The sequence below is a fragment of the Myroides sp. LJL116 genome (assembly GCF_054871685.1).
In genome coordinates this window covers 230,686-279,113 of record NZ_JBTXLR010000002.1, presented here as the reverse complement: position 1 = coordinate 279,113, position 48,428 = coordinate 230,686, and the positions used below count along the sequence as shown (strand labels likewise).

43 protein-coding genes (1 of these 43 running past the window's edge) are annotated in these 48,428 nt (G+C 32.9%); 27 read left to right on the top strand and 16 right to left on the bottom strand.

The window, feature by feature from the left end; translation table 11 throughout:
- The first annotated feature begins 284 nt into the window (after positions 1 to 284).
- The 4 genes from ACYSNM_RS03370 to dnaG all read left to right on the top strand — a co-directional run bounded on the left by ACYSNM_RS03370 (position 285) and on the right by dnaG (position 6,230).
- On the top strand, positions 285 to 1,889 hold the full coding sequence (locus ACYSNM_RS03370) for a fumarate hydratase (protein ID WP_461754954.1): 1,605 nt from the start codon (positions 285 to 287) through the stop codon (positions 1,887 to 1,889).
- Positions 1,890 to 2,047: 158 nt separating this feature from the next.
- Positions 2,048 to 3,088, top strand: coding sequence for a dual-specificity RNA methyltransferase RlmN (gene rlmN / locus ACYSNM_RS03365; protein WP_461755605.1), 1,041 nt, complete (start codon positions 2,048 to 2,050; stop codon positions 3,086 to 3,088).
- Positions 3,089 to 3,200: 112 nt separating this feature from the next.
- Entirely contained in the window at positions 3,201 to 4,181 is a 981-nt protein-coding gene (locus ACYSNM_RS03360) for a polyprenyl synthetase family protein (RefSeq protein ID WP_461755604.1), read from the top strand.
- A 57-nt stretch (positions 4,182 to 4,238) separates the two neighbouring features.
- Positions 4,239 to 6,230: a DNA primase gene (gene dnaG, locus ACYSNM_RS03355; RefSeq protein WP_461755603.1), complete on the top strand. Its 1,992-nt coding sequence runs from the start codon at positions 4,239 to 4,241 to the stop codon at positions 6,228 to 6,230.
- A gap of 44 nt (positions 6,231 to 6,274) precedes the next feature.
- On the opposite strand, the gene nadE is transcribed toward dnaG, so the two are convergent.
- Positions 6,275 to 7,078: an NAD(+) synthase gene (gene nadE, locus ACYSNM_RS03350; RefSeq protein WP_461755602.1), complete on the bottom strand. Its 804-nt coding sequence runs from the start codon at positions 7,076 to 7,078 to the stop codon at positions 6,275 to 6,277.
- Between the two features lie 63 nt (positions 7,079 to 7,141).
- Here nadE and gldB point away from each other — a divergent pair, with 63 nt between their 5' ends.
- Together gldB and gldC are read left to right on the top strand one after the other, a co-directional pair.
- Positions 7,142 to 8,143, top strand: coding sequence for a gliding motility lipoprotein GldB (gene gldB / locus ACYSNM_RS03345; protein WP_461755601.1), 1,002 nt, complete (start codon positions 7,142 to 7,144; stop codon positions 8,141 to 8,143).
- The gene (gene gldC / locus ACYSNM_RS03340) at positions 8,143 to 8,481 is read left to right on the top strand and encodes a gliding motility protein GldC (RefSeq protein ID WP_461754438.1); all 339 of its coding nucleotides are present in this window, start codon (positions 8,143 to 8,145) and stop codon (positions 8,479 to 8,481) included. Before gldB ends, gldC begins: the two co-directional genes overlap by 1 nt.
- 129 nt (positions 8,482 to 8,610) lie before the next feature.
- Here gldC and ACYSNM_RS03335 read toward each other — a convergent pair whose 3' ends face one another.
- The 4 genes from ACYSNM_RS03335 to ACYSNM_RS03320 all read right to left on the bottom strand — a co-directional run bounded on the left by ACYSNM_RS03335 (position 8,611) and on the right by ACYSNM_RS03320 (position 14,256).
- Positions 8,611 to 9,591: a LuxE/PaaK family acyltransferase gene (locus ACYSNM_RS03335; RefSeq protein WP_461755600.1), complete on the bottom strand. Its 981-nt coding sequence runs from the start codon at positions 9,589 to 9,591 to the stop codon at positions 8,611 to 8,613.
- 79 nt (positions 9,592 to 9,670) lie between these two features.
- On the bottom strand, positions 9,671 to 10,021 hold the full coding sequence (locus tag ACYSNM_RS03330; RefSeq protein WP_461755599.1) for a T9SS type A sorting domain-containing protein: 351 nt from the start codon (positions 10,019 to 10,021) through the stop codon (positions 9,671 to 9,673).
- A 107-nt stretch (positions 10,022 to 10,128) separates the two neighbouring features.
- On the bottom strand, positions 10,129 to 11,283 hold the full coding sequence (locus ACYSNM_RS03325) for a hypothetical protein (protein ID WP_461754441.1): 1,155 nt from the start codon (positions 11,281 to 11,283) through the stop codon (positions 10,129 to 10,131).
- Between the two features lie 225 nt (positions 11,284 to 11,508).
- A complete protein-coding gene (locus ACYSNM_RS03320; RefSeq protein WP_461755598.1) occupies positions 11,509 to 14,256 on the bottom strand; it encodes a TonB-dependent receptor in 2,748 nt (915 codons plus the stop codon).
- Between the two features lie 179 nt (positions 14,257 to 14,435).
- Here ACYSNM_RS03320 and ACYSNM_RS03315 point away from each other — a divergent pair, with 179 nt between their 5' ends.
- From ACYSNM_RS03315 to ACYSNM_RS03290, 6 genes are all read left to right on the top strand, one after another.
- Positions 14,436 to 15,128, top strand: coding sequence for a response regulator transcription factor (locus ACYSNM_RS03315; protein WP_461755597.1), 693 nt, complete (start codon positions 14,436 to 14,438; stop codon positions 15,126 to 15,128).
- An 8-nt stretch (positions 15,129 to 15,136) separates the two neighbouring features.
- A complete protein-coding gene (locus ACYSNM_RS03310) occupies positions 15,137 to 16,177 on the top strand; it encodes a sensor histidine kinase (RefSeq protein WP_461755596.1) in 1,041 nt (346 codons plus the stop codon).
- Positions 16,178 to 16,289: 112 nt separating this feature from the next.
- Positions 16,290 to 16,961, top strand: coding sequence for a tRNA (guanosine(46)-N7)-methyltransferase TrmB (trmB, locus tag ACYSNM_RS03305; protein WP_461755595.1), 672 nt, complete (start codon positions 16,290 to 16,292; stop codon positions 16,959 to 16,961).
- A gap of 9 nt (positions 16,962 to 16,970) precedes the next feature.
- Positions 16,971 to 17,591: an amino acid permease gene (locus tag ACYSNM_RS03300; protein ID WP_461755594.1), complete on the top strand. Its 621-nt coding sequence runs from the start codon at positions 16,971 to 16,973 to the stop codon at positions 17,589 to 17,591.
- Positions 17,592 to 17,598: 7 nt separating this feature from the next.
- Positions 17,599 to 17,925, top strand: coding sequence for an MGMT family protein (locus ACYSNM_RS03295; RefSeq protein ID WP_461755593.1), 327 nt, complete (start codon positions 17,599 to 17,601; stop codon positions 17,923 to 17,925).
- A 145-nt stretch (positions 17,926 to 18,070) separates the two neighbouring features.
- Entirely contained in the window at positions 18,071 to 18,925 is an 855-nt protein-coding gene (locus tag ACYSNM_RS03290) for a GIN domain-containing protein (protein ID WP_461755592.1), read from the top strand.
- 50 nt (positions 18,926 to 18,975) lie between these two features.
- On the opposite strand, the gene ACYSNM_RS03285 is transcribed toward ACYSNM_RS03290, so the two are convergent.
- On the bottom strand, positions 18,976 to 20,316 hold the full coding sequence (locus tag ACYSNM_RS03285; RefSeq protein WP_461755591.1) for a sensor histidine kinase: 1,341 nt from the start codon (positions 20,314 to 20,316) through the stop codon (positions 18,976 to 18,978).
- A gap of 1 nt (position 20,317) precedes the next feature.
- Positions 20,318 to 21,676, bottom strand: coding sequence for a sigma-54-dependent transcriptional regulator (locus tag ACYSNM_RS03280; RefSeq protein ID WP_461755590.1), 1,359 nt, complete (start codon positions 21,674 to 21,676; stop codon positions 20,318 to 20,320).
- Positions 21,677 to 21,830: 154 nt separating this feature from the next.
- On the opposite strand from ACYSNM_RS03280, the gene ACYSNM_RS03275 reads away from it, so the two are divergent.
- The 9 genes from ACYSNM_RS03275 to ACYSNM_RS03235 all read left to right on the top strand — a co-directional run bounded on the left by ACYSNM_RS03275 (position 21,831) and on the right by ACYSNM_RS03235 (position 33,019).
- Positions 21,831 to 23,072: an efflux RND transporter periplasmic adaptor subunit gene (locus ACYSNM_RS03275; RefSeq protein WP_461755589.1), complete on the top strand. Its 1,242-nt coding sequence runs from the start codon at positions 21,831 to 21,833 to the stop codon at positions 23,070 to 23,072.
- Positions 23,072 to 23,779, top strand: a complete 708-nt coding sequence (locus ACYSNM_RS03270; protein ID WP_461754452.1) for an ABC transporter ATP-binding protein — start codon at positions 23,072 to 23,074, stop codon at positions 23,777 to 23,779. The genes ACYSNM_RS03275 and ACYSNM_RS03270 overlap by 1 nt, the downstream gene beginning before the upstream one ends.
- 78 nt (positions 23,780 to 23,857) lie before the next feature.
- The gene (locus ACYSNM_RS03265; protein ID WP_461755588.1) at positions 23,858 to 26,281 is read left to right on the top strand and encodes an ABC transporter permease; all 2,424 of its coding nucleotides are present in this window, start codon (positions 23,858 to 23,860) and stop codon (positions 26,279 to 26,281) included.
- Positions 26,282 to 26,292: 11 nt separating this feature from the next.
- Positions 26,293 to 28,731, top strand: coding sequence for an ABC transporter permease (locus tag ACYSNM_RS03260; RefSeq protein ID WP_461755587.1), 2,439 nt, complete (start codon positions 26,293 to 26,295; stop codon positions 28,729 to 28,731).
- A complete protein-coding gene (locus ACYSNM_RS03255) occupies positions 28,724 to 30,019 on the top strand; it encodes a TolC family protein (RefSeq protein ID WP_461755586.1) in 1,296 nt (431 codons plus the stop codon). Before ACYSNM_RS03260 ends, ACYSNM_RS03255 begins: the two co-directional genes overlap by 8 nt.
- Before the next feature lie 115 nt (positions 30,020 to 30,134).
- Entirely contained in the window at positions 30,135 to 31,265 is a 1,131-nt protein-coding gene (locus tag ACYSNM_RS03250) for an Mrp/NBP35 family ATP-binding protein (RefSeq protein ID WP_461754456.1), read from the top strand.
- A gap of 16 nt (positions 31,266 to 31,281) precedes the next feature.
- Positions 31,282 to 31,521, top strand: a complete 240-nt coding sequence (locus ACYSNM_RS03245) for a NifU family protein (protein ID WP_461754457.1) — start codon at positions 31,282 to 31,284, stop codon at positions 31,519 to 31,521.
- Between the two features lie 104 nt (positions 31,522 to 31,625).
- Complete coding sequence (locus ACYSNM_RS03240; protein WP_461755585.1) at positions 31,626 to 32,678, top strand: NAD(P)/FAD-dependent oxidoreductase; 1,053 nt, start codon at positions 31,626 to 31,628, stop codon at positions 32,676 to 32,678.
- Positions 32,679 to 32,683: 5 nt separating this feature from the next.
- Positions 32,684 to 33,019, top strand: coding sequence for a 2Fe-2S iron-sulfur cluster-binding family protein (locus ACYSNM_RS03235; protein WP_461754459.1), 336 nt, complete (start codon positions 32,684 to 32,686; stop codon positions 33,017 to 33,019).
- A gap of 49 nt (positions 33,020 to 33,068) precedes the next feature.
- Here the strand turns inward: ACYSNM_RS03235 and ACYSNM_RS03230 are convergent, their stop codons facing one another.
- Positions 33,069 to 33,770: a DedA family protein gene (locus tag ACYSNM_RS03230; protein ID WP_461755062.1), complete on the bottom strand. Its 702-nt coding sequence runs from the start codon at positions 33,768 to 33,770 to the stop codon at positions 33,069 to 33,071.
- Between the two features lie 6 nt (positions 33,771 to 33,776).
- On the bottom strand, positions 33,777 to 35,027 hold the full coding sequence (locus ACYSNM_RS03225) for a dicarboxylate/amino acid:cation symporter (RefSeq protein WP_461755584.1): 1,251 nt from the start codon (positions 35,025 to 35,027) through the stop codon (positions 33,777 to 33,779).
- A gap of 260 nt (positions 35,028 to 35,287) precedes the next feature.
- Between ACYSNM_RS03225 and ACYSNM_RS03220 the strand changes: the two genes are divergently transcribed.
- The 3 genes from ACYSNM_RS03220 (at position 35,288) to ACYSNM_RS03210 (ending at position 39,517) form a co-directional block, all read left to right on the top strand.
- A complete protein-coding gene (locus ACYSNM_RS03220; protein ID WP_461755583.1) occupies positions 35,288 to 37,189 on the top strand; it encodes a S9 family peptidase in 1,902 nt (633 codons plus the stop codon).
- 273 nt (positions 37,190 to 37,462) lie between these two features.
- On the top strand, positions 37,463 to 38,662 hold the full coding sequence (locus tag ACYSNM_RS03215; protein WP_461755582.1) for a C1 family peptidase: 1,200 nt from the start codon (positions 37,463 to 37,465) through the stop codon (positions 38,660 to 38,662).
- Between the two features lie 27 nt (positions 38,663 to 38,689).
- On the top strand, positions 38,690 to 39,517 hold the full coding sequence (locus tag ACYSNM_RS03210; RefSeq protein ID WP_461755581.1) for a mechanosensitive ion channel family protein: 828 nt from the start codon (positions 38,690 to 38,692) through the stop codon (positions 39,515 to 39,517).
- Between the two features lie 39 nt (positions 39,518 to 39,556).
- On the opposite strand, the gene dusB is transcribed toward ACYSNM_RS03210, so the two are convergent.
- Positions 39,557 to 40,549: a tRNA dihydrouridine synthase DusB gene (gene dusB / locus ACYSNM_RS03205; RefSeq protein ID WP_461754829.1), complete on the bottom strand. Its 993-nt coding sequence runs from the start codon at positions 40,547 to 40,549 to the stop codon at positions 39,557 to 39,559.
- 457 nt (positions 40,550 to 41,006) lie between these two features.
- On the opposite strand from dusB, the gene lepA reads away from it, so the two are divergent.
- Positions 41,007 to 42,803 carry a translation elongation factor 4 gene (gene lepA, locus ACYSNM_RS03200; protein ID WP_461755580.1) on the top strand — a complete coding sequence of 599 codons (1,797 nt, stop codon included), beginning with the start codon at positions 41,007 to 41,009 and terminating at the stop codon, positions 42,801 to 42,803.
- 64 nt (positions 42,804 to 42,867) lie between these two features.
- On the opposite strand, the gene trxA is transcribed toward lepA, so the two are convergent.
- From trxA to ACYSNM_RS03170, 6 genes are all read right to left on the bottom strand, one after another.
- Positions 42,868 to 43,176, bottom strand: a complete 309-nt coding sequence (gene trxA / locus ACYSNM_RS03195) for a thioredoxin (RefSeq protein WP_461755579.1) — start codon at positions 43,174 to 43,176, stop codon at positions 42,868 to 42,870.
- Positions 43,177 to 43,183: 7 nt separating this feature from the next.
- Complete coding sequence (locus ACYSNM_RS03190; protein WP_461755578.1) at positions 43,184 to 44,614, bottom strand: MBL fold metallo-hydrolase; 1,431 nt, start codon at positions 44,612 to 44,614, stop codon at positions 43,184 to 43,186.
- A gap of 69 nt (positions 44,615 to 44,683) precedes the next feature.
- On the bottom strand, positions 44,684 to 45,475 hold the full coding sequence (locus tag ACYSNM_RS03185; protein ID WP_461755577.1) for a sulfite exporter TauE/SafE family protein: 792 nt from the start codon (positions 45,473 to 45,475) through the stop codon (positions 44,684 to 44,686).
- A gap of 3 nt (positions 45,476 to 45,478) precedes the next feature.
- Positions 45,479 to 46,114 (bottom strand): Crp/Fnr family transcriptional regulator, encoded by a 636-nt coding sequence (locus ACYSNM_RS03180; protein WP_461754824.1) that lies wholly within the window; start codon positions 46,112 to 46,114, stop codon positions 45,479 to 45,481.
- Between the two features lie 157 nt (positions 46,115 to 46,271).
- Positions 46,272 to 46,685, bottom strand: coding sequence for a DUF6691 family protein (locus tag ACYSNM_RS03175; protein WP_461755576.1), 414 nt, complete (start codon positions 46,683 to 46,685; stop codon positions 46,272 to 46,274).
- 10 nt (positions 46,686 to 46,695) lie between these two features.
- The gene (locus ACYSNM_RS03170; protein ID WP_461755575.1) at positions 46,696 to 47,256 is read right to left on the bottom strand and encodes a YeeE/YedE family protein; all 561 of its coding nucleotides are present in this window, start codon (positions 47,254 to 47,256) and stop codon (positions 46,696 to 46,698) included.
- Between the two features lie 155 nt (positions 47,257 to 47,411).
- Here ACYSNM_RS03170 and ACYSNM_RS03165 point away from each other — a divergent pair, with 155 nt between their 5' ends.
- Together ACYSNM_RS03165 and ACYSNM_RS03160 are read left to right on the top strand one after the other, a co-directional pair.
- The gene (locus tag ACYSNM_RS03165; protein ID WP_461755574.1) at positions 47,412 to 47,774 is read left to right on the top strand and encodes a DsrE family protein; all 363 of its coding nucleotides are present in this window, start codon (positions 47,412 to 47,414) and stop codon (positions 47,772 to 47,774) included.
- A 78-nt stretch (positions 47,775 to 47,852) separates the two neighbouring features.
- Positions 47,853 to 48,428, top strand: the 5' end (the start) of a protein-coding gene (locus tag ACYSNM_RS03160; RefSeq protein ID WP_461755573.1) for a bifunctional UDP-N-acetylmuramoyl-tripeptide:D-alanyl-D-alanine ligase/alanine racemase. 1,866 nt of this gene lie beyond the right edge of the window; only the first 576 of its 2,442 coding nucleotides appear in the window; the start codon lies at positions 47,853 to 47,855; the stop codon falls past the right edge of the window.

Genomic DNA, 48,428 nt, shown 5'->3' with positions numbered 1-48,428 from the left:
ACAAAAAAACTGAAAATATATTTTTCCAATGTCTGAGCTTCGCATATTTAGAAAAATACCGAAAATCACACAGAAGTAAAATGCAAAAAAATAGGGCTGTCTCTTTTTCTTTAGAGACAGCCCCTTTTTTGTTTTTAAGGCATATTTTATTTTGTCTTTAGATAGGGTATGTAGTTAAAGATGCGTACTGCCAAGTGCTTGTTTTTGCTTATTTGGAAGCGTTCTTCTATTTATTCTAAGGTATATTTACTAACTTTACTGCTATTAATGTAAAGTAGAAAAGCATGGATTTCATTTATCAAGATCCGTATCCCATTTCAAAGGACGATACTAAGTATAAGAAAATTTCATCCGATTTTGTAAAGGTTGAAAAATTAGGAGACCGCGAAATTTTAGTAGTTGATCCTAAAGGAATCGAATTAATAGCTGAAGTTGCAATGACAGATGTTTCTTTTATGTTAAGAACATCTCATTTAGAGAAGCTTAGAGGGATTATTGATGATCCTGAAGCTACTGGGAATGATCGTTTTGTTGCATATAATTTACTACAAAATGCGGTGGTTTCCATCGATGGAGAATTACCTTCTTGTCAAGATACAGGAACAGCTATTGTTGTTGGTAAAAAAGGTGAGAACGTTTTCACTGGAGCCAACGATGCAGAATGCTTATCCAAGGGAATTTTTAATGTCTTTCAGAAAAAGAATTTAAGATATTCTCAAATAGTGCCAATTAGTATGTTTGAAGAGAAAAACTCTGGTTCAAACTTACCGGCTCAAATTGATATTTACGCTGGACAAGGATCAGCATATGAATTTTTGTTTTTAGCTAAAGGAGGAGGTTCCGCTAATAAAACTTTCCTTTATCAAAAAACGAAATCCCTGTTAAATGAAAAGAATTTAACGGAATTCATCAAAGATAAAATTAAAGATTTAGGGACTTCGGCATGTCCTCCATATCACTTAGCTCTAGTTATTGGTGGTACTTCTGCTGAGGCAAATTTAGCTGCAGTTAAGAAGGCATCAGCTGGTTATTATGATAACTTACCTACATCTGGAAACATGGGAGGTCAAGCATTCCGTGACCTAGAGTGGGAGAAAAAATTACAGTTAATTTGTCAAGAGTCTCAAATTGGAGCACAATTTGGAGGAAAGTACTTTACCCATGATGTACGTGTAATACGCCTTCCTCGTCACGCGGCTTCTTGCCCTGTTGGACTTGGTGTATCTTGTTCTGCAGATAGAAATATTAAAGCAAAAATTACAGCAGAAGGATTATTTGTAGAGCAACTTGAAACTAATCCAGCTCGTTTGTTACCTGAAACAGCACCTCATTTAGAAAAGCCAGTGGAAATTGATCTTGATCAACCAATGGAGCAAATTTTAAAAGAGTTAAGCAAGCATCCAATCAAAACACGTTTAGTGTTAAATGGTACTGTTATTGTTGCTAGAGATACAGCTCATGCTAAGATCCAAGAAATGTTAGATAACGGTGAGCCAATGCCTGATTACTTTATCAATCACCCTGTATATTATGCTGGGCCTGCTAAAACGCCAGAAGGTATGCCTTCAGGAAGTTTTGGACCAACAACAGCAGGTAGAATGGATCCATATGTAGGGCCATTCCAAAGTCAAAAAGGAAGTATGGTTATGTTAGCAAAAGGTAACCGCTCTAAAGAAGTAACCGCTGCCTGTAAAGAATTTGGAGGTTTTTACCTAGGTTCTATCGGTGGACCTGCTGCTATTTTAGCCAAGGATAACATATTAAGTGTTGAGGTAGTAGATTTCCCTGAATTAGGAATGGAAGCAGTAAGAAAAATTAGAGTGAAAGATTTCCCAGCTTTTATCATCACCGATGATAAAGGGAATGATTTCTTTGCTGATTTAGAATAATATATCCCTATTTAAAAAGAGCCAATCCAGAAAAAGGATTGGCTTTTTTTATACCATTTTAGCCTATAATTAGGCTGTTTTATAGGATAATAAGCAAAAACCTATTAAGGTCTTATTAAAAATACTTTGTATTCCAACAAATCATTTAACTTTGCACTATGCAAACGGAGAAAAAAGATATTAGAAGCCTGAGCAAAGAGCAATTAAGAGAGTTCTTTGTATCTCAACAAGATAAAGCCTTTAGAGGTAATCAAGTATATGAATGGTTATGGACCAAAGGTGCCCATAGCTTTGAGGATATGAGTAATTTATCCAAAGAAACTCGTTTGATGCTTCAAGAGAATTTTGTGATAAATCACATTGAAGTGGATAATATGCAAGTTAGTAGTGACGGTACAGTTAAAAATGCGGTTAAACTTCATGATGGTTTAATTGTAGAGTCTGTTTTAATTCCTACTAAAACTAGAACAACTGCATGTGTTTCTTCTCAAGTAGGTTGTAGCTTAGATTGTGAATTCTGTGCTACTGCTCGTTTAAAACGTATGCGAAACTTAAATCCAGATGAGATTTATGACCAAGTTTTAACTATTGATAGACAAAGTAGAGAAAATCATAATATACCATTATCCAATATTGTTTTTATGGGTATGGGAGAGCCTTTAATGAACTATAATAACGTACAAAAGGCAATCGAGAAAATCACCTCTAGTGAAGGACTAGCTATGAGTCCAAAGCGAATTACAGTTTCCACTTCAGGTCTTCCTAAAATGATTAAGAAGTTAGCAGACGATCAAGTGAAATTCAAGTTAGCTGTTTCTTTGCACTCTGCTATTGAAGAAACTAGAAATAAGATCATGCCTTTCACTAAGAACTTCCCTTTAACAGATCTAAGAGAGTCATTAGAATACTGGTATAGCAAAACAAAGAGTCGTGTGACATTTGAGTATGTAATTTGGAAGGATATTAACGATGATCAGAAAAGTATTGACGCTTTAGTGAAGTTTTGTAAATATGTTCCTTCTAAAGTTAACCTTATTGAATACAACCCTATCGATGATGGTGAGTTTCAACAAGCAAGTGAAAGTGCTACACAAGCCTATATAGATGCTCTTGAGGCAAACAATATCACTGTAGTGGTTAGAAGAAGTAGAGGGAAAGATATTGATGCAGCATGTGGTCAATTAGCAAATAAATCGTAAATGTTTGTTTGCTAAAAGATAACAGATAGGAATTAGTAGCTTAAAGGTGGTTTATACAATTAAAAAACGTATTTTTAAGCAAAACCTATCCATAAATAGTCAATTATAAGTAATGAGTATAGTACAAGAAATACAAAGCCCTATTTTACAGGAGATGGAGCTCTTTGAGAGTAAGTTTCATAAATCAATGTCTAGTAAAGTAGCATTACTTAATCGAATCACCTACTATATTGTTAATCGAAAAGGAAAACAAATGCGACCAATGTTTGTTTTCTTAGTTGCAAAAATGGTTAATCAAGGCCAGGTGAATGAACGCACCTATAGAGGTGCATCGGTTATAGAATTAATTCATACAGCAACCTTAGTTCATGATGATGTTGTGGATGATAGTAATGAGCGTAGAGGTTTCTTTTCATTGAATGCCTTATGGAAAAATAAGATAGCTGTTTTAGTAGGAGATTATCTATTATCAAAAGGATTACTTCTTTCTATTGATAATGATGATTTTGATTTGCTTAAAATTATCTCAGTGGCAGTTCGTGAAATGAGTGAAGGAGAGCTCTTACAAATTGAAAAAGCTAGACGATTAGATATTACTGAAGATGTATATTTCGAAATAATAAGACAAAAGACAGCTACTTTAATAGCTGCATGTTGCTCTATAGGGGCAGCATCTGTTTGTCAGGATCAACCCGAATTAATTGAAAAGATGCGTTTGTTTGGAGAGACCATAGGAATGGCTTTTCAAATAAAAGATGATTTGTTTGATTATACGGACGGTCCTATTGGCAAGCCTACTGGTATTGATATTAAGGAAAAGAAAATGACTTTACCTTTGATTTATACTTTAAATAAGTGTGAGCCTAAGCAAAGAAAATGGCTTATTAATTCCATAAAAAATCACAATAATGACAAAAGGCGAGTGAAGGAAGTGATCGCTTTTGTAAAAGAACAAGGAGGTTTAGATTATGCCACACAGGTAATGATTGAGTACCAAAAACGCGCTTTAGCTATTTTAGATCAGTTTGAGGATTCCGTTTATAAGGAATCTTTGAGTAGAATGGTTAATTATGTGATTGAACGTAAAAAATAAGTACGTAGGATAACTTAGCTTTATTTATTTAATAAAGCTTTTTTAATTTTGTAGTATATGATTTCCAAAGCAACCATTGATGCTGTATTTGATGCAGCAAGAGTAGAGGAGGTAATAGGTGATTTTGTTACTTTAAAAAAGGCCGGTAGTAATTTTACGGGATTAAGCCCCTTTGTTAACGAGAAAACACCTTCATTTATGGTCTCTCCAGTCAAACAGATTTGGAAAGACTTTAGTTCAGGAAAAGGAGGGAATGTCATTAGCTTTTTAATGGAACATGAACATTTTTCCTATCCGGAAGCTATTAGATACTTAGCAAAAAAATATAATATTGAAGTAGAAGAAACCCAACAAAGTGAACAGGACAAACAACAGACCAATGAAATGGAAAGTATGTTTGTTGTTAGTGAATATGCTAAGAAATATTTTCAAGAGACCCTTACCAATTCAGAACAAGGTAAAGCTATTGGACTTAGTTATTTTAAAGAAAGAGGGTTTACAGATAAGACAATCCAAGAGTTTGGGCTAGGATATTGTTTAGATAGTTGGGATGCATTTACTACACAAGCATTAGCCAAGGGGTATTCTTTAGAATACCTTCAAAAAACAGGATTAACTATTGTTAAGGAGGATAGTGGTAGGAAGTTTGACCGTTTTAAAGGCCGTGTAATGTTTCCTATTACAAGTATGAGTGGACGTGTTTTAGGATTTGGTGCGAGGATTTTAACCAATGATAAAAAGTCAGCTAAATATTTGAACTCTCCCGAGAGTGACATTTACCACAAAAGTAAAGTGCTCTATGGAATCTCCCAAGCAAAGTCACAAATCGCTAAACAGGATAACTGTTATATTGTAGAGGGGTATACCGATGTAATTCAAATGCATCAAAGTGGTATTACCAACGTTGTAGCTTCTTCCGGTACGGCATTAACTCCTGATCAAATACGTCTTGTAAGTAGACTTTCCAAGAATATTACCATGCTATTTGATGGGGATCAAGCTGGAATTAGAGCCTCTATGCGAGGTGTAGACTTAATTTTAGAAGCTGGAATGAATGTTAGGGTTTGTCCTTTGCCGGCTAATGAAGATCCAGACAGCTTTGCAAAAAAGCATACAAAAGAGCAATTAGAAAGATATTTTGAAGAGAATTCTACCGACTTTATAAGGTATAAAGCTAATGTTTTAATGGAACAGGTTAAAGATGATCCAATTAAAAAAGCTGACCTTATACGGGATATGGTTCTTAGTATATCTAAAATTCCAGATGCTATTCAAAGGGAAATCTATGTACAAGAATGTGCACGTATTATGGATATCTCTGAGGATGTTTTATTTAGTTCCTTAGCTCAACAATCTAAAAAAGAACTAAGAGAGGAAAATAGAAAATTTCAAGAAAATAAGTCTAATCTACAAGTTGTACATAAAAACCAAGCACAAAAAGAGTCTCAAAGAGACCCATTATACTTATTGGAAAGGAAGATCATTGAGATTTTACTACTTTATGGTAACACAACTGCAGTCTTCACCGAGTTAGTTTATCAAACTAACCAAGATAATGAGATTGAACAGGTAGAGCAAAAGATAGAGCAAAAAGTATACGAACGAATTTTCTTATCCTTACAGGAAGATGAAATTTCTTTTACGAATGATTTGTTTAAGGTAATATATAAAGAGATTATCCAGAGTTTTATGCAAGACAACTGGGACTTACAAGAGTTTTTAGTTAAGCTATCTCCGGAATTATCTGCTGAGGTTACCAGTATTATCATGGAAGATGAAAAGGAAGTTTTACATAACTGGGAGAGTCAAAATATTTTTGTAAAGAAAAAGACCGATGGTATAGAGCAATACGTTAGCGAAACAATATTAACTCTAAGAATGTATTTGGTTAATAATATTATTAGTAAATACAGAGAGAAGTTAAAAGAATCGGATCAAAAAAGAAGTGAAGAAATGCTTGGAGTAATCATGGATTATACCAGTTTAATGAATACATTTTCTCTTCGATTAGGACAGGTGATTTCCCGCTTTAAATCCCTGGATAAATAAAATAAAATAAGGTCTTGACTATTAAGAGTTCAAGACCTTATTTTTTATATTAAGTCTTTCGGTATAACACAAATAGGAATAGGGTTTACCTTATGTTGATTGATGGTATGTAGGCGAGTAAAAATATCAAAAACTTCTTTTTCTCTACCACTAAAATCCTCGGAGGATTTTCCTTGTTCAAAAGCAATCATTGCTTTTTCTAATTCGGGGTAACTAGCTCCTAGCTGGTCCTCATCACTTCTATCATCTCCAAACAAGCCATCGGTTGGCTTGGCGTTAATAATATTGGTACTAACCCCTAAATATACTCCTAATGCTGTAACTTGTGACTTCATTAAATCAGCAATTGGACTTATATCTACTCCACCATCTCCGTATTTTGTAAAAAATCCTACTCCGAAATCTTCAATTTTATTACCTGTACCTACAACTAGGCAGTGATGGATACCAGCAATATAATATAGGGTAGTCATTCTTAACCTTGCTCTTGTATTGGCTAAAGAAAGCTGCTCTAAGCTTTGATTATCGCTTGATGGTAAAACCTGTGTAAGGGTTTGAAAACTTTGGGTAAGATCCGTAGTTATACTAGTAACATTAGTGAAATTATCTTTTAACCATTGAATATGTTCTTTTGCTCTGTCTACCTGACTTTTTTGTTGATAGATAGGCATCTCTACACAAATCACAGGTAAGTTAGTTTTGGCACAAAGGGTAGAAACTACTGTAGAGTCAATTCCTCCTGAAATACCTAACACAAAGCCCTTTACTTTAGATTGCTTTGCATAGTCTTTTAACCAAGTGACAATATGCTCTGAGACTTGTTTTGCTTTAAAATTTTTAAGTAGCATTGGGTTTTATATTATGTGACTAATAGGACTATCTTTATATCTTTGTAACATCTAAAATGTAAAATGATGATGGATATATTTTTCAAATTTACTAAAATATCAAGAGTTTGTGCCCTAGTAGTTTTAATTTTCTTAGTTAGCTGTAATTCAAAACAAAGTGAGTTAGATAAACAAATCTCCCAAATACCTATTACAAGTGAAATTATACGCTTTGATCAGATTTTTATAGGTACCCCAGATGATAGTTTATTTAGTGTTAAACAAAGGTTTCCTTACTTATTTAATGCTTCTATAGAGGATTCTTTTTGGCTTGCTAAAAAGAAAGATACTTTATTTATAGAGTTGAATGAGGAAGTTGATAAAAAATTCTCTAGCCAAAGCCTACAGGATCTAAATAAGGAGTTAATCGCCTTTTTTCAACACGTGAAATATTATTTTCCTTCACAAAGTAGTAATAAAAAGGTGATAACTTTAATAAGTGAAGTGGATGTGCAAACAAAGGCTATTTATGCCGATAGTTTAGTTTTTCTTTCTTTAGATACTTACTTAGGTCAAGATCATAGATTTTACAAAGGATTCTCTCACTATTTGAGAAGTGACTTTAATGATGATCAGATACTAGCGGATTTAAGTAAAAATTTTGTACAACAAAATATAAGCGCACCAAGAGATCGTGTTTACGTTTCTCAAATGGTTTTCTATGGGAAGGTATTATATGCTCAGAAAACTTTACTGCCTAAAGTTCCGGATAATATATTGATGGGATATTCCAAAGAGCAATTACAGTGGTGTCAGGAAAACCAAGAATCAATGTGGCGCTATTTTATGGAAAATGATTATTTGTTTTCTACTGACATAAAGTTAATCCAACGATTTATAGAACCTGCTCCATTTTCGAAGTTTTATCTTGAAATTGATGAACAAGCACCAGGAAAAATAGGGGCTTGGTTAGGATGGCAAATTGTAGATTCGTATATGCGAAATAATAATGTAACTTTGCAAGAACTTCTTGATACAAACGCAGAAGAAATTTTTCAAAAATCAAAATATAAACCTAAGAAATAATGAGTAAGAATTACGTTTCTGATATTAATATTAGAGTAGAATTAGACGAAAATAGAGTTCCTGAAAAAATTCTTTGGAATGCAAAAGATGGAGGAGTAGAAGCAGCTCGCTCAAAGGCGATGTTACTTTCTGTTTGGGATGATAAGGTACAAGAGACTTTACGAATTGACCTTTGGACAAAAGATATGCCTGTGGATGAAATGAAAAAATTCTTTCACCAAACATTAGTGGCAATGGCAGATACTTATGAGAAGTCTACTCAAGATAAAAAAATGGCCGATACAATGCGCGATTTCTGTGACTATTTTGCAGAGAAGACAGAGTTGTTAAATAAATAATATATTCTCCATTGCTTTAAGAAGTATAGAGAGAAATGTATTTTTTAAGATGTATAAAAAAAAGGTAAACTATTAAGGCATATGCCCCATATAGTTTACCTTTTTTTGTTGTTATTAAAACAATACTTATTACTGAATCATTAGGTTACAACCTCTAATATCTGAATTGTCAAAACGCCCTAAGATTTCAAAAGTACCGTCTTCGTATTTTTTTCCTAAATCTTGTGTTGCTATAAAGCTACAAGAATTAATATTAGCTAGGTCAATCACATTAACCCCACCTGTTTTTCCTGGTGGCATATAATTAAAAGCATCCTGAGTATCTCTAATTAATATTTCCATCCAAGGAGGGGTATCGAAAATACCATCTCCTAGAGAATAACCTTGGGATAGTAATTCGGTCATACCGTATTCGCTATGTATTTTATTCACACCAAATCCTTGTGCTAAAATCTGATGTAATTCAGGACGTATCATTTCTTTTCTCTTTCCTTTCATACCTCCAGTTTCCATGATAATGGTGTTCTTTAATTCAAAACCTTGAAGCTCGATTAAGTCCAATAAAGCATATGTAACTCCAATTAGAAGAACATTTTTCCCTTGCTTATCTAATTCGATTATTTTCTGGGCTAATTCCTTGTAATTATCTAAATAAAAGCCACTATCTTCACTTTTGGATTCTTCAATTAAATCTTGTACCATATAGATTAAAGAAGAGCCTTGTCTTTGTAAATAAGAAGGTAAAAGAGCCAATACTACATAATCTTCTATGTTACCATAAAAGTAAGAGAAAGCGCTTCTAAAGCTTTCTACATAGAAGTCAAGGTCTGTTACATGGTGCTTACTTGTAATTGCCCCAGTTGTCCCACTACTAGTAAAGGTTTCTTGAATAGGCTCTTTACTACTAAGAACTTCTTTGCTTTTAAAAAACTCTATAGGTAGAAAAGGGATATCTAGTAATGTTTTTACTTTAAGGGGTGTTCTATCTAAGAGATCACAAAATTGTTTATATACTGGGTTATTCTCATACTGATAGCGATATACTTTCATTGCTATCTTATGGAATTCTTTTTTTGTCTGTATTTGGGTTATTTCTGATGGTGTAAACACAAGCGTAAAATTTTTACAAAAGTATAAATAAAAATAGCATCAAAAATTGATGCTATTAAGTAAAGTATAGTATTGATTATTATTTAACTATTATTTTTCGAGTAGCTGTTGCATTATCTTCTCTTACTTTCATAATATAGATGCCAGCATTTACACTATATGGTAAAACTAGTTCTTTACTATGTAAAGTTACGGACAGCATTTTCTTTCCAACAATATTATATAACTCCACTTCTTTAGGAGCATTTTTAGTAGATTCTATATAAATCGTACTATTAATCATTGTCGGATTAGGATAAATAGATAACCCCTCAATACTTTGAGTAGAGTGGTTCGCCTGATTTGGTTGAAGGCCTTGTTGTGCCATAATACTACTGCTTCCAAGCATTGCTAGGAGCAATAAAAAAGAATAGATGTAGTTTTTTGCCATGGCTATCGTATTTATACAATAAAAGTACAAAAAAAAATCTATATATAAAAGAATTAAGTTTTGCCCTTTTGAGACAAAACTTAAAAATTAACATATTTTATGAATATTTAGTCACTAAGACCAACTGTCCATCCCTTAGCCCACTCTGGAATTTTTGCACCAGCACCAGCACCTTGGTTATTTCCTTCTACTAAAATATTGTTGTTAGTAACATCTTGAGCATTATTATCTAAAATGGTATATTTTTTCTCTACTTGATCAAATTGCACATTTTTAACTTGTAAACCTTTACCAATATGATCTATTGTAGCATCGTTTTCTACAAGTATTCCAACTTGGAAGTTTTTTAAGTAGATATTCTCAATATTGGCTTTAGTACCTACTCTTAAATGTAAAGCAGTTCTTGGCTTACCATCTACAGGAGCCTCTGGTGAACCAATTAAAGTAATATTTTTGATTGTAGGAGAGGATACCGGTGAGGCGTTATGGTCTTTACTATTATTGTCTGCTTCAAAACCTTTATCAGCAACTCCTTTTTGTATTGAGAACCAGTTCTCATTGGTACCATTCCATCCTTCTGTCCAGTCAAATTGGTCATCATCATTATTTGTAGATACTAAGTATTTAGTATTAACTGTTCCACCAAACCATTCAAATCCATCATCTGATCCTTCATGAGTTTGAACATATTCTATGGTAGTACCGTTTCCAACTCCAAACATACTTAAGCCATTGAATTCTTTTTCTGCATTGTAGTTAGCTCCTGCATATTCAATACGTAGATACTTTACTACTCCTGAATTATCATCTATTATATCTCCACCATAAGTTAAGTCAGATACTTCAGCTATTGCTGTTTTTCCTTTATTAATTGGAGCTTTTCCACAGATTACTAAGCCTCCCCAACTACCTCTTTTCTGGATATCTGCTGTAAGTATAATAGGGTTTGTTTTAGTTCCTTCTGCATATATTTTTGCTCCTTGGCCAATTGCGATATAAGAAGATGTTCCTCCTGTTCCAATGATTTTTGTTCCTGCTGGAATTCTTAAAACAGAACCATCTTGCATTTCCAATTTCTCTGAAAGTTGATAAACAATAGATGCATCTAATTCTAATACATCTCCTTTTTTATAGGTTCCTCCTAATTTGTTTTCAGGCTTTTTGTTATCATCTTCATAATTACTATCGTCTGTACTTGAGCAACTTGCGAATATTGCTCCAATTAGTCCTAATGTTACTACTGATCTAAAGATTTTTTTCATCGTGTTGTTATTTGGTTTATCGTTATACAAATATGCCTTTTGTTTTAGCAAAAGGCGTTAAGGTATTGTCAATGAATTATTAAGAATATCAGTGGGATATAATCTCTTTTGTTAATTAGAGGTTAAGTAGGTTCTTTTGCTCTGTACCAAAAAGAAAATGCCTCAAAGAGCATTTGGCTTTTTGAGGCATTCATACATAGGTAAGTATATTTTTATAACAGTAGTTTAAAACTTATAACTTAAACTCAGGCTAATATTCTGTCCTAATTTATAAGATTGTACTAGTAGATCTTTAGTCAGATTTTCTTGCTTTCTTTGAATTTTAGGATCTAATAAGTTTTTAGCGCTTAATCCAATAGCAAAGTGTTTATTCCACTGGTATTTAGCATTAAAATCTAGTACTCCAAAAGCTTTATCTACTAAGTTACCACTTCCTTCTGTTCCTATACTTTGTAATTTGTCAGAGAAATGCGCATAAGAAAGAGTTGCTAAAAAACTTGATTCTTCCCATTGCTTTGTATAAGTAACATCTGCATTAAGTAATAAGTCAGAAGCTCCGGTAAAGGCTGAACTTTTGTGGGTAAATAAAGTGTTGATGTAGCGATTTTCTCTATTTACTTTTTCATTATCTAATTTTTGGTAAGTCTTCATAATAGAAGCATTTAATCCAGCAGATAATTTATTGGTTTGTACATCGCTAAAGTGGATAATATCTTTTTTAATTTCTATCTCTGCACCATAAGCTACTCCATAATCTCCAGTATTAGCATAAGTGATATCATTGGAAGAGGATGCCATTACAATTTCGTTTATTGGATTCTTAATGTATTTTCCAAAAGCAGTAATAGCAAACACTTCGTCATTTTTAGGGAAAAACTCCCACTTTAAATCTAAGTTATAGTCATCTGAAGCATAAACATCAGGGTTTCCTACCTTTATCTCTGTTACGTCTTCATAAATAAATCTAGCTCTTTCCTTGAACTGAGGAAGCGTATAGGTCTTGGACATAGCAAGACGTAGGTTTTGTAAATCCGTTAAAGCGTATTTTAAATGAAGTGCTGGTAAAACGGCATTTTTATCTAATTTATCGCTTGTAGTTTTACTATCTAGTTGGGTTTGCCAAGTTACTTTTTGGCTGATAGTTTCAAATCGAACTCCTAAAACACCTGTTAATCGAGGACTTAGTTGGTATTGAAGATTAACAAAACCTGCTTGAATATCTAGCTTACCTTCATAAGTTTGTGGTTTAAGAGCATTTGGTGTTGTTGAACCACCTCTAAAGGTATATATATCAAAATAACCTTGGGAAAAGTTAGCTTGATTAAAAAATGCATCTAAGTTATTTGGGTCTATATTGTTATTGTAGGCATTATTGATTCCAAAAACATATTGTGTAGCTTGGAACTTTCTATCTTTTGTTCTTCCGTTATAACCAAGAGTTAATTTAGCTTTATAGTTCTGATCGTCATCTAAAGCAAATTTATAATCTACCGCTAAAGATGCAGCATATTCTCTTTCGGATAAATTTTCAAAGTATCTATTATTGTTTGAACGTGCATTGGTTGCAAATACATATTGTTCTTTACCAATTACCTGGTTTAGCATATATTGTTGACGATCTGGTGTTCGAGAAGAAACATCATTTGCAGAAGCTCCCCAGTTTACTTGAATTTGATCCGTAATAGTATGAGAACCTAAAAGCTGATTTACAAAAAGACGATTTTGTTTGTATTGTTGTCTTTGGATTAGAGTTTCACTCTCTTGTCTATCAGGAGTAACATCTACTATATACCCGTTATAAAGGTCATTTTTTTCTTGAGAGTCATTAATAAATAGGAAATTATATTTAATGGAGTTATTAGGATTATAATCAAAGTCAGCATTAAACATTGCAGTGGTATTTGTGCTATATTGGTAAGATTGTAAGTTTAAATCCTTTGTGAATATATCCTGGGCTTGAGCTGTTCTACTAACCCCTTGTCTATATTTATAATCATTAGAAAAAGATGCGGTTGCAAAAAGGTTTAATGTACTTTGTCCAAAGTAGAAGGTTTTCCCAGTATTTAGACCTAAGGAAGCTCCTATTGGATCTTGTGATTTTGTTTGTGTAGAATGGGTAAACTTATAAGAGGATAAAGCATTTTTTGGCATGTTGTTATTAGAAAACCCAAAATAATCTCTTCCAGATAAAACCTTAAAAGGAGTATGACCAGTTGCGTTGGTATTAATGTTGGATCCCATAGATACTTGTAGGTATGGAGCAGCATTGTGTTTTTTAGAGTTTATATCTATATTTCCTCCGGCAAAATCTCCATAAGAAGATACATTGTAGGTTTTATCTATTGATATATATTCAATGATATCGGTATTAAAGATACTTAAGTTGATGTTTTTCTTTTCTGGATCATCTGAGGAAAGAGGCATAGCATTATAATAGGTGCTATTATATCTATCTCCTAATCCTCTTACAAAGATAGTTCCACTGCCTTCTTGTTTAGAAACACCTGTTGTTTTAACTACAGCACCTGCCGCATCACTAACCCCTTTTTTTGCTAATTCTTGAGAGCCAATATGCTGTTGTATTTGTGCCGATCTTTGTTGATCTAACAATAAAGTAGATTCATTAGCTCTAGATCGAGTTGCTATTAAAACCACATCTTCCAACTGAGTAGAATCATCTAAGAGTTCCATATCGATTGTAATGGTTTTTTCAGGTTCCACTTGGATTGTTTTCTGTTCTGAATTGTATCCCACATATTGGAAAGTTAAGTCATAATTTCCAGGGGATAAGTCAAAACTATAGTTACCATCTATATCTGTGGTAAAGCCTTGATTAGTCTGTTGTACTATAACAGAGGCGAAGGCTAAAGGTTCTTGATTCTGATAATCTTTAAGAGTACCTTTTACGTTTCCGTTTTGTGCAATGGAAGTAATGCAGGCTAAAAAAGTACCGATTGCAAATTGTAATTTCATAAGTTCAGTGTTGTAATTCTTTTGCAAATAACACTGCATTTGTTGGACTTTAGGTTAAGTGAATTTTAAGATTAATAGTTTCTAATGTTAGCAAATGGTTAAGACATTAAATTATTGTAAATTTATGATTTACTAATAAGGAATCCTCTATATTTGGGCTCTTAACACACAATCATATTATGAAAAATCAAGATATTAAGATACTTTTAGTAGACGATGAGCAAGATATTTTAGACATTATAGGATATAATTTACAACAAGAGGGCTATAAAGTACAAACTGCAAATAATGGTAAAAAAGCCGTAGCAGCTGCTTTAGAATTTAGACCTGACTTAATTATTCTTGATGTGATGATGCCTGAAATGGATGGAGTAGAAGCATGTGAGATAATTAGAAAAACGGAAGGTTTTGAAGACACCATTATTACTTTTTTAACAGCAAGAGGTGAGGATTACTCTCAAGTAGCAGGTTTTGATGCTGGAGCAGATGATTATATCACTAAGCCTGTTAGACCGAAAGTTTTAATGAGTAAGATTAAGGCACTTTTGCGTCGTAGAAAATCGGTTGAGGTTAGTGATTCTAATAATATTGTAGTGGGTGATTTATCTGTGAACAGAGATACCTATAAGGTAGTTCACGGGGATATAGAATTAAATCTACCTCGAAAAGAGTTTGAATTACTTTCTTTATTAACTAGTAAACCAGGAAAGGTTTTTACTCGAGAAGAAATTCTAGATCTAGTATGGGGTAATGAAGTTGTTGTTGGAGGTAGAACAATCGATGTACATATTAGAAAGCTAAGAGAGAAAATAGGAGAAGATCTTTTTAAAACTATAAAAGGGGTAGGGTATAAGTTTGAACCTAAAGCTTAATCTGTAATATGTCAACGCATTTTAAAAAATCCTATAAATTCGCTTTAAAGAGTGCTATTTACATCTCTATTGTTACAAGTATAATCCTACTAGCTTTAGAGTTATTTTTCTTTGATGCTGTTTGGTGGTTTTACCCCATACAGTTATTCCTGATTTTTGTCATTTGTTTTTTTATCATTCAATATAGAGTAGAAAATTTTATCTATCGTAGAATTCAAAAGATATATAATAATGTATCTTTATTGGAACACAGTGATCTTCGCAGTAAAGCGGTGACAACTGATATGACTACTTTAACCCAAGAAATCCAGAATTTTGCTAAAAAGAAAAAGATAGAGATTGAATCTTTACAAGTTAGAGAAGAATATCGAAGAGAGTTCTTAGGTAATATTTCTCATGAATTAAAAACGCCATTATTTACTGTACAAAGCTATTTAGAGACCTTAATCGATGGAGCAGTAGATGACTTAAAGGTAAGAGATCAATATTTAGATCGTGCTGCCCAGGGGGTAGAGAGATTAATTTATATAGTCAAAGATCTAGATATGATTTCTAAATTAGAAACTGGTGATTTACACTTGGATATATCTACTTTTGACATTGTAGAAAGCATACATGAGGTGTTTAACTTTCTAGAGTATAAAGCCAAGAAAAATGGTATTTCTCTGTTGTTCGATTTAAGTTATGATAAGCCTATTTATGTTAAAGGCGATAAAGATAGAATAGGACAGGTTATCACTAATTTAGTTGAAAATTCCATTAAATACGGTAAGAATAAAGGAACCACTGAGGTGAGTATCGAAGATTTAGTCAATAATAAATTAATAATCCGAATTACCGATAATGGTGAAGGGATACGCAAAGAATTCATACCAAGGCTTTTTGAACGTTTTTATCGCATTGATAAAAGTGGATCTAGAGTGGTTGGAGGTTCTGGTTTAGGATTATCCATCGTTAAGCATATTGTGGAGGCCCATGGCGAACACATCTATGTTGAAAGTAGTTATGGCTATGGTTCAGAATTTTCTTTTACTATAGAAAAGGCCTAGAAAACGGATTCTTTCTGATTTATAATGCACTATAAGAAGTAAAAAAGAAAATTAGAACATTACTTTCATTATATTTATTTAATTTTGCTCAAATTTTATAAAAGACATTAAGGTGGGAAGTAAGAATAAATTAAAGAGATTTAAAGAAAACGAGACGTTCGCAAACGTGTTTCAGCCAACTAGAGAGCAAATGATAGAAGGTTTGCCTTTGAAAGGTAAGTGGGCGCAAGACTTCTTTAAAAATGATAATCCTATTGTTTTAGAATTAGGATGTGGTAAAGGAGAATATACTGTTGAATTAGCTAAGCGTTTTCCAGAGAAAAACTTTATTGGAATTGATATTAAAGGAGCAAGATTTTGGAGAGGTGCCAAAACTGCTGTGGAATCTGGTCTTGAGAATGTAGCTTTTATTCGTACGCAAATTGAGCTTTTAGAAAATGCTTTCGCAGAAGGTGAAGTAAGTGAAATATGGATTACTTTCCCAGACCCACAAATTAAATATAAAAGAACCAAACACCGTTTAACTAACTCGGAATTCTTACAACGTTATAAAAAAGTTTTAAGTAGCGATGGAATTGTAAACTTAAAAACCGATAGTGAGTTTATGCATGGGTATACGCTAGGTTTATTACATGGTGAAGGTCATGAGGTTTTATATGCAAATCATCATGTATATAAAAATGAGGGAGCTCCAAGTGTAGTTACAGAAATACAAACTTTTTACGAATCCCAATATTTAGAGCAAAATAAGGCAATTACTTATATCCAGTTTAGAATTAAATAAGGTGTAAGTATGGAGGCTCTAACATTATTGATTTTTGGATTTATTGCAGCTTTATTAGGAGTATCCCTACCAGGGTTACTTAATATGACTGCTGTGAAAATAGCCAAAGAGCATGGGGGTAAAAATGTCTTTCAATATGTATTAGGTGCTTTAATAGTCATTTTTGTTCAGACTTATATCGCTGTTTTTTTCGCAAGACTTATTGAATCTAGTGATTTTATAACGGAGATATTACATGAGATAGGATTAATCATCTTTGGAGGATTAACCATTTATTTTTTAGGCTTTGCAAAGAAGAAAAAACCAGATAGTAAATTAGATACTACAAGAAAGAATAAACCATTTATTTATGGGGCATTATTAGCCCTTATAAATGTTTTTTCTATTCCTTATTACGTTTTCTTAAGTGTCACTTTAGCAAGTTATGAATATGATATTTTTCATTTTGCTAATACAACTGTTTTTTCTTTAGGGGTAACAATAGGTTCGGCTTTAATGTTTTATCTCTACATATTGTTATTTGAAAAAAGGCAAAACAAGGATGGATTTATCTTGAATAATTTAAATTATGTAATAGGAACTATTACTGGAATAATTTGCTTAATTACTATTTATAAATTGTGGCGTTAAACAAATAATGGCAGAAAGGGATTTTTTTGAAAGAGTATTTCAAGTAGTGCGTCTTATTCCTTTTGGAAGAGTTACAACCTATGGCGCTATTGCAAACTACCTTGGTAGTGCAAAATCTGCTAGAGTGGTTGGATATGCTTTAAACTCCTCTAAAGGAGAGATAGATATTCCAGCTCATCGGGTAGTTAATAAAGATGGCTTATTAACTGGGAAGAAATATTTTCAAGGAATAAGCCTTATGCAGCAACTCTTAGAAAGTGAGTCTGTGCTTGTGTTTGACAATAAAGTGGTCGATTTTAAATCACTCTTTTGGGATCCTAGTAAAGAATTATAGATAAAAATTTTTGAAGAACATTCTACAATTGGGTAGAATGTTTTTTTTTATTGCTTTTTTTTTAAGTAATTTTATTGGAATTGTCTTTTAAGCTCTTCTCATTGAGGGGTTTATTATCAATTAACCTAACCAATAATATTAAATTATGAGAAAATTATTTTTATTGTTTCTTTTAGTAGGCTTAAGTGGTCTTGCCCAAACTAAGGAGAAAAGAGAGGTGGGAGATTTTGATGCTATTAAAGTTTCTCAAGGTATAATGGTGGATTTTTCTATTGGAAATTCTAAGAGTGTAGAAGTAGATGTGGAAGATAGTGAGGATCTACAATATGTGAAAACAGAGGTAGACAATCAAGGTGTTTTAAATATTTATATTGAAAACTCGAAAGTTTCTAGCAGCAGTGATAGAAAAGGTAAGAAATTTAAAATATTTAATAATGTTATTTCTATCCGAAAAGTACATGTGAAGGTGAGTAATCCAACTCTAGTAGCAGCGTACGCTAGTTCAAGTGGGAAAATTAATTTAGAAAATGAAATTAAAACAAAGGTATTTACTATTACTAGTAGTTCTTCAGCAAAAGTACAGGCAAAATCAGTGCATTGCGATAATTTAACTATCACAAGTAGTTCTTCAGCTGATGTTGAAGGTGTTTTCCAAGTTACAGATGCTTCTAGTCTAAAGGCAACTTCTTCAGCTAATATTGAAGCTATTGTACATACAAAACAAATGGAGGTAAGTTGTAGTAGTTCTGCCGATATTCTTTTAACAGGACATGCTAAAGAAACACAAGCTTCTGTAAGTAGTTCAGGATCTATTAAAGCCTTAGATTTTGAAACAGATGATTTACAAGGGAAAGCTTCTTCCTCTGGTTCTATGCGCTTCTTAGTAAATCAAAAAGTATTTGGGAGTGCTTCTTCCTCAGGTAGTATAAGCTATAAAGGACAAGCAAGTATTGTGGAGTCTAATACTAGCTCTTCAGGTAGTGTAAAGAAAATACAATAGTCTAAAACAGTATTTAAATAAAAAATGTAGAGGTAGTGGAAACACTGCCTCTAGTTATTTAAAGCAAAACTACAAGTGAATATACTTTGTTTTTCTACAAAACTGTAGCTTAATATACCATTATGCATTTCTACAATATTTTTACTTAGCGGCAATCCTATTCCTGCTCCTTCTATCCTTGTGGTATAAAACGGGATGAATATTTTCTTTTGAATTTCACTAGTAATGCCTGGTCCGTTATCGATAAAATCTATGTTTAGCCGATGATTTGTAAAATGGACTTTACAGGTAATATATCGGGGTTTATTTTGCTTTTCAACAGCATACATTGCATTAGTTAGAAGATTAATGAATACCTGCTCCATTTGTAAAGGATCCCAGTTTACTTCTAGATCTTGGGAGCATTGGAGTTCAAATATGATGTCTTTTTGCTCCAAAAACGTTCTTAAAATAGCATATACATTATCTAAGGTATTCTTTATTTTGGTTGGCTTTTTATTGGGTAGTGGCAACATAGTAAGCTTTCTATAGTTGTCGATAAATTGTTTTAAATGTTGGGTTCGATTAATTATCGTCTCTACACTTAATAATAAGTCATCCATATCTTCTTGTTCTAAGCTAGGAGTTTGTAGGATTTCTCTTGTATTATGGGCTAGAGAATGAATAGGTGTAAGCGAGTTCATAATCTCATGAGAAATAACTTTAAGAAGGTTCTCCCAAGTATCTTTTTCTTTTTTGTCTAATACCTTTTGAATAGAGTCAAGTAGGATAATATAATATTGATTCTGTGGACTTTTGGTAATACTTGTTTGTAAGATAAAGGTTTGAAGGGTATCATTATTAATTTTAATTTCAATAGTCTCTTTAGACTCTTTAAAATCTAATTTCTCTATATGTTGGGTAAATCCATGGATTGATTTACTCAAACTTTTCCAAGAGTTTATCTTAGGAATGGAAAATAGGTTAGTGAAGTAATCATTTATTAAGAATATTTTCCACGTAGCATCTTTTTGTTTTTCTAGAATAAGTATCCCTGTTTCTAAACTATTTAAAAGCTTATCGTACACTAACTCTTGTACTAAGTTAGCTTTATGGTTTTGCTTTTGCCGATCATAGAGTCTTTGTACATTTTTTAACGTGGAACAACTATGTAAAGTTTTGCTTTTGTCCATGTCAATAGTGTAATCTTCATAAATCATAGATTGGATTATTCTATTGGTAATTTTATTGGTTTTATTTTGACTGTAATAAAGTTCGATAATTAAGCCTATTGTGGTGAATCCTATAATTATTGAACTAAATAAAAAACCTTTTTGATAGGCTATTACCACCAATGTACTTAAAGTAAGAATTAGGATAACTCTAAGGATATAAAACAAAAAAGCACGCATATTAAAAGTTTATTTGGTATTTTTCTAAACGGCGATATAAAGCAGAACGAGATAAACCTAGTTCACGAGAACAACGCGTAATATTACCACCATATTGATGCATGGCTTTGATTATAGTTTGTTTTTCTATTTGCTCTAGGTTAGTTTGTTCCATATCCATAGTAAGATCTACTGCCACTTGGGTAGATATATCAAAATCCTGCAAGCATAGCTTGTTATCTTCACAAAGTATAATAGCTCTTTCTACTTTATTTTGCAATTCCCTGATATTCCCTGGCCAATTGTATTGTATTAAACCTTGTAGGGTTTCTGGGGTAATTGTAGGTATTTCTTGAGCATATTGCTCTGCATACTTTTGTATAAAGTAGCTCAAAAGTCCTTCTATATCTTTAGGCCTTTGCCTAAGAGCAGGAAGTAGCAATGAAATAGTGTTTATTCGGTAGTACAAATCTTCCCGAAAAGTCTTATCCTTAACCATTTGTTCCAAATCTGCATTAGTAGCGCAAATAATACGAACATCTATTTTTCGCGATTGGGTTTCTCCTAAGCGAGTGATACATTTATTTTGTATAACCTGTAATAGCTTAGCTTGTAAATGCAGAGGTATATTGGCAATTTCATCTAAGAAAATAGTGCCGCCATTGCTGTTTTCAAATCTACCAGCAGTATCTATTTTGGCATCAGTAAAGGCTCCTTTTGCATAACCAAATAGTTCACTTTCAAATAAATTTTCATTTAGGGAACCTAAATCAACATGGATAAAGGGTTTGTCATTTCTATTGGAGTTTTGAAAAAGATACTTAGCTAGTACATACTTACCTGTACCATTTTCCCCAAGAATTAAGGTGGTAGCATCTGTTTTAGCTACTTTCTTAGCCATTTCATATACTTTGGCAATATTGGGGTCCTCTCCATAAAAATCCTCTCTATCCTTCAGAGGTAGGCTAGTTTGCTTATTTATACTTTGTTTCCTACTTTTTTGCACTCCTTGTTTAACTAAATCTACTAATTCCTGGTTATTCCATGGTTTTAGGATATAGTCCATTGCTCCTAGTTTAATGCCTTGTATAGCCGTGGTTAAATTACCAAAGGAGCTCATCAAAATTATTTGGGTATTAGGAGAGAGCTCTTGTATTTGTTTTAACCAAAATATACCCTCGGATCCATCTTCCACTCCTATGCGATAATTCATATCTAATAGGATAACATCCACTTTGTTTTCATTTAGAAAATGAGTTATTTTTTTTGGAGAATCTATGCTTGTTACCTGTTCAAAATGCCTTTTAAGTAACATTCTTGCCGCAATTAATATCTCGGGACTATCATCTAGAATAACAATATTGGCTATGGTCTTTTTCATAAGGATCTGGATTTGTATTAAAATCGAACAAATTATATGTTCGATATCGAACACCTATATAAAAGGTATTTTGTAAAGCGATGATTATAAGTGCTTTACTATTTTGTTAAATTATGGTATGCTTTTGACTTATTAATTAGTAAATCAAAAGAATATGGATCAGGTTATTCCAGGTAAAAATAGGAAAAAAGTTAAAGTATTAGTAATAATTAGTGCCTTATTGATTTTGATAGGTCTAAGTTATGTTACTTTTTTTAGAAATGTAGTTCTGAATGTCCCTAAGAATGAAATAAGAGTTAGGGAAGTGTATTTAGGAGATTTTGAGGAATATATTTCCTTTATGGCTCATGTAGAGCCCTTACATAGTAGACTTATCAACATCGTCGAATCTGGCGAGATACAGGAGATTTTTGTTGAAAATGGAGAACTTTTGCAAACAGGACAGATTATAGCAAGAATCTATAATCCCACAAGTGAGTTTAATTATATGTCTTCAGAGAATAGCCTCATTGAGCAAATAAATAACTTAAGAGGTACTAAAAATAGTATTCGATCTCAAGAGGTAAATTTAATCAAAGATTTAATTGCTATTGAGCATGATTATACCGCGGCTGAACTTTTATATAATCTCCATGAAAAACTTTTTAATCAAGAGGTATTAAGTCAAAGTGATTGGATGCGTACACAAGAAAATTTCAATTATCAAAACAAGCGTAAAGCTTTAATGGAACAAAGTATAGAGAGAGAAAATAAGTATAATGAATTACAAATACTCCAAATCGATAAATCTATTGTTGTATTAGAAAAGAGTCTGGAAAAACTTAGGCATAATCAAGGTAATTTTCTGTTAAAGGCTCCTATTGCCGGACGCCTATCTAACTTTGAGGCAGTTCTTGGGAAAACGTATCAAAGTGGGGAAAGTATTGGAAAGATAGATATCCTTAAGGGATATAAATTAGTTGCTTTAGTAGATGAGTTCTATTTAGATAAAGTAAGTGTAGGACAACAAGGAAGAATAGATTATCAAGGAAATAGTTTACAAGTCAAAGTAAGTAGACTTTTACCTGAGGTGAAACAAGGCCAATTTGAAGTTCAACTAGAACTAGAGAATCCATCTGAATTTGCCATGCAAGAAGGAAGTAGTATAACTGTCAAATTACTATTATCGGGTCAAACCCAAAAACTGCTTCTTTCAAAAGGAAGCTTTCATCAAGATACAAATGGTAAATGGGTATATGTAATACAAAATGGTAAGGCTAGTAGAAAGCAAGTAAAATTAGGAAAAGAAAATCCCCTTTATTATGAGGTCTTAGAAGGTTTACAACAAGGGGATCAAGTTATCATATCGAGTTATAAGAATTTCATGAATGTAGAACACTTAAATATTAAAGAATAATGAATATAGTATCTATTAAAGAATTGAGTCGTGTTTTTAGAACGGACCAAGTACAGACTACAGCTTTAAATAAAGTTTCCTTAACGGTTCATCCGGGAGAGTTCATTTCTATCATGGGACCTTCGGGCTGTGGAAAATCTACTCTTTTAAACATCTTAGGGCTTTTAGATCAAGCCTCAAGTGGAAGCTACGAATTATTAGGTAAACAAATGGTAGGGCTCAAAGAGAGTGAGCGAAGTGAAATTAGAAAAAAGCAAGTTGGTTTTGTCTTCCAAAACTTCAATTTGATTGATGAATTGACCGTTTTTGAGAACATCGAACTTCCTTTAATCTATAATAAAGTACCAGCTAAAGAAAGGAAAGTTAAGGTTTTAGCAATAGCGGAAAAGCTTGGGATTTCTCACCGTTTAAAACATTATCCCCAACAATTAAGTGGTGGACAACAGCAAAGAGTAGCAGTAGGTAGAGCCCTTATCCACCAACCAGAAATTATTCTTGCCGATGAGCCTACTGGAAATCTTGACAGTAAAAATGGGAATGAAGTAATGGAATTATTAACTGAATTACATCAGCAAGGTGCAACTATTATTATGGTGACCCACTCCTTACACGACGCCTCTTATTCCGATAGGATTATTACAATGAAAGATGGGGAAATTTTATTAGAGAAAGCAAATACAAAAGTCGTGGATGTTTTTATAAGCTAATCTAAGCCTTTTTGGCTGGTATATTAAAAAAAAGCAAGGATAAAGAAATATAATTAATACGTTAACCAACTATAGAAGATGATAGCAAATTGGTGGAAAATTTATTGGCAAACAGTTAGGAAAAACTGGATTAATTATACCATTGGTACTATAAGTCTAGGTGTAGCACTTTCCTTTTTTTTCTTAGCCTTTATTTACTTTGTCGAAGAAAACTCTTATGATAGTACAATAGAGGATGTCGAAAAAATTTTTGTAGTAGAGAGAATTATTCTAGAGGATATGTCTTGGATGAAGGCTCCTTATGGATTGGGACTCAATTTAAAAGAAAAGGTAAGTGGGATAGATGACTATTTATATGTGGATGATTATTATGGAAAGGGTAATTTGGAGGTGGATGGGGTTAAGAAGGCCTATAAGAAATTAGTAAAAAGTCAGAAAAACTACTTTGATTTTTTCTCTGTTAATTTTCTACAAGGTGATCCAAAAGATATTTTTCAGCAGCAAAATAATATTGCCATAAGACAAGACTACGCAGAGAATTTATTTGGCAATAGTAACCCAATGGGTAAAGAGCTAATAATTGAAGAGAATTTATATATTATTTCCGCTGTATTTGAGAATAGTGCGGATAAAACTTCTTTTAATCCAGAGTTAGTAATTTCTTCTTTAGATGCTATTGAAAAAGAAGAGTTTGAAAATTGGGGTAGTTACTACTCAAGTCTGTGGATTAAAATAAAGGATAAGCAAGAATATAAAGAAATTCAGAAGCAATTAAATAGTATAGCAAAAGAGCGTATTATGTTCGCTTTTTCAAAAGAAAACGCATGGACACCAGAGGAAGCAGAAAAGGAATTAGGTTTAGATGGGGAAGTTTTTAAAATCCATCCTTTAGAGAACCAAAGGATGATAGCGCAAACAAAACTTAATGCTACGCCTGAGGGAGCAGCTATTGCAAAAAGAGTGTATACTTTCTTTGGATTATCTACTACTATTTTGGTTTTAGCTTGCTTTAATTTTATTAATATTTCTTTGACTCAAACTTTACATAGAGCTAAGTTAATTGGGGTATTAAAAGTTATAGGTAGTAGTAAAGCCCTTATTAAGCAGATCTTTTTCGAAACTATAATAACTCTTATGGTATGTTTTTTATTTGCGAGTGCTTTAATGGAAATAATAAGCGGGTATTTGAGAGTGTTCTTTAAGGCAAGTTTAAATATTTCCTTATTAGACAATATTCTATTATATGTTTGCCTGTTTGTTATTTTACTTCTTCTATTTAGTGTTTTTGTATTATCCTTTGTCTTTAAAATGGAAATTGCTCAAGTTATTCGTGGAGATTTTCAATCCACTAAAACAGGAGGTTTTATAAAAAACAGTATTTTAGTAGTGCAATACACTATTGCTAGTTTCTTTATCATATCTATGTTTTTTATTGCTTTACAAACTACTTATGTGCAAAATAAAGACCGTGGATATAATTTTGAGAATGTTATAAGTGCTCCTTTAATTCTTAGAAATAATATTGACATGGATGCGGATAGATTTTCTTTGATAGAACAAGCATTTTTAAAAATAAAAGGGGTCGAAAAAGTAAGTCTAGCAAGTATTGAATTAGGTGGTGGTACTGGGAGTTCTGTAGGGTTTTCCTATAATGGAAAAGGCCTGCAAGGATTTAATGTAGTTATGGACTTTGGCTTTTTAGACCTTCTACAGATTCCAATGTCTCAAGGAAGGCAGTTTCAAAATGAGTTTGCCTCTGATAAGGTTTCTAATATCTTAATCAGTGAAAAAATAAGAGAGCTAATGGGGGAGCCTGATCCAATTGGTAAAACTATTGATTGGAATGACGAGATATTAACCATTGTTGGAGTAGTCAAGGATTTTAATGCTCTTTCTTTAAGAAATGACTATATGCCGATGGTTTTCTTTTCTTTAAATACTGTACCATGGATTTCACAAGAGGCAATTAATCTTTATTTTAAGATAGATACATCGGATTTTTCTACTCTTGTGGATGAGTTGGAAGCAACCTATAATGGATTACAGCTTAGTGAACAACCCTTTGATTATACATTGATTAGTCCAACTTTAGGCAAGGATTATTATAGTAGTTTACAAGAGAAAAATTTATTTCTAATTCTTAATATAGTTGTTGTAATAATGGCTTTAAGTGGATTATTTGGTGTTTGTTCTTCCACCATTTCCGGTCAACTTAAACAAATTGCTATAAGGAAAGTATTAGGAGCAGATAGATTTCAGTTAGTACTGCTTTTAGGTAAAAGATATATTACTTTTTGTTTTTTAGGTTTTTTATTAGCAATTATTCCTTCCAAACTCTTTGTAGAGAGCTATTTAGCTGACTATCATTTTAGGATTGAGCTGTCTTTTTGGCCATTCTTAGTTTGCTTGTTGATTATAGTAAGCTTAACCATTATAGTAAGTGGCGCTCTTTGTTTAAGAGCTACAGGCTATAAAACTCTTCATTTTATTAAATACGATTAAATAACAAAGTTATGATAGCAAATTGGAGCAAAGTACTGTTTAAAGTATTTTCTAAAAATAAGTTTTTTTACATCCTTAATATTCTCAGTTTAGCAATAGGAGTGAGTGTAATCAGTTTGATTGTTTTATTGCGAAATGATCAGTTAAGTTATAATCAGTGGAATCCATATAAAGACAGAGTTTATGAGTTTAATTTAGGCCCAGGTTTTTGGGAAGAGCCTGAGGGTATATCCGGTTGGATTCCTGCTCCGTTTACTTTGCAATTCGATAATTTAAGTTCTTATATAGAGTCTTATATTCTATATTATCAAATTGTAGGTATTCAGAGTATTGATCTTCAAGATAAAAAAGAGTTTTTGTATGATATTTTAGAAACACAAAAAGATTTTTTCGAGCTAATGCCTTTTGAGGAAATTAGTGGCAGTATACAGCAATATAAAAACAACTATATGTCCTCTATTGCCTTGGAAGTGTCTCAGGCAATGAGATTATTCGGAGATAGTCAAAATGCCATCGGTAAAGAAATTGTTCTTGAGGACGGGACACGATTAACAGTAGACTTAGTATATGCGATTCCTGGAAATAGTTCCTTAGCTCCAATGGCTATTTATTCTTATGGGATTGAAAAAGCTATCGCATCTAATTTGAAAAACTGGGGAGATTATAATTATAATGTATTAGTTAAATTTAAAGAAGGACATAATTCAAAGGATGATCTGCAAGAGTTTAGCGATGCCTTATATTTACCATTTTTGCAAGTTAGGGCTAAAGAGAAAAATTTAAGTGAGAAGGAATTTAAAGATAAATTTTTACAAGAGCCTACCTTTGAATTTTTTGCCTTGGATAGTATTCATCTAAATGCCAAATCACAAGTCTTAGGAAGTGGGAAGTTCGCTTCCCAGTTACTTACTATCTTGTCTACAATTGCCCTTACTTTATTTATATTATGTATACTAAACAGTATTAATTTAGCTTTAGTGTCTTCTTTTCAACGCGCTAAAGAAGTTGGAGTGAGAAAGACCTTGGGAGCTAGTAAAACTACCATTATACTTCAAAGTATATATGAGTCTTTTATTCTAACTGTTTTGGGATTTTGCATTGGGATTTTGCTTAGTGAGTTAGCACTGCCTCATTTTAACTATTTTGTTGATCTTTCTTTGGTGTTACAACCTAGTATTTTGTTTAAGCCATTACTTCTTGTGTTTTTGTTGATTTGGCTTTTAGTAGGATTGTTATCTGGAATATTTAAGGCTAACTTTAATACCTCTAGTGTTTTAAAGGGAAGCTTTAGTTCTGTGAAAACAAATTCTAAAGTGCAAAATAGTCTTTTAGTTTTGCAATTTACCATCGCTTTCTTTTTCTTGAGTACCAGTGTTTTTGTGCAAAAACAAGTGAGTTATTTACTAGGACAAGATCTTGGATTTAAAGGCGATCAGGTAGTTAATATTCAATTTAAACTACCAAATATAGAGGATAGAAATAAGGTTTTTGAAAATATCGAAAAGGACTTGTTAAAGATTACAGGAGTGCAAAAAGTTTCTTTGCATGGAGTTAATTTTGGAGGTGGAGCTGCAAGTAGTTCTTCTAACAATATAGATGGTCAACATGTTCAAAGTAATAATATTCCTGTAAGCTTTGATTTTTTAGAAGTCTTTGATATTAAAATGGATCAAGGGAGATTTTTTGATCCTAAGCTTCTAAGCGATATTAAAAACAGTATTGTGGTAAATCAGAGCTATGTCAGGGAGCTTAATTTAGCAGAACCTATACTTGGTAAAGAAATGGGGTGGAATGGACGCTTTTTTAAGATTATAGGTGTTGTAAAAGATTTTAATATGGAAGGGTTTTCTGAGCAAATTACTCCTTCTACTTTTTTTCTCTATCCTAGTGTAGATTGGTTTTACTATTTAAGCAAATTCATCTCTGTTAAGGTAGATCCTAGTGATATGTCACAAACTATGGAGGATTTGGAAACATTTTGGAAACAAAGAGTTGATCAAACTTATCCTTTTACCGTTTCTTTTGCTAGTGAGGATTTTGCCAGAAGTTATAAGCAGAGTTTAAAACTCAAGAATGTGTTTATAGTTCTTAGTATAATTTCTTGTTTCGTTGCTCTAGTTGGCTTATTGACTATAGTTTCTTTCACCTTGGATAATAAGTTAAAGCAAATAGCGATTAGAAAAGTCTTAGGAGCAAGCCAATGGAATTTAGTTAAAAGAGAATCTATCCCATTTATCTTTAGCAGTATTATAGGTTTTATCTTGGCAATATTCCCTACCTATTTCTTAGTGAATTTATGGTTACAGGAGTTTGTCTTAAGAATAAGTATGGATTGGGGTGGGTTTGCTATTGGATTTATACTACTATTTAGTCTTTCCGTTTTATTAATCTTTAGTAGAATTATCGCTTCAACTAAGGTTAATGTTCTAAAATATATCAAAGATGAGTAGATTCTATTTAATTTTTCTATTAGTTATAGGTAATATGGCTTATTCTACCGAAAAGTGGGATTTAGCCTATTGCTTATCCATTGGGCAGCACAATAGTAAGGAACTAGTGATAGCTGCTTTGCAAAGTAATGTAGTCAAGACAGAAAAGCAGAGTTTTGGATCGTTGTTTTTACCTGAAATAGGATATAATACTTCTCAAAATTACAATTTTGGTTCGACCATTGATCCTAGTACCAATACTAGGGTGTCCTCTAATATTTCTTCTTTAAATATGAATGTAGATGCCAGTATTAACTTAGTTGATTTTAGTAGTTTTGCTAGACAAAAGCAACAGGTTCATAGGGTAGATTATGCTTTACTAGAACAACAAGAACTTTTCTATCAGTACCAGTACCGAATTTTAGAATTATTTTTTCAGATTTTAGAATTACAGGAATTAGTTGAGCTTCAACAGGAGCAGTTCATTAATAGTAAGGAAAATTTTGATAGAGTAACCAAGGAGGTAAATGCTGGGGCTAAACCTAAGAGTGACTTCTATGATATTGAATATGTATTTACCTCAGAGCGTATATCTATTGAGCAGAGTCAAAATAATCTATTTAATGCTAAGCTTTCTTTGTTGCATTTATTGAATTACCAAGAGGTAAAGCCAGAAGAGTTTCAAGTTGTGCATAAAGAATCTTTAAATGCTATAGTTTCCGATTATGTTTTTAACCCAATGCTAGAAAAGCCCAAGATGTTGGAGAAAGTTTTATTGGCAGAGCAAAATGCTATTAAAGGAGGCTTATTGCCTAAGCTAATGGTTAATTATCAGTTTGGTTCTTTTTATTCCAAAGTTTTTAAGAGTAATATAGCACAGGAATCTTCTAAGTTCTCTACACAATTTGGAGAGAATAAAAGCCATTTTTTAGGAGTAGGACTCTACTTTCCACTTTTTCAAAAAGGACAGGTAAGAAGGCAAATAAATAAAAGTAAAGCAGATTTGGAATTAAATCGTGCTACAATGGAGCAATCGGAGCTGTTGTATACACAAAATTTACAGATGTTAGAACAACAAATAAGTCAAAGCCAGTACTTGCAAAATCAATTAGAAAATAACATTGCATTAGCAATGAAATCTTTTTTAACAACTCAAATTAAATATGAAAACGGTACTGCGGATATTTATTCTTTCAATGGAGCAAAGAATCAGCTATTAAATTCTCAGTTTGCTAAGGTTAAAAATATCATTTATATATCTTTATTGTACAAAAAGCTAGAGTTGCTCAATACGAATAAGTTATCCTAAAAGGTGTTAGGGCACTCTAGAATTTGGAAGATATTAACTAGAAAATATCAATATTTCCTACTATCTTTGCTTTATACGTTTATTGTATTAATTTGTTGAATACTAATCTTATATAATGAAATTAGATAGAAAAGAGATTTTGAAGGCTTTAGAAAGTATTTCTGTAGCTGGAGAAGGAAAAAATATGGTTGAAAGTGGTGTTGTTAAAAATGTAATGACATTCGGAGATGAAGTAGTAGTTGATTTAGTAATGTCTACACCTGCTTTACATATTAAGAAAAGAGCTGAAGTAGATGTGATCAAAGTTATTCATGATCAAGTATATGACAAGGCAAAAGTAAAAGTGAATATCAAAATAGAAACACCTGAGAAACCAGAAATCAAAGGAAATTCTATTCCAGGTATTAAAAATATTGTAGCTATTTCTTCAGGTAAGGGAGGAGTAGGAAAATCTACAGTAACAGCCAATATAGCTGCTAGTCTTGCTAATATGGGCTTTAAAGTTGGAATTTTAGATGCAGATATCTACGGACCTTCTATGCCAATTATGTTTGATGTAGAAAATGCTAAACCAATTTCGGTTGAGGTAGATGGTAAATCTAAGATGAAACCAATTGTTTCTTATGGTATCGAGATTTTATCTATTGGTTTTTTCACTAAACCAGATCAAGCTATCATTTGGAGAGGACCAATGGCATCTAAAGCATTGAATCAAATGATTTTTGATGCAGATTGGGGAGAATTAGACTTCTTATTATTGGATTTACCTCCAGGAACAGGAGATATCCATTTATCTATAATGCAATCGTTACCTATCACTGGTGCTGTAGTCGTTTCTACACCTCAAGCAGTTGCTCTAGCAGATGCTAAAAAAGGAGTTTCAATGTTCTTATCCGAGAGCATTAACGTTCCAGTTTTAGGAATAGTAGAGAATATGGCTTACTTCACACCAGAGGAATTACCAGAAAACAAATACTATATCTTTGGAGAAAACGGAGCTAAAAATTTAGCAGAAGACCTTCAGGTACCATTCTTAGGTGAGGTGCCAATTGTTCAGAGCATCCGAGAAGCAGGTGACTTTGGTCGTCCAGCATCTTTCCAAGATGACAGTGTAGTAGCAAAATCTTTCTTAGATATTACTAGAAATGTTGTGGAAGAAGTAGTGAAGAGAAATGATTCTTTACCTCCAACAGAAGCAATTAAAATTACTACAATGGCTGGATGTTCAGCAGTAGGAAAAAAATAAATATAGATTTTAAGTTATGGCATCAGAAACTATCCTAGAAAACGTTAAAAAAGCGTTGGACGAAATACGTCCGTTTTTACAAGCAGATGGTGGCGATATTACACTTTTAGACATAATAGATGATAAGCACGTTAGAGTTCGTTTAGAAGGAGCATGCAGTTCTTGTAATGTTAATCAAATGACTTTGAGTGCTGGAGTGGAAACAACCATAAAAAAATTTGCACCACAAATCGAAACCGTAGTTAACGTTTTATAAAACAAAGATCAACTCTATGCTAATACAATTAGGCATAGAGTTGATTTTTATCATTTTTATTCTACACCATACGATGTAAGTTTGTATATAAAGAATATTATCTCATGATTCAAACCGATATAATTATTATTGGCGCTGGTCCTACGGGGCTTTTCGCCGTATTTGAAGCTGGTCTTTTAAAACTAAAATGTCATATCATAGATGGACTGCCTCAACCAGGAGGTCAATTAACAGAATTATACCCTAAAAAACCTATTTTCGATATACCTGGATATCCTTCTGTAGGAGCTGCTGAGCTTATCGACAATTTGATGGAACAAATCAAGCAATTTCAACCAGGGTTCACTTTAAATGAAGTGGCTCAGGATATTGAGAAGCTAGAAGATGGGACTTTTATTGTAACAACTAACAAAGGAACTAAACACCATGGTAAAGCTGTAGCTATTGCTGGTGGTCTAGGATCTTTTGAGCCTCGTAAACCAGAGTTAAATAATTTAGCAAAGTTCGAGGAATGTGGGGTTGAGTACTTCGTAAAGAATCCAGAGATGTTTGCTGATAAGAAAATCGTTATCGCAGGTGGAGGGGATTCTGCTTTAGATTGGAGTATTTATTTATCTAATGTTGCTAAAGAAGTACATTTAGTACATAGGAGAAACGAATTCAGAGGGGCTTTAGATTCTGTTGAAAAAGTACAGGAATTAAAGAACGCTGGAAAGATTAATCTTATTACACCAGCTGAGGTAGTAGATCTATTAGGAGAGGATCATTTAAATGGTATTGTTGTAGAGAAAGAAGGAGAAAGAACTACCATTGAATGTGATTATTTTATTCCTTTATTTGGATTAACACCTAAGCTAGGTCCAATTGCAAATTGGGGATTAGAAATTGAGAAAAATGCTATTAAAGTAAATAATGCATTGGACTATCAAACTAATATACCTGGTATTTATGCTATTGGAGATATTAATACTTATCCGGGGAAATTAAAACTTATTTTATGTGGATTCCACGAAGCTACATTAATGTGTCAGAGTGTATTCAATGCGCTTAACCCTGGTAAAAAGTATGTGCTAAAATATACTACTGTTTCTGGAATCAACGGATTTGATGGTTCTCGTAAAGAAGCAGAAAAAGCTGTAGTTAAATCAATTCAATAGTTATTATGGAACAAGACATTAAGATTACTATTACAGATCGTGAAGGAGTTGTGCATGAAATTGACGCTCCTACGGATATGAATATGAGTGTTATGGAAGTAATACGAGCTTATGAGTTAGCCCCGGAGGGTACCATCGGAATTTGTGGTGGTATGGCCATGTGTGCTTCTTGTCAATGCTATGTGTTAAACCAAGATGAGGTTTCTTTACAACCTATGCAAGAGGAGGAAGAGGCTATGTTATGGGAAGCATTTAATGTAAAAGATAACAGTAGACTTGCTTGTCAAATACCAGTGGATAAATCTATTGAGGGCTTAAAATTAGAAATAGCACCTTTATAATAAGGATTAGAAATAAAAAAAAGCGACTAAATTTTAGTCGCTTTTTTTATTATTTGTCGTCTTGCTCTGTAGACTTTGCTTTTGCTTTACTTTTCATCAATTTAATAACAATTGGTAAAGTAGTAGCTAAAACTAAGAACAGAACTATAAATTCAATATAATCCTTTAAGTTGATTTGGTAGCTTTCTAAAAGCCAAACTTGAAGGTAATGACCTGCAAAGATCAATGAAGTAGCCCACAGAAATGAACTGATCACATTGTAGAACATAAAGCGTTTTATATCCATTCTTACAATACCTGCGATAATGGGAGCAAATGTTCTTACTACAGGAAGAAAACGAGCAAAAATGATTGCTCTACCTCCATGGCGCTCAAAGAATACTTTGGATTCATAAAGGTATTTCTTTTTGTAAATAAAATTGTCTTTCACATTATAGAGGTAATTTCCACTCTTAGCACCAAACCAATAACCAAAGGTATTTCCTATAATACCAGCTATGGCTACTAATGTGGCTAATAATGCTACATTTATAAAGTCACTATCGATGTTGAATAATTCTTGCATTAATGCAGTTGAATAAATACCAGCTAAAAATAGTAAGCTATCTCCTGGTAAGAAAAATCCTGCAAATAGGCCTGTTTCTGCAAAAACGATAAATAGGACTACATATATACCGATAGAATGACCGGCAATCTGTAAATTAATGTAAAATTCGGGGTTAATTAATTGTGCAATGTGAAACTCTTCCATGGTTTATTATATGTCTGTATTTGCTAATTTACTTGTGTCATTTGATTCAAATTTATCAATTGCCGCTGTCGATAATGCATTTCCTAATACGTTTGTCATACTTCTACCCATGTCACAAAAGTGATCAATTGGTAAAATAAAAGCAATCCCCTCTGGTGGAATACCAAACATAGCACACGTAGCTACAATTACAATCAAAGAAGCTCTAGGCACCCCAGCCACTCCTTTTGATGTTACCATTAAAACTAATAACATTAATATCTGATCTCCTAAGGTCATTGGTACATCGTAAATTTGCGCAATAAATAAGCTGGCAAACGTAAGATACATCATACTTCCATCTAGGTTAAAAGAATACCCCAAAGGTAAGGTAAAAGATACGATTTTCGGCGAACATCCGAAAGCAGTTAAATTTTCTACTAACTTAGGGAATACAGCTTCACTACTTGTAGTAGAGAAAGCAATAAGAAGCGATTCTTTTACAGCTACTAAAAGAGCCCATACTTTCTTTCCAAGTATTAAATATCCAACTCCGATTAGTACCATCCATAGTAATAATAAACCAAGGGCAAAAGCTCCTAAATACTTAGCGTAAGTGTAGAAAATGGTTAAACCATATAGGGAAACTGCACTTGCAATTGCACCTAAAACACCAAGTGGAGCTGTCCACATAATGTAAGTAACCATCTTTAAAACTACTTGAGAAGTTCTATCTAAAAGTTTAATTACAACATTTCCTTTTTTTCCTAGAGAAGCTAAAGCTACACCAAAAAACACGGAGAAAACTACGATTTGTAAGATCTCATTGGTAGAAAAAGCTTCGAAAACGCTTTTAGGTATTAAGTGTTCTACAAAGGATTGTAGACTTAGAGAATCTGTTTTTGAAAGTAATTCTGGGTCAGATGCTATATTATTTAAATCAAAATTTGCTCCTACACCTGGTTTGACCCAATTCACAAGTAGAAGTCCAATAGTTAGGGAAACAAAAGAGGCCGTTATAAACCATCCCATTGCCTTGGCACCAACTCTACCTACCATAGACATATCACCCATTTTGGCAATACCTACAACTAGTGTACAAAAGACCAAAGGTGCGATAATCATTTGCACAAGTCGGATAAATATCGTTCCAAGAAGTTTTATATTAGTAGACACTCCTACAATATATTCAGGGAACCAATAATGGACAATACTTCCAATAAGCACCCCTATAACCAGGGCTGCAATAATAGCTATAAATAGTTTATTATTTTTCATAAAGAACAAAATTTGAGCGTGAAAGTACTTAAATTTTAGGAATAATCTAGCGCCAAACAAAAATTTAACCTCTAAAGTCCCGTATTTATGGGCTTTTTGGGTGTGTTAGTAGTTATATAAAGGCTTTATTTCTGGTTTTAGGTCTCAAGCCATATCTGTCTTTTTTTAAAGCTTTATAACCCTAGAGTAGGGATATTTTTGCTTGACGTGCAATAATCAAAAGAAAACACTAAATTTACGGACATATAAACTAACTAACCATGAAAAAAATATTTTTATTCGCCTTAGGATTGGCTTCTCTTACTGCCGTATCTCAGGAGGTGATGACCAAAGAACTTCTTTGGGAATTAGGCCGTGTTTCCCCAGTTGGAGTTACAAAAGATGGTAAGAATTTAATTTACAAAGTTAGCTACGCTAATATGGCTGAAGATAATTTTGATTCTAAAACCTTTACTATCCCTGTAACCGGAGGTACTCCTACTGAAATAACCGATTATAAAGATTTATTAAAAGATTCATCTATTTCCCCTGACGGTAAATTTATTTTATCTCATCAAGAGGTTAAAGTAAATAAAGTGTTAGGAAAAGATTTATATCCTTCCATGCAAAAAAGTGATGTTTATGTATATGATGGATTAGATTATAGACACTGGGATACTTGGAATGATGGTTCCCATAATCACGTTTTTTACCAAGCTTCTGATAAGGCAAGTCCTGCAATAGATATTATGGCAGGGGAGCCATATGATTCGCCTCAAAAACCTTTTGGAGGACAGGAAGATTATGTATGGTCACCAAATAGTGAATCAATTATATACGCTTCGAAGAAGCAATTTGGTACTGAATATGCAATAAGTACGGATACAGATTTATATGAGTATAATCTAAAAACAAAACAAACCGTAAACTTAACACCAAATAATGATGGATATGATACAAATCCTGTATTCTCTCCTCAAGGTTATTTAACATGGTCTCAGATGAAGACTGCTGGATATGAAGCAGATAAAAATGATATTATCGTGCGTTATCAAGGTAAAGACCTTAACTTAACGGAACACTGGGATGGTAGTGCAGGCGGATTCAAATGGGATAACCAAGGTGAAAAGATTTACTTTACTGCGGCTACAGGTGGTACAATGCAATTATTTGTAGTGAATTTTCCTACTAAGAAAAATCCTAAGCCAGTTGTTAAACAACTTACAGATGGAGATTTCGATATTAACTCTATTGTTGAGATCCAAAAAGATAATATTTTAGTAACTCGTACTGATTTTAATCATGCTTCAGAGGTATATTCTTATAACTTGAAAAATAGTGCGTTAACTCAGATTACTAAGGTTAATAATGCTATTTATGACAAGTTGGCCTTAAGTAAGAGTGAGAAGAGAATAGTTAAAACTAAAGACGGTAAGGATATGGTTGTTTGGGTTGTATACCCACCTAACTTTGATGAAAACAAACAATATCCAACCCTTTTATATTGTCAAGGAGGACCTCAATCTGCTTTATCTCAGTTTTATTCTTTCCGATGGAATTTCCAATTAATGGCCGCGGAAGGTTATATTATTGTTGCTCCTAATCGTCGTGGTATGCCTGGACATGGAGTAGAATGGAATGAAGCTATTAGTGGAGATTGGGCTGGAAAACCAATGGATGACTATTTGGCAGCTATTGATGATGTAGCAAAAGAAAAATATGTTGATTCTTCTCGTTTAGGTGCTGTAGGTGCTAGTTACGGAGGGTATTCTGTTTTCTATTTAGCTGGAATTCATGAAAACCGTTTTAAATCATTTATTTCTCATTGTGGTGTATTTGATTTACAAAGTATGTATGGAACAACGGAGGAAGTTTTCTTTACTAATTTTGACATTGGAGGTCCATACTGGGAAAAAGATAATAAAGTAGCTCAGAATGCTTATAACAATTTTAACCCAATAAATAATGTTGCAAAGTGGAATGCTCCAATTTTGATTATACAAGGAGGTAAGGATTACCGCGTTCCAATCGGACAAGGTCAAGAAGCTTTCCAAGCAGCACAGTTACTTGGTGTAAAAAGTAGATTTGTTTATCTTCCAGAGGAAAATCACTGGGTAGTTAACCCTCAAAATGCTCAAGTATGGCAAGGAGAATTCTTTAAGTGGTTAAAAGAAACACTTTAAGATACATGCCTTTTGAATAAAAGATAAAGAATCTTCTCTTTACTATAAGAAAGACGCTTATAAGGAATATTTATTTCTTGTAAGCGTCTTTTTTATTAGCACTAGCTGCTAAAATTTTTGTTTTACTGTATTGAAATATCTGTTGCCTTGGCATACAGCCCAGTAGATTAATCCGTCTCTGTAGTATTGAAAGCTATTTTTCACTATTACTAGAAAAGTAAAGGGATTTTAATAACCTTTTTTTATCTTTACGCTACTAACCAAATACTATTTATGAAAAACAATTATTTAAAAGCTTGTGTCTTAGCAGTTTTGTTAAGCGGAAGCTCAGTTAATTATTCTTACGGCCAGGATAATTTAGTAAACGCATTAAAATATAATGCTAGCGATAACAGTAAAGAATTATATGAATTTACTCCTGTTGTAGATATTGAAGCTACTAGTATAAAAAACCAAGGGTCTTCAGGGACATGTTGGAGTTACTCAGGAAATTCATTCATTGAATCTGAAATGGTTCGCATGGGTAAAAGACCAGTAGAAATTTCGCAAATTTTTACAGCAAGAAATTCCTATATCGAAAAAGGTAAAATTTTCGTTCGTATGCATGGAGCAGTAACCCTAGGAGATGGTGGTGCATTTCATGATGTATTGAATATGTATAAAAAATATGGTGCTGTGCCTCAAAGTGTATATGATGGTTTAAATTATGGCACAGATATTAATAGGTTTGGAGAAATGGCTGCTATTCAACAAGGAGTTTTAAAAGCAGTAATTTCTAATCCAAATGGAAAGCTTACACCAAACTGGGAAAAGGCATATACAGGAGTAATTGACGCTTATTTAGGTGAAGCACCTGAGACTTTTACTTGGGAAGGGAAAGAGTATACACCTAGAACGTTTGCTGACCAAGTAATAGGAATAAATGCGGATGATTATGTAGAAATTGGCTCAGATTTAAACTATCCATGGTATGAGAAATTCGTTTTATTAGTACCGGATAACTGGTCTTTTGATCAGGTATATAATGTGCCTATGAATGATTTAACAAAAATTATTGATCATGCAGTACATAATGGTTTTACTGTAGCATGGGCAGGAGATGTAAGTGAAAAATATTTTTCATGGAAAAATGGAGTAAGTTTTGTTCCAGAGAAAGATTGGGATAAAATGAGCGAGGAAGAAAGGAAGACTATTTTTGATGGTCCTCAAAAAGAAAGGGCAGTAACTCAAGAAGAGCGTCAGATAGCTTTTGATAACTATACTACTACGGATGATCATGGTATGCACATTGTTGGAATTGCCAAGGATCAAAATGGTAAAGAGTATTATATCATAAAAAACTCTTGGGGAGATACAAATGACTATAAAGGTTATATGTATATGAGTAAAGAGTTTGTTAAGTATAAGACAACGGATATTTTATTGCACAAAGATGGTCTTCCAAAAGATATTGCCAAGAAATTGAAAGTATAACAAATAAATAAATAAATAAAAATTGCTATGGAAAAATTGACAAATGGTATTAGTGTTCTTTTAGATTCAATCTTTTCAGCTATACCTCGTATAGCTATCTCATTGGTATTACTTTTTGTAGGACTATACATTGTAAGACTACTATTAAGTATAATAGCTAGACGTTTTGAGAAGAGAGAAGTAGAGATATCTTTACGAGGATTTTTGTTAAGTATAATAAGAGCTGTCTTATATATCTTACTTCTAATTACTGTAGCATCTACAATGGGAATTCAAACCACTATTTTTACAGCTATGTTTGCTTCGGCAGGTTTAGCCATTGGTTTAGCCCTACAAGGAAGCTTATCTAACTTTGCAGGTGGAGTATTAATTTTATTATTCAAACCATTTAAAGTTGGAGAGTATATTGGAGCTAGTAGTGGACCTGAAGGAACGGTAGAGAAAATAGATTTACTTTATACCACTTTGACAACATCCACTGGACTTAAAGTAGTAAGTCCAAATGGGCCATTAGCAAATGCAGTTGTTACCAATTATTCTGAAATTACTAGAAGACGTTATGATTTTATTGTTGGAATAAGTTATGACAGTAATATTAAAGATGCTCAGGAGATAATTAAAGCAGCTTTAGACAAGGATGCTAGTGTTTTAAAAGACCCTGCCCCAATCATATTTGTAACTAATCTAGCGGATAGTTCAGTGGAACTAAACATTAGAATATGGATGAGTAAAGAAGATTATTGGAATACTGTTTATAGAGTTCAGCAAGATGTAAAAGTAGCTTTAGATAAGGGAAACATAAATATCCCTTTTCCTCAAAGAGAACTTCATATTTTGAGTGATCAAACAAAATAATAGGAAAAAAGCCTGTATATGAGATATACAGGCTTTTTTTTATTCTATAATATAATTGTGATATTCATCTGCAATTTGATCAAATAAATTTAGTAATTCCGTTGGGTCATCGGTTGTTACTAATTTCATTCTATGTGGTTTAAAACCGTGGATTCCTTTGAAGTAATTGGTGTAGTGTCTTCGCATTTCAACTATTCCAAGTCTTTCTCCTTTCCATTCCATAGACCAAATTAAGTGATTTTTAGCTGCATCTAATCTATCTTGAATAGTTGGTGGAGCAAGTAATTCACCTGTTTCAAAATAATGTTTGATTTCATTGAAAATCCAAGGGTAGCCAATAGCTGCTCTTCCAATCATCATTCCATCTAAACCATATCTTTCTTTGTATTCTAGCGCTTTTTGAGGGGAATCTATATCTCCGTTTCCAAAAATAGGAATCTTGATTCGAGGATTCTTTTTAATTCTTTCAATATGCGTCCAATCTGCACAACCTTTATACATTTGACATCTAGTTCTAGCATGTATAGTTAGTGCTTGTACACCTATATCTTGAAGCCTTTCAGCTACTTCGTCTATATTTATAGAATCGTCATCCCAACCAAGTCGAGTTTTCACTGTAACTGGTAAGTTTGTACTATCAATAACAGCTTTAGTTAACTTAACCATTAAGTCAATGTCTTTTAAAACACCAGCTCCGGCTCCTTTAGATACCACTTTTTTTACAGGGCATCCATAGTTTATATCAACTAAGTCAGGTCTAACTGTTTCAACTATTTTCGCTGAGAGACCCATTGCTTCTTCATCTCCACCAAAAATTTGAATTCCGATTGGTCTTTCGTAATCAAAAATGTCCAGCTTCATTCTGCTCTTCATCGCATCTCTAATTAGACCTTCAGAGGAAATAAATTCAGAATACATAAGATCTGCCCCGTGCTGTTTACATAAACGACGGAATGGTGGATCACTTACATCTTCCATTGGCGCAAGAAGTAGCGGATGATCAGGAAGTTCTATATTACCGATTTTAATCATATCTGTTTGCTAAATTTGCTGCAAAAGTACGATTTTTTTGCTAGTGAACTTAATTTTGGTGTATTGTTAGTCTTTATCTAGTCGTTTTTAACACTTCTTTTTTAGTTTACATGTTCTTGTGGTTGTGCTTTTTTGTAGATTAAAGTGCTTAGGTTTACTATGTTTTGTTATTCAATATTTATGGTCTGTATTTTACTAGTATTCTTTTTCTAGCTAATAAATCCATATTCCGATGAATTTATTTATTTAATAGAGTTTTTTATACTTTTTTTTTGTATATAACGGCATATAAAAAGGTCAATTGTTGAAACTTTGAAGTATATTTGCAAAATATAGGCTACTATTATTTCTTTGTGAAATAAGAAAATCTATCCACCTTGATGATGATAAACCTGGTTTTTATGTTTAGGCTTTAAAATCAAGTGAATCATTAATTTAAACATTGATATAACTACGAATGAAGAACATTAGAAACTTTTGTATTATTGCCCATATCGACCATGGTAAAAGTACTTTGGCGGATCGATTATTAGATGCAACACAGACAGTTACTGCGCGTGAGCAACAAAGTCAGCTTTTAGATAGTATGGATTTGGAGCGTGAACGTGGTATTACCATTAAGTCCCATGCTATTCAAATGGATTATGAATATGAAGGCGAAAAATATACCTTAAACTTAATTGATACTCCAGGGCACGTAGATTTTTCTTATGAAGTTTCTAGATCTATTGCTGCTTGTGAAGGTGCTTTACTTATTGTAGATGCTGCGCAAAGTATCCAAGCTCAGACTATTTCGAACTTATATTTAGCATTAGAAAATGATTTAGTTATTATCCCTGTATTAAATAAAGTGGATTTACCTAGTGCAAACCCTGAAGAGGTTAGTGATGATATTGTAGATCTTTTAGGATGTGATTACGAGGAAATTATTCCAGCTTCTGGAAAGACTGGTTTAGGTGTTCCTGATATTTTGAAAGCTATTATAGAAAGAGTACCTGCTCCAAAAGGTAATCCAGATGAGCCATTACAGGCTTTAATTTTCGACTCTGTGTATAACCCTTTCCGTGGGATTGAGGTAATTTTTAGAGTAATTAATGGAAAGATTACTAAAGGACAAAAAATTAAGTTCTTAGCTACTGGGAAAGAATATTTTGCAGATGAAATTGGTACATTGAAATTGAACCAAGTTCCTAAGAAAGAGATTTTGACTGGGGATGTAGGATATTTAATTAGTGGAATTAAAGAAGCAAAAGAGGTTAAAGTAGGAGATACTGTAACAGATGCGAAAGAACCAACTTCACATATGATTGCTGGTTTTGAGAATGTTAAGCCAATGGTTTTTGCTGGAATTTATCCTGTGGACACAGAAGATTATGAAGAACTTCGTAACTCTATGGAAAAGTTACAGCTTAATGATGCTTCTTTAGTGTTTACTGCAGAGAGTTCAGCAGCATTAGGATTTGGATTCCGTTGTGGATTCTTAGGAATGTTGCACATGGAGATTATCCAAGAGCGTTTAGAAAGAGAGTTTAACATGACTGTAATTACTACAGTACCAAACGTTTCTTATTATGCTTATACTAAAAAGGATCCAGAGACTGCAATTATTGTAAACAATCCATCTGATTTACCAGAACCATCTAAATTAGAAAGAGTAGAAGAGCCTTATATTAAAGCTACTATTATTACTAAGAGTGACTTCGTTGGACAAGTAATGAGTCTTTGTATTGATAAGCGTGGATTGATCACCAATCAAACATATATTACTGAGGATAGAGTAGAGTTAACTTTTGATATGCCACTTGCAGAAATTGTATTCGATTTCTACGATCGTCTAAAAACAGTTTCTAAAGGGTATGCTTCTTTTGATTATTCTCCTATCGGAATGAGAACTTCCAACTTGGTGAAAATTGACGTAATGCTAAATGCAAACGTAGTGGATGCTTTATCAGCATTAATGCACGCGGACAATGCATATACCATTGGTAAAAAGATGTGTGAGAAATTAAAGGAACTTATACCTCGTCAACAATTTGATATTCCTATTCAAGCTGCTATTGGAGTAAAAGTAATTGCTCGTGAAACAGTGAAAGCACTTCGTAAAGACGTTACTGCTAAATGTTATGGAGGAGATATCTCTCGTAAACGTAAGCTTTTAGAAAAGCAGAAAGCAGGTAAGAAACGTATGCGTCAAATTGGAAACGTTGAAATTCCACAAGAGGCATTTATGGCTGTTTTAAAATTGAATGACTAGACTTAGTTTACTAAGACTTTAATATAAAAAAATAGGCTTCCCAAAAACTTGGGGAGCCTATTTTTTATTTAAATGGTTCGATATGATTATTCAAAGTCTGTAAATCCATATACCCAGATTGTTTCCAAAGTAATTTACCTTTTTGAAAAAGCATCAAAGTAGGGACACCTCTCATTTGGTATTTTGTGGAATAAAAAGTGGTTAATGCAGTATTTTTATCTATATCTATTTTGATAATCGTAATACTGTCTCCCATCTGTTTTTTTAATTGCTCTAGCACGGGCGCAAGCATTTTGCAAGGTCCACACCAAGTAGCAAAGAAGTCAACAAGAACTAACTTGTCACTCTGTATTAATTTATCAAAAGACTCCATAATTTAATTATTTTGTTGAACTACAAGAAATTGTACTTGGACAAGGTGTGTTACTCAAGGCCATAGAAGTGTTTTTAATAGCTCCAAATCCACCAATTACATCTATCATATTATGAAAACCTCTAGCCTTTAGAATGGATGCTGCAATTAACGAACGGTATCCACCTGCACAATGAATGTAGAATGGTTTAGATGTAGGAAATTGCTCGATGTAATCATTTAAGAAGTCAAGAGGTGTATGATGTAGATCCGTATAATCTAATCTTGCAGTATTATATTCTCCTGGCTTACGTACATCAAAAATAGGTAATGGTTCAGTAAGGGTTTTTTCAGCTAATGTATTTGCGTCTACTTGCGATACACTATCTGTTTGATTACCTTGCTCAATCCAAAGGGTCAATCCATCTTTTAAGTATCCTAAGGTATTATCGTAGCCCACTCTAGACAATCTTGTAATAGTTTCTTGTTCTCTTCCTTCTGGACATACTAATAAAATAGGTTGAGCAATATCTTTTATTAGGGCTCCAACCCATGGTGCAAATTGTCCATCTAATCCAATAAAAATAGAACCTGGGATATGTGATTTAGCAAAGTCAGCTGCGCTTCTTACATCTAGGATAAGTGCATTATTAGCTTCCACTGCTTCTTTAAATTCGCTAGGAGTAAAGGCTTTATTATTATCGATAATTGTTTGAACGTTTTGGTAACCTTCCTTATTTAACTTCACATTTAATGGGAAATATGCAGGCGGAGGTAATAACCCATCAGTTACTTCTTTAATAAACTCCTCTTTGCTCATATCTGAGCGCAATGCGTAATTAGTTTTCTTTTGCTCTCCTAAAGTACCAATAGTTTCTTTACTCAAGTTTTTTCCACAAGCAGAACCAGCCCCATGAGCAGGGTATACTGTTAGGTGATCTGCTAAAGGCATAATTTTATTTCTTAAACTTTCAAATAAGGTTCCAGCAAGTTCTTCTTGGGTTAAATTTGCTGCTTTTTGAGCTAAATCTGGTCTCCCAACATCTCCTAGGAACAAAGTATCTCCAGTAAATATAGCAACATCCTCTGCTTTTTCATTTTTTAGTAAATACGTAGTACTCTCCATAGTATGTCCTGGAGTATGTAAAGCTGTAATGGTTATATCTCCTAAGTGAAATACTTCATTGTCTTTAGCAATATGTGCTTTAAATGTTGGGTTGGCGTTAGGTCCATAGATAATAGGGGCACCTGTTAATTCTGATAAAGTAACGTGTCCACTAACAAAATCTGCATGGAAATGCGTTTCAAAAATATATTTAATCTTTGCATTATCCTTTTGAGCTTTATCAATATATTGTTGAACTTCTCTTAAAGGGTCTATAATGGCTACTTCACCATTACTTTCAATGTAATAGGCTCCTTGAGCTAGACATCCTGTATAAATTTGTTCTATTTTCATTTTATTTCTTTTATCGTTTTTGTAAAAATAAGAAGATGTTTTGGATTGTAAAGTAACTTTGTTTACATACTATAAAAACAACTCATTAATTAGTATAAAAAAAGACATGGTTAATACAAAATAACCGAATCCAGTTTTTAGTTGGCTGTCTTTTAAAAATCGGGTCAAATACATCCCAAGTAATATTCCTAGGATAGATAGTAGACTAAAGCTTAGTAAGATATCCCACTGCATCATTGCTATTTGTAGATCGGATACAAAACCTACAAGAGATTGTATTGTAATAATAGATAAGGAGGTACCAATGGCCATTTTCATAGGAAGCTTTAAAGAAAATACCAAGATAGGAATAATTAAAAATCCGCCTCCGGCTCCAACGCTTGCTGCTATCATTCCAATTAAAGCCCCTTGGAAAATAAGCTTTAAATAGGAGCCATTGGATGCTTTACTTTGATCAACTGGTTTTGAGCTAATCATTTTTAGTGCGGCAAATAGCATTACCACAGCAAAAGCAAACATCACTAAGGTGTTTTTTTGTACCATAATGCCTAAGATATCAAACTCTGTTGGTATTAAAGGCAATAATACTACCCTAGTTAAGTAGACACTTAAGACAGAAGGAATTCCAAACCATACCACGGCTTTATAATTGACATTGTTTTGATAAATGTTTTTTATAGCACCTATTGTAGTAGTGCTTCCAACTATAAATAAAGAATAGCTTGTTGCAATAAAGGGCTCTATCTTTAGTAAGTAAACTAAGACAGGAAGAGTTAAGATGGATCCACCACTGCCTATTAATCCTAAAGATACGCCTATTAATAAAGCGCAGAAATAGGCTAAAATTGAGGTTGTATCCATATTTTATAAATTAGATGTTATTTCGATATATTTTCTATTCAAACGAATGATGTTTTTATTTTCTAATGTTTTTAATACTCTAGAAATAACTACTCTAGAAGTATTTAGTTCTTCTGCTAATTCTTGATGAGTGTTGTTAATTCTGTTACTCTTATAGATGTTAGCCTTTTCATTTAATAGCTTAAGTAGTCTTTCTTCCATATTCATAAAAGCCAGGGAGTCTATTGCTCCTAATAGTTCATGCATACGGTTATTGTAGCTGTTGAGAACAAAATTTCTCCAGCTTTTATATTTAACTAACCATTCATCCATTTTATTAACAGGAACAAGTATCATGCTGCCTGCTTTTTCTACTATAGATCTAATTTGACTTTGCTTTTGGCCAAGACAACAAGTTAGAGTCATAGCGCAAGTATCTCCTTTTTCGATATAGTATAACACTATCTCTCCTTCTTTTTGATCTTCTCGAATGATTTTAATTGCTCCGGATATCAATATTGGAATATATTGGATATATTGACCTATATCCATAAGAGTTTCATTCTCATCGAATTCCTTATGGATAGCTATTTGGGAGAGTTCTTGTAATAAATCTGCTTCGAAAACATCTTTGAAGTTTTTGACAATAGTATCTTGCATTATTATTCTTGCTTAAGTTAAGGCTCCTAAATTAACTTATTTGATTGATAAAGACAACCCATGTAAATAAGGAAATGACCAGAGAGAATTAAAAAAAGTGTTTTTTTAAAGGGAAAACTTGGCGTACTGTTTTTTTAGCAGGTTTAAAAACACTCTATTAATGTGGTAGTTTTTTTTGAATTAAGCCATATAGCCATGTACCTAGTAAAGCACCAACAATTGCGATAAGTATAGGAGAGAATCCTGCTCCTAATAATGCAAACATCGGCCCTGGACAAGCTCCAGCTAATGCCCATCCTAATCCAAAAAGAATACCTCCTAATAGATATCTTGGAATACTTTTGGTTTTAGGGTGAAATACAATAGGGTTATTACTAAAGTCTTTTACTTTGTATTTTTTTATTATAAGTGTAGCAATTACAGATATACTTAATGCTGTGCCTATAATTCCATACATATGAAAACTTTCAAATTGAAACATTTCATAAATTCTGTACCAAGATGCTGCTCCAGATTTAAACATTCCTATTCCAAAGAAAATTCCCAATAAGAGATATGCTGTTTTTTTCATTTTTTTAGGTTTAAAAGATTAAAGGAAATAGTAGATGTACCATAATTAAGCCACCAATAAAGAAGCCTATAACTGCAATAAGTGATGGTAGTTGAAAATTACTCAAGCCAGAGATAGCATGTCCAGAAGTACATCCACCTGCATATCTAGAGCCAAAACCTACTAAAAGTCCGGAAATAAGTAAAATCATTATGGATTTAGGATCCTGCCAAGCCTCAGAGGAAAATAGTTCTTGTGGAACATAAGTGGAACCAGGATCAGAAAAACCAAGAGATTCTAATTTTTGTATCGTAGTTTGGGAGATAGGTACAGGACTTTGGTCTATACTTAGGTAGTGATAACTTATAAATCCTCCGATAATTGTTCCCACTAAAAATAATAAATTCCAAGACTGTGCTTTCCAGTCTATTTTAAAGAAATCAGAAGTTTCTCCTGCTCCCATCATAGAGCACATGGTTCGTAAATTGGAAGAAAAGCCAAATGATTTTCCCATTAGTAATAACAAAATTAAAGTAGTTGCTATGAAAATCCCTCCAATATACCATGGCCAAGGTTCATATATCCAGTTCATATTAAATAGTTTAAGAATTCAAAGGCAAACTTCCTGATTTTTTTCTAGAGTCTAAGTAACATGTGCTACATTAGAGAAAGTATTTTTCTTAATCCTTAAGAAGTTGATAGTTATTTAGTAGATTTAGCTTCTATTAAAACCAATAAAAGACAAAAATGAATCAGAATAAAAAACATAAAGTTGTATTTCAGTTTAATACTAACACTATTTTAGAGCAAAAAGCCTTGTTAACCTACGTAAACAATGTGAAGAAGCATTGGGAGGATGAAGTAGAAATTAATGTTGTGGTACACGGACCAGGTATAGATATGCTATTAGTAAACAAAACGATGGTAGGAGAATCCTTAGGAAATGTAATGAAAAGAGGTATTGTTTTTTATGCATGTGAAAATACACTTGAGGCTCGCAAAATTTCTAAGGAAAATATTATTCACGGAGTAGAGTTTGTCAAGTCTGGTCTAGTGACAATTATTGAACGACAGGAAGAAGGTTGGGCTTATATCAAATGTAATTTATAACATTTTATAGGTGTTTCGATTGATTGATTAAAAAACTAATTAATTTTGTAATCTAAGTTTTTTAAAAAAATACTTTTCATGATAATAGATGTTTCTTCGTTTTGCCAATATTTAGATGCTAAAGCCAATGGAATTGGTTCTGAAGACCAAATTGTGGTAGATACTATTTCAGTTGATAGTAGGAGTCTTATACACAATAAAAACACCTTATTCTTCGCTTTAGAAGGACAAAACCACGATGGACATTTGTTTATTGAGCAATTAATTCAAAAGGGAGTTAGGTATTTCGTTGTATCTACTACTTATAAGATGTCACCTCCTAAAGGAGTGGTGTTTTTTATGGTGAGCAATACCCTATACGCATTGCAAAAGTTTGCCCAATTCCATAGAGGAAAATTTAGTTATCCTGTAATAGGTATCACTGGAAGTAAAGGAAAAACCGTAGTAAAAGAATGGTTGAACTTTCTCTTAGAAGACCAATTTAATATTATTAAAAGTCCTAAAAGTTATAATTCTCAAACAGGGGTTCCATTGTCTGTTTTGTACATGGAAGCCCATCATAATCTTGCTATTTTCGAAGCAGGTATTTCTCAAGTAAAAGAGATGGGAAATCTCCAGAGGATTATCCAGCCAACCATTGGTATTCTAACCAAT

Excerpts from the sequence above, each read along its gene's own strand:
- ACYSNM_RS03300 (WP_461755594.1), top strand. The coding sequence starts at position 16,971 with ATGGAGGCTCTAACATTATTGATTTTTGGATTTATTGCAGCTTTATTA.
- ACYSNM_RS03320 (WP_461755598.1), bottom strand. The coding sequence starts at position 14,256 with ATGAAATTACAATTTGCAATCGGTACTTTTTTAGCCTGCATTACTTCC.
- ACYSNM_RS03275 (WP_461755589.1), top strand. The coding sequence starts at position 21,831 with ATGGATCAGGTTATTCCAGGTAAAAATAGGAAAAAAGTTAAAGTATTA.
- ACYSNM_RS03325 (WP_461754441.1), bottom strand. The coding sequence starts at position 11,283 with ATGAAAAAAATCTTTAGATCAGTAGTAACATTAGGACTAATTGGAGCA.
- ACYSNM_RS03240 (WP_461755585.1), top strand. The coding sequence starts at position 31,626 with ATGATTCAAACCGATATAATTATTATTGGCGCTGGTCCTACGGGGCTT.
- trxA (WP_461755579.1), bottom strand. The coding sequence starts at position 43,176 with ATGGAGTCTTTTGATAAATTAATACAGAGTGACAAGTTAGTTCTTGTT.
- ACYSNM_RS03285 (WP_461755591.1), bottom strand. The coding sequence starts at position 20,316 with ATGCGTGCTTTTTTGTTTTATATCCTTAGAGTTATCCTAATTCTTACT.
- rlmN (WP_461755605.1), top strand. The coding sequence starts at position 2,048 with ATGCAAACGGAGAAAAAAGATATTAGAAGCCTGAGCAAAGAGCAATTA.
- ACYSNM_RS03235 (WP_461754459.1), top strand. The coding sequence starts at position 32,684 with ATGGAACAAGACATTAAGATTACTATTACAGATCGTGAAGGAGTTGTG.
- ACYSNM_RS03265 (WP_461755588.1), top strand. The coding sequence starts at position 23,858 with ATGATAGCAAATTGGTGGAAAATTTATTGGCAAACAGTTAGGAAAAAC.
- ACYSNM_RS03330 (WP_461755599.1), bottom strand. The coding sequence starts at position 10,021 with ATGGCAAAAAACTACATCTATTCTTTTTTATTGCTCCTAGCAATGCTT.
- ACYSNM_RS03295 (WP_461755593.1), top strand. The coding sequence starts at position 17,599 with ATGGCAGAAAGGGATTTTTTTGAAAGAGTATTTCAAGTAGTGCGTCTT.
- ACYSNM_RS03290 (WP_461755592.1), top strand. The coding sequence starts at position 18,071 with ATGAGAAAATTATTTTTATTGTTTCTTTTAGTAGGCTTAAGTGGTCTT.
- nadE (WP_461755602.1), bottom strand. The coding sequence starts at position 7,078 with ATGCTACTTAAAAATTTTAAAGCAAAACAAGTCTCAGAGCATATTGTC.
- ACYSNM_RS03310 (WP_461755596.1), top strand. The coding sequence starts at position 15,137 with ATGTCAACGCATTTTAAAAAATCCTATAAATTCGCTTTAAAGAGTGCT.
- ACYSNM_RS03215 (WP_461755582.1), top strand. The coding sequence starts at position 37,463 with ATGAAAAACAATTATTTAAAAGCTTGTGTCTTAGCAGTTTTGTTAAGC.
- ACYSNM_RS03245 (WP_461754457.1), top strand. The coding sequence starts at position 31,282 with ATGGCATCAGAAACTATCCTAGAAAACGTTAAAAAAGCGTTGGACGAA.
- gldB (WP_461755601.1), top strand. The coding sequence starts at position 7,142 with ATGATGATGGATATATTTTTCAAATTTACTAAAATATCAAGAGTTTGT.
- ACYSNM_RS03210 (WP_461755581.1), top strand. The coding sequence starts at position 38,690 with ATGGAAAAATTGACAAATGGTATTAGTGTTCTTTTAGATTCAATCTTT.
- ACYSNM_RS03165 (WP_461755574.1), top strand. The coding sequence starts at position 47,412 with ATGAATCAGAATAAAAAACATAAAGTTGTATTTCAGTTTAATACTAAC.
- dnaG (WP_461755603.1), top strand. The coding sequence starts at position 4,239 with ATGATTTCCAAAGCAACCATTGATGCTGTATTTGATGCAGCAAGAGTA.
- ACYSNM_RS03225 (WP_461755584.1), bottom strand. The coding sequence starts at position 35,027 with ATGAAAAATAATAAACTATTTATAGCTATTATTGCAGCCCTGGTTATA.
- ACYSNM_RS03360 (WP_461755604.1), top strand. The coding sequence starts at position 3,201 with ATGAGTATAGTACAAGAAATACAAAGCCCTATTTTACAGGAGATGGAG.
- lepA (WP_461755580.1), top strand. The coding sequence starts at position 41,007 with ATGAAGAACATTAGAAACTTTTGTATTATTGCCCATATCGACCATGGT.
- ACYSNM_RS03250 (WP_461754456.1), top strand. The coding sequence starts at position 30,135 with ATGAAATTAGATAGAAAAGAGATTTTGAAGGCTTTAGAAAGTATTTCT.
- ACYSNM_RS03185 (WP_461755577.1), bottom strand. The coding sequence starts at position 45,475 with ATGGATACAACCTCAATTTTAGCCTATTTCTGCGCTTTATTAATAGGC.
- ACYSNM_RS03280 (WP_461755590.1), bottom strand. The coding sequence starts at position 21,676 with ATGAAAAAGACCATAGCCAATATTGTTATTCTAGATGATAGTCCCGAG.
- ACYSNM_RS03170 (WP_461755575.1), bottom strand. The coding sequence starts at position 47,256 with ATGAACTGGATATATGAACCTTGGCCATGGTATATTGGAGGGATTTTC.
- ACYSNM_RS03190 (WP_461755578.1), bottom strand. The coding sequence starts at position 44,614 with ATGAAAATAGAACAAATTTATACAGGATGTCTAGCTCAAGGAGCCTAT.
- dusB (WP_461754829.1), bottom strand. The coding sequence starts at position 40,549 with ATGATTAAAATCGGTAATATAGAACTTCCTGATCATCCGCTACTTCTT.
- gldC (WP_461754438.1), top strand. The coding sequence starts at position 8,143 with ATGAGTAAGAATTACGTTTCTGATATTAATATTAGAGTAGAATTAGAC.
- ACYSNM_RS03270 (WP_461754452.1), top strand. The coding sequence starts at position 23,072 with ATGAATATAGTATCTATTAAAGAATTGAGTCGTGTTTTTAGAACGGAC.
- ACYSNM_RS03230 (WP_461755062.1), bottom strand. The coding sequence starts at position 33,770 with ATGGAAGAGTTTCACATTGCACAATTAATTAACCCCGAATTTTACATT.
- ACYSNM_RS03220 (WP_461755583.1), top strand. The coding sequence starts at position 35,288 with ATGAAAAAAATATTTTTATTCGCCTTAGGATTGGCTTCTCTTACTGCC.
- ACYSNM_RS03180 (WP_461754824.1), bottom strand. The coding sequence starts at position 46,114 with ATGCAAGATACTATTGTCAAAAACTTCAAAGATGTTTTCGAAGCAGAT.
- ACYSNM_RS03175 (WP_461755576.1), bottom strand. The coding sequence starts at position 46,685 with ATGAAAAAAACAGCATATCTCTTATTGGGAATTTTCTTTGGAATAGGA.
- ACYSNM_RS03315 (WP_461755597.1), top strand. The coding sequence starts at position 14,436 with ATGAAAAATCAAGATATTAAGATACTTTTAGTAGACGATGAGCAAGAT.
- ACYSNM_RS03255 (WP_461755586.1), top strand. The coding sequence starts at position 28,724 with ATGAGTAGATTCTATTTAATTTTTCTATTAGTTATAGGTAATATGGCT.
- ACYSNM_RS03370 (WP_461754954.1), top strand. The coding sequence starts at position 285 with ATGGATTTCATTTATCAAGATCCGTATCCCATTTCAAAGGACGATACT.
- ACYSNM_RS03260 (WP_461755587.1), top strand. The coding sequence starts at position 26,293 with ATGATAGCAAATTGGAGCAAAGTACTGTTTAAAGTATTTTCTAAAAAT.